Origin of the sequence: Halanaerobium sp. MA284_MarDTE_T2 (assembly GCF_003337245.1) — a bacterium.
In the GTDB taxonomy this organism is placed as follows: Bacteria; Bacillota; Halanaerobiia; order Halanaerobiales; family Halanaerobiaceae; genus QPJE01.
The window spans coordinates 1-51,364 of record NZ_QPJE01000016.1 but is presented as its reverse complement, the minus strand read 5'-3'; the positions used below and the strand labels follow the sequence as shown (position 1 = coordinate 51,364).

Below are 51,364 nucleotides of genomic sequence, written 5' to 3'. Positions count from 1 at the left end.
AATACAAAAGGCAAGTTAGAGGATATACTGTTGGGCTAACAGGATTTTAAGCCTGTGGAGATGGTGGGTTACCACTTCTAAGAAGCAGGAATCCTCGTGGGCTTGCCCCGAGGAGGGTCAATTCAATTAGTGTCACTAATTACATTATAAGAGGAGGAACAGAAAATGAAAGGGAGAAACAATTATGTTAAAATCACCCTGGTTATAACTGCAGCCATAATTTTATCAGCTAGTTTATCTGTTTATGCTGTTGATGGAAGGGAAGTAATGGAAAGAGTTGATGAAAGAGATACAGGAAAAACAAGACATGTACTTATGGGTATGGATTTAATAGATGAAAATGGAAACGTGAGGCCCAGGGTTGTTGAGGTCTGGTCCAAAAAAATTGATATAAAAAACGATTTAGATCAGACAATTATGATGTTTCATGAACCAGCTTCTGTAAAAAATACTCGTTTTTTACAGATTGAAAATGATGGACAAGATGATGATCAATGGATATATCTTCCTGATTTGGGCAGAGTAAGAAGAATATCTGGGGGTCAGGGTGAAGATTCGTTTATGGGAACAGATTTTACATATGATGATATGAAATCCAGAGAGATAGATGATTTTGTATATGAGATGCTTAAAGAGGAAGAAATCAATGGTTATGATTGTTATGTTGTAGAAGCTGTACCAAAAAATCCAGAAGAGGAGCAGTATGCTAAAACAATAAGTTGGGTGACAAAAGAACATTATGTACCTTTAAAAGTAGAAATGTATCATAAAGACACTAAAAAATTGTATAAAGAGATGGTTGTGGAAAGTAAAGTAGAAAAGGTAAGTGGAGTCTGGACTGTGTATTCTATACTAATGAAGAATCTAGACACAGGCCACAGCACAAGATTATATGTAAAACAGCAGAATGGGAAATATCTGCTTGAATATAATAAAAAGATTAGTGACAGAAGATTTACTCAGCAGTATCTTAAAACAGGGCGTTAATGCAGGGGGAAATTAAAATGTTTAAAAATAGAAGTTTAATTTTTATAACTGCAGCTGTTTTCATTTTAATTGCGACAAATTCTATCTCTGCTTTTAATGGAAGCAGTTTTTATGGAGATGAAAAAACATCAGTTGAGGTAGGTGGAGAATTTTTCCCGGAATACAGGATAATGACTGATAATGGTGATTTGGAAGAAAATATAATGGGAGAAATAAATTTTACTTACCCTGGTAAAACACATGAATTTAAATTTCTGCTCGATTTTCAGGCTGGAGCAGCAGAAGAAATTGATTTTGATGAAGCATATTACCGCTACTATGGTGATAAATATCATTTTCTAATTGGAAAACACCGCCTAATATGGGGCACAGGAGATAAAGTTCATGTTGTTGATAATTTAAATCCAGAAGATATGAGTGATTTTATAAATCGAGAATATAAGGATAGGCAGATAGGCGAAGAAATGTTAAAAATAGACCGCTACTTTAGGGGAGGTAATGCCAGTCTTGAATTTGTTTACACACCTGATTTTAATGGACACAGGCTGGCGGATGACCCTGATAGCCCACTTGGAAACTGGATAATTAATCCTTTTGCTGATAAGTTTGAGCTTTCAGATCTGGCGGTTATTACACCATATACACAGACAGATATAATAAATAAATTTGAAAATTCTTTAGAAGGCGAAGAAAATCAATTTGGTCTCCGCTTTACAGACAGCAGACAGGGCGTGGATTATGGTTTCAGCTATTATAAAGGTTATCTTAGAGAACCAAGTTATAATCCTCAGGCCTTAAAACAGGGTTTAGATAATATAGATTTAAGTTCAAGTATAAGTTCAGCTGAATTTAATAAAATTTTAACTAATGCTGATTTACACTATGATGAAGTAGATATTTTTGGTTTTGAATTGGCGGGAGCTGCTGCTGATATAAACAGCCGTTTTGAATTAGCCTACTATCGAACAGATGATACATCTGGTAATAATCCATCAGTAAAAAATAATAGAATAGCCTGGATTATAGGTGGAGATAGAGATCTCCCCATAAATAATATTAATTTAAATATTCAGTTTAAAGGCACAAAAATTCTTGATGATGAACAGATTCAAAAAAATCATATTGATTACAACCCAGAGGGGGATTATACCTCACATAGAGCAATTGTAAAACTTAAAGACAGCTACAGCAGTGAAAAAATAATTCCAGAATTAACCTGGATTTATAATCTGAACGATAATGATTACAGTCTGGAAGCTGCTGTAGATTATGAACTGCAGCAGGATCTGCATCTTGAGCTGTCTCACAAAATATTTAATGGAGATAGAGAGACTACTTTTGGTCAATTTGATGATAATGACTTTACATCAGTAGGATTAAGATACAGCTTTTAGCCTGTACTGAGAGATGATGTCAGTATAATTGCAAAAAATATTATAAATTAATATCTGACAGGTTGACATTAAAAAGATGTCTGGATATAATAGTTTTGTGTACTTAAGGGTTTAAATACATATAAGTGATAGAGCGGGGGTGAATGTAGACAATGGCTCACGTAATTTCTGACGACTGTATCATGTGCGGTGCCTGTGAACCAGAATGTCCTGTGGATGCTATCAGCGAAGGTGATACACAGTATGTGATCGATGCAGATACCTGTATTGATTGTGCTGCATGTGTTGCTGTATGTCCTGTTGATGCAATCAGCCAGGCATAAATTTTCCAATAGGACCGGAGTGGTTAATACTCCGGTTTTTTTATTTGTTTTTATCTAAATCAGCCAAGAAAAATCCATCTAAATCTTGTTTTTGATTTAGGAGGAGAGGCACACTTAACTATAATTTTAATATTATGGAGAAAATTAAGCAGGATTTAATATTTGTATATAGAATAAATATTATGAAGACAATTAAAATAAGGAGATGAGATTTATGCATATGCATGAGTTAAAAAGTGTTGATCCCGAAATGGCTGATATAATTGCAGAAGAAGAAAAACGTCAGGCCCAGAATATTGAACTTATTGCCTCCGAAAATTTTGTTAGTGAGGCTGTAATGGAAGCCGCCGGTTCTGTGTTGACCAATAAATATGCAGAAGGATATCCACATAAAAGATATTATGGCGGCTGTGAAGTAATAGATAAAGCAGAAGAGCTGGCAATAAAGAGGGCAAAAGAGCTTTTTAAAGCAGAACACGTAAATGTACAGCCCCATTCAGGTTCACAGGCAAATCAGGCAGTATATTTTTCTCAGGTTCCAATCGGAGGAACAGTCCTGGCCATGGATCTGACACATGGAGGGCACCTCACTCATGGAAGTCCTGTAAATATGTCGGGTAAATATTATAATTTTGTCCATTATGGAGTAACAAAAGATAAGGAAATTATAGATTATGATCAGGTAGAAAAATTGGCAGAAGAAGTTAAACCCGAACTCATTGTTGCAGGAGCCAGTGCATATCCGCGTGTTATTAACTTTCACAGATTTAGAGAAATAGCAGATAAAGTTGGAGCCCTATTTATGGTGGATATGGCTCATATAGCAGGTTTAGTAGCAGCAGATCTGCATCCAAATCCGGTACCGGAAGCAGATTTTGTGACAACTACAACTCACAAGACACTTAGAGGTACCAGAGGAGGAATGATTCTCTGTAAAAAAGAATATGCAAAAGATATTGATAAGGCAATTTTCCCGGGCCTGCAGGGTGGTCCTCTAATGCACATAATAGCAGCAAAAGGTGTGGCTTTTAAAGAAGCACTGACAGATGAATTTGTGGAATATCAAAAGCAGATAATAAAAAATGCTAAAGTGCTTGCAGAGACCTTAAGCAGTTACGGTATGCGCCTTGTATCAGGTGGAACAGACAATCATATGATGCTGGTAGACTTAAATAACATGAATATAACAGGTAAGGATGCAGAAGCAGCACTAGATAAAGTAGGAATTACAGTCAACAAAAATACAATTCCCTTTGAGACAAGAAGTCCGTTTGTAACAAGTGGAATCAGAATAGGAACACCAGCTGTAACAACACGGGGAATGAAAGAGAAAGATATGAAGAAAATAGGAGAATTTATATTTGAAGCATTAAAAGCCTCAGATGATGAAAAAACCCTTGCAGAACTCAAAAAAGAGGTACATAAATACTCCGAAAAATTTGTTTAAGAATAAATAAAATTGTTGCACTGTGGAAAGTTTTAAATAAGAAATTCCTATCATGAAATGCTTTTAAATCGTAATGATACCAAAAATCGTTTTTTTGCAGTGTAATTATAAAATCAAAATAAAGATAAAAAAGGCCGGGGCTGCCCCGGCCTTTTTAATAAGAAAGGATAAAAATGAGTATAAAATTAATTGCATTTGATCTTGATGGAACTCTGCTTAATAATGAACACCAGCTGGAAATGGAAACAGTTGAAACAATAAAAAAATTACAGTCAAAAGGAATAACAACACTTACTGCAACAGGTAGAATGTTCTGCTCCGCTCTGCCCTATATTAAACAGCTGAATATCAAAGAAGCTGTTATAAATTATAATGGAGCCCTTGTTGTAGATCCAGTAAAAGAAGAAGTTATATTTCATGATCCAATACCACTTAAAACTGCAAGAGAGATTATTGAATTTGCTGCAAACGAAGGCTATTATCTGCAGGTTTACCTTGATGACAGACTTTTTATAGAAAAAAAACAGGAAGAAACATCTATATACGAAAAGACAGCTGGTATAAAGGCAGAAGAAGTCGGCAGTTTAAATGAATTTATCAAAAAGCCGCCAACAAAACTGGTAATAATAGAAAATGATTCAAAACTGCACAAGGAAATATATAATAAACTGTCAGAAAAATTTGCTGACAGACTTGAAGTAACAACTTCTATTAATAATTTTGTGGAAATGACAGCTAGAGATATTTCTAAGGCATCAGCCTTAAAAAAAATTGCAGATAAACTGTCTGTAAACAGAGAAGAAATTATGGCTTTTGGTGATGGATTAAATGATCTTAAAATGCTGCAGTGGGTTGGACATGGTGTGGCTATGGAAAATGGACATCCGGAATTAAAAGAAAACATAAAAAATATCGCTCCCAGAAATATAGAACTTGGTGCAGCAAAATATTTAAAAGCTTACTTTAATTTATAGTAGAATTATTCTGCCAGATCGACATCAGTTTGTAAAGCATTACTTCACAGTGATATAATAATTCTATAGACTAATATTTACTGTTTGATTTTTATCACTTTTATTTTACTTTTACTGGGCGCTGAAAGATTGCCGGCATTTATGGGAGTTGTCGGACTGTGTTGATAATTAATGCAAGTTCAAGGATGTTTAATTAATATTAGAGGGGAAGGGGATTGTTTTATGAGTGAATATTATCTGGGCATAGATCTGGGAGGAACCAAAATATTGACCGGACTTGGAGATGGAGAAGGAAATATCCTTGCATCTTCTCGTCGAGATACTCAGGCCGAGATGGGGGAAAAACATGTTATAAATAATATATTTAAGACAGTTGAGGATGTGCTCAAAAAAGCAGGTATTGCTACCGGTCATATAAAAGCACTTGGTATAGGTAGTCCTGGACCACTTGACATAAAAAACGGTATAATTGTTGAAAATTCCAATCTTCCCTGGAAAAAGGTACATATTGTAGAAATTATAGAAAATAAATTTAATATCAAAACCGTGCTGGAAAATGATGCTAATGCAGCTGCACTTGCAGAAAAATGGTTTGGAGCTGGAAGAGATGTTGACGATATGGTTTACCTCACAATTAGCACAGGAATTGGCGGGGGATCAGTAATAAAAAAAGAACTTTTTAGCGGATATTCTAATAATGCCTGTGAGATTGGTCATACTGTTATTGACCCGAATGGACCTCTCTGTGGATGTGGTAATCACGGCTGTTTGGAGTCTTTTGCATCTGGTAAATCTATTAGCAGGATGGCCAAAGAAGCGGTAAAATCCAAGCAGAGTGATCTTATATTAGAACTTGCAGATGGAGATATGGATAAAATTGATGCTGCTGTCTGTGCTGAGGCTGCCAGAAAAGGGGATAAAACAGCAGCAGAGATATTTTCGACCACAGGTTTTTATCTGGGGATAGGATTAGGCAATGTTGTTAATATTTTTAATCCACAGCTGATAGTTTTGGGAGGTGGGGTCATGAAGGCCTCTGATCTGTTTTTAGATAAGGCTCTTGAGGTTATGCACCAGAATGCTCTGGATGCATCTTTGTCTGTGCTAGAAGTAAAAAAAGCTGAATTGGGTGATAAAATAGGTTTAATGGGAGCACTGGCGGTTGCCATGAAAGAAAGGTTAATAAAAAATGGATAATAAGGAAAAATTACTTGTTTTAGATATTTTTAATAGGTTTGATATAGAAATTATTGCAGGTAAGGCAGGTATAAAGCGGGAGATCACTGTGAGTGATATAAAACGGCCGGGAATAGAGCTGGCCGGTTTCTGGAAATATTTTACTCCAGAGAGGATAAATTTAATAGGAAAGACTGAAATATCATTTCTCAATGAGCTGGAAGCAGATATTTTAAAACAGAGAATCGAACAGTTTGTTTCATATGATCCTGTCTGTATTATTGTTTCCAGTGGAGAAAAAGTTCCTGACCTGCTGGTCGAAAAGGCAGAAAAAGAAGGAATACCTCTTTTTTCTACCAAAATTTCTACAACCAGATTCAGCAGTATGCTGCTGAATTATCTGGAAGAGAAGCTGGCTCCAGTAAAGACAATTCATGGAGTTCTGGTGGATATCTATGGAATTGGAGTACTTATCACAGGAGAAAGCGGTATCGGGAAAAGTGAAACAGCAATTGAACTTGTAAAAAGAGGGCACAGACTTGTAGCCGATGATATAATAGAACTTCGCAAAGTGGCGGAAATGCGTTTAACAGGTATGGCACCAGAAAACTCACGCTATTTTTTGGAGATGAGGGGTATTGGTATTATAAATGTAAAAAATCTTTTTGGAGCTGGAGCCGTAAAGAATTCTTCTCCTATAAACCTGGTGACACGGCTGGAGAACTGGAAAAAAGGAGAAGAGTATGAACGTCTGGGACTTGACAGCCGGAAAACAGAAATAATGGGTATTGGAGTTGAAGAAATTTTGATACCTGTCAAACCGGGGAGGAATCTGGCCCTTGTACTTGAAGTTGCAGCCATGAATTTCAGAATGAAGTCAATGGGTTATAATGCTGCTGCAGATTTTGCTGAAAATATTTTGAGAAGATAACTGGAGGTAGGTGTCGGTGATTTTGGCTGTTAAAGAAGAAATTTTAGTAAAAATAATAACTTTTGTACTGCTGATAAATATTATTTTAATGATATCACTGTTTAGTATCATTGTTGAAGCAGCAGCTGACAGTCATGTTATTTTTAATAAAATGGATAATGCTGGAGATGATTATGGACCCGGCACTTACAATTATCCTTTAAACCATATTTTTAAGAAAGAAGGACACCTGTTTGATCTTCTGTCATTAACTATTTATGAGTCTGAAAAACACTACAGTTTTGAATTTAAATTTACTAAACTTAGCGATCCCTGGAACAGCAGATTTGGGTTTAGTCTGCCGCTGATAGAAATATATTTTGATAATAAAGATGGTGGAGCAGATAAGCTCTTTCAGAAAGGCGCCAATATAAGTTTTTCCGAGGATTTTAAATGGGATAAATATCTTAAAATAAGCGGCTGGTGGGTGCGTCTGTTTGAACCTGATGATATAGGAAAAGATCTTTACAATTTAAACGAAAATGCACTTATTGATCCTTTTGCTGCAAAAACAGCTGTTGTGGACAAAAGGGAGAATACAATAATTATGAGAATTGCAAAAAAAGAGCTGGGTCTGCTTGATAACAGCAAATTTGTTCTGCTGATAGGGAGTTTTGACCCTTTTGGTTTTGGCCACTATCGGAGTGTTTCAGATACTCCTGCTTCCTGGCAGTTATATGACTTAAGCGGCAGAGATATAAAAAAAGCTCCCAGTGTGGTTGATATTCTGGTTCCAGATGGTAAAGATCAGAAAAAAATACTTTCGGAAGGCGATTTGCCGGTGGTTCCTTATCTGAAGTTAAAACCATCAATGCCTGTTTTTAAAAAACTGACAGCATATTATTTTACAGAAAAAAACTTAATTATTGTATTTGCATTTCTATTTTATTTGTATTTAATCTATGTTTTTATAAAAAAGTATAAAGTTTAATTTAAACATAATATAGATTAATATAGTACAGATTCAATAATGAATTGGGCGGGCATATAAAGTTATGGAAGAGGTGAAATGATGTCAGATAAATCTTTAAAATTTTGCCGGGATATTTTATCTAAAGTTTCCAGGAGCTTTGCTCTGACAATCCCTATGCTGGATGATATAATTCGAAATGAGGTACTTGTTACATATCTTCAGGACAGAATTCTGGATAATTTTGAAGATGAGGTAGAAGAATTAGACTTTGCAAAAAGGAAAATGCTGATGGATACTGTCAGCAAAATATTTTCCAGTAGAGATTATGACAGAAATGAAGATTTTGAAATTATAGAAAAAAACAGCAGCTTAATTAAAAACCCGTCTTTAAGAGAGTTGAGTCACAACATAAGACAGGTTCATGCAGCCTATGATAAATTTGATGATCAGATAAAAGTATTTTCCTACAGCTGGTTTGTAGAAATGAATCAGGGTATGCAGAAATATTTGCAGAAAAAAGTGAGGACTTTTTCTGAACTGGATGAATACTGCTATTATGTAGCGGGAACCGTAGGAGGTTTTTTAACAGATCTCATTATTTACAAAATGGATATGGAAGATAGAAAAAAAGAAGTACTTAAGGAAAATTTTAATGAAGCAGGACTTTTTCTGCAGAAAGTTAACCTTATTCGTGATATTAAGGATGATCTGGAAAATAGGGCCAAACATTTTTGGCCACTTGCAGATCTAAAAATTACTGAAGAGGAGCTGAGAGATAAAGAGAATAAGTCAGGAGCTCTTAAAGCTTTAAATACAATGCTTAAAGATGCAGGCAAACATACTGAAGCACTTGTTAAATATTATAGGGCACTCCCAGATGAGCTTTCTGGATATAAGAAGTTTTTTGCGGTAAATAATGCACTGGGTGCTGCCACTTTAGAGAAGTTAAAAGATAACAAAGAAATATTTTATGGCAGCAGACCTGTTAAAGTATCGAAAATAGAATTTTTAAAAATATTAAAATCACCGGAAAAATATTTTATCAAAAAAATCCAGAAATTGAGCCTATAATTGGGAGCAGGATTGATGTTTTACTTTTTTATCAGCTTGATGTAAAATTAAATTAAGACAGATTATATAGGTTTTGAGAGGAGCCAGTTAAGCAGATGAATTTTTTTATAATAACAGGAATGTCTGGTGCTGGAAAATCAGTCGCCCTTAATTATTTTGAAGATAAGGGCTATTTCTGTGTGGATAATCTGCCGCCAGCACTTATATCAAAATTTGCAGAATTATGTTCAAAGTCAGAGATGAATAAGATTGCACTTGTAAGTGATATCAGAGGACGAGAATTTTTTACCGAATTATTTGAAGAACTTTCAAAACTGGAAGAATTACAGATTGATTATGATATATTATTTTTAGAAGCTTCAGATGAAGTTTTAATTAGAAGGTATAAGAAAAGCCGAAGAAGGCATCCCCTTGATCAGCAGGGAAGGATTTTAGAAGCTATCAAACGGGAGCGAAAAATTTTAGAAGAATTGAAAGGTAGGGCTGCAGAAACAATTGATACCAGCAATCTGGATATTAAAGAGTTTTATAAAAATCTCAGCCGCCTGCTCAATTTTGAGGAAAATTCAAAAGAATATCTGCCCATTACTCTGCTTTCGTTTGGATTTAAATATGGTCTGCCCCGTGATGCTGATCTGGTTTTTGATGTAAGATTTCTTCCCAATCCTCATTATATTTCATCATTAAAAAACCACACTGGGGAAGAGAAAGTAGTACGGGATTATGTATTGAAATGGCCTGTTACTCAAAAATTTCTGCAGAAATTTTATGCTCTGCTTGATTTTTTGCTTCCTGAATACAGAAAAGAGGGAAAAAGCCACCTTACTATCGCTATTGGTTGTACAGGTGGTAAACACAGATCTGTAACCACAGTTGTGAAACTTGCTGAAAGATTAAAAAAGATGGATTATAAGATAAATATAGATCACCGTGATTTAGATAAATGAGGAAGTGAAAGATTATGAATTTTTGGAAGTGGTTTTTACCCGGACTGGGGGTTAAAAGATGGCTGTTTTTAACTCTGCTCGGAATGATAATTTTGAGTGCGGGGATGAATCCATTTTTTGGTTTTGATCTAACATTATATCTTGAGAGCATATTATCAAATATAATAACAGCTGTTTTTCCAGCTTATTATGCTGTTATATTAAAATTTGTTGGGCTTTTTATGATTTTTTTCGGAATATTTATTATTTATTATTCCCTTTATAAAATTAAAGATGAACTGAACAAACAGCTTGCTCCGAATGATGAGCTAATAGACATACTCTATAAAAAGAAAAAGCTCAAAAAAGGGCCGGAAATTGTAGCTTTTGGTGGTGGAACAGGTCTGTCAAACCTGCTTAGAGGTTTAAAAAAATACAGTGATAATATAACAGCAGTGGTGACAGTGGCTGATGATGGTGGAAGTTCGGGTAGGCTCAGAGATGAGATGGGAATTCTTCCCCCGGGAGATATCCGCAACTGTCTTGTTGCACTTGCCGATAGAGAACCTCTGATGGAAAAACTTTTTCAGTATCGCTTTCAGTCAGAAGGACAGCTGGGAGGCCACAGTTTTGGTAATCTGTATATAGCTGCTATGACTGAGGTGCTGGGTGATTTTGAAGAAGCAGTTAGAGCTTCCAGCAAAATTCTTGCAATTCGCGGTCGAGTTCTTCCAGCCTCCAATGAAGATATAAAGCTGGGAGCACATTATCAGGATCGGGAAACGAGGATTGGAGAATCTGCCATTCCTGCTTATAACAAAAAAATAGAAAAAGTGTTTCTTAAGCCGGAAACCGCTGCAACAACTCCAGAAGTTTTGGAGGCAGTAAAAAATGCAGAAATTATTCTAATTGGACCGGGAAGCCTTTATACAAGTATTTTGCCCAACTTGCTTATCAAAGGTATTCCAGAATCTCTCAAAAAGAGCAGTGCATTAAAAATATATATTGCAAATGTTATGACTCAGCCGGGGGAAACAGATGGTTATACTGCCGCCGATCATGCCCGGGCAATAATTGATCATGTTGGTGAGGGATTATTTGATTATATAATAGTAAATGGAGAAAAAGGTTCTGCTGAAGTGATGAAACGTTATGAAGCAGAGGGTGCATTTCCTGTAAAGGTTGATGAAAAACGGCTAAAAGAGATGAACCTAAAAATAATAGAAAAAAATTTGCTTATGTCAGACAGCTATCTGCGTCATGATCCTGATGCACTGGCAGAGGTGATTTACAGGTTGTACGAAAGTAGGTGAAAATATGTCTTATACAGATCGGGTAAAGGATGAGCTGGTCAGGTATGAAAATAGAAGTTATGAAGAACAGCTTGCAGAGTTGGCAGCACTTATCAGAATGAATGGTTCTATTCAGATTTCCGAAAGGCACCTTGCTGTCAAAATAAAGATTTACCATGGCAATCTCGCCAGAAGAATTTTTTCTCTGATAAAAGAAAGGTTTGGCTTTAATATAGAAATTATTGTACGTCAGAACAGGAAATTTAACCGCAAACACAGCTATGAACTGATTCTGACACCACAGCCTGGAATAAGGGAATTTCTGCTTGAACTTGGATTTTTGAATCCCAAAAATAATCTTATTTTCCGCATAAAGGAAGAATATCTCAAAAACAGAAAGCTGGCCCAGGCATATCTGAGAGGCATCTTTTTGGGGGGAGGTTCTATAAATAGCCCTAAAAGCGAATATCATTTGGAATTTAGATGTGAGAGAAGCAGTCTGTCCGATGACCTTATCGATTTGCTGAAAAAATTTGAATTAAACCCACATCAGACCGAACACAAAGAAAATTATGTAATATATTTCAAAAACTATGAGGAAATTGTCAAAATTTTGAATATTATTGGTGCTCATAAGGCACTGCTTGATATGGAAAATATTCAGATTGTTAAACAGGTAAAAAATGATGTCAATAGAAAGGTGAATTTTGAAACAGCAAATCTTGAAAAAACAGTTTCTGCTGCCACAGATCAGCTGGAAAATATAAAACTTATTGAAAACAAAAAGGGACTGAATGTTTTAAGTAGAAGCTTAAAGGAGATTGCAGAGCTGAGGAAAGAAAATCCGTATGCAAGTCTTAAAGAACTTGGAGAAAAATTAGATTTAAGTAAATCAGGGGTTAATCATAGATTTAGACGTTTAAAAAAATTAGCGGACGAAATTCGGGGGTAATGATAATGGAACTTGATTTTAATCTCCAGATGGAACAACAGCAAAAATTAGTAATGACTCCCAGCCTGCAGATGGCGATTGAACTCCTGCAGTATTCAGGCCAGGAGCTTAATGAATATGTGGAAGAAGAACTTCAGGAAAATCCAATGCTTGATCGAGAAGAAGTAAATATAGACGATCATTTTGAAGCAAGGATTAGAAATCAGTATCAGAATTTTTCCGGAAATAATTTTTCTGGTGAAGATGAAGAAAGAGATTACAGTTTTGAAAATATGGTTCAGTATAGACCAGATCTTTATGAACATTTAGAAAATCAGCTTTTTGAAGTAATTTCACCTTCAGAAATCAGTATAGGCAGATATATAATAGGAAATTTAAATGAAAGTGGTTTTTTAGAAGAAGATCTAGACAGCATAAGTAAAAAACTGAATGAAAGCAGAGAGAAGGTGGGAAAAGTTCTCTCTGCAGTACAAAATTTAGATCCTTCGGGAATTGGGGCAAGAGATCTACAGGAAAGTCTTCTTATACAGCTGAACAATTCTATGTTTGATACAGATTTGGCTGAAAAAATTATTAGAGATTATTTTGAAGAACTAACAGAACAGAGGTATGAAGATATTATCTCTTCATTAGAAGAAAGTTCTGAAGATATATGGGCTGCACTAAACCTGATCAGCACTCTGGATCCAGCTCCAGGTAAGCAGCTCACTCAGGAAAAGGAACCTGAATATATAATACCGGATATTATTGTTAAAGAGATAAAAGATGATTATGTGATAATTTTAAATGAAAAAGCAAGCCCAACTCTCCGCATAAATCCGATGTATTTTCAAATGATGAAAGAAAAAAATGACAGTGAAACCGCAGAATTTTTGGAGAAAAAATATAAGTCAGCACTCTGGCTGATAAAAAGTATTGAACAGAGGAGGATGACTGTTTATAGACTTTCAAGGGCAATTGTAGAACGGCAGAAAGAATTTTTTGATAAAGGAATTGAATTTCTAAAAACAATGACCATGGATGAGATTGCAGAAATTATCGATATGCACGAATCAACTGTCAGCAGAGCAGCCAGCGGTAAATATATGCAGACACCCAGAGGTCTGTTCAGCCTTAAATTTTTTTTCTCCAGTGGTATTAATGGAATTTCCTCTCACAGCATAAAGGCTATTATCCGCAAATATATAGAAGCAGAAGATCCAGAATCTCCTCTCAGTGATTCTAAACTATCAGATTTAATTTCACATAATGAAAATCTGGATCTTAATAGAAGGACACTGGCTAAATATAGAAATGAAATGGGAATTGCCTCTTCACGTAAAAGAAAAAAGAAATATAAGCATCCTTAATAGATTTTTAATGCTGATAATAAAATTTTTTTGATATCTAGGCAGGAATTATTAGATTACTATAGAATATATTATTGTAGGTGAATAAATGGAAGTTTGATTTCCAAGTCTGTTTTTATCATTATCGGGACATTTTTGTTCCATTTGGTCAAAATCGTTCCAACACGGAGGATTATTATGAAAAAGCTTTTCAAAATTCAGGAAAAAATAGTACCTGAAATAGTAGAAACTGCACAAATACGTTATAATATACTTAGAAGTATTTATTATCATCAGCCTGTTGGTAGAAGGGCACTTGCTCATATGCTTGATTTAAGTGAAAGAAAGGTAAGAAATGATCTCGAATTCTTTGAAAAAAATTATTTTATAAGAATTACTCCTGCTGGTACACAGATTACTAGAACTGGGGAAGAATTTTTGGTAGAATTAGATGAGTACATTAAAGAATTGCGAGATATTAAAAATTTGGAACAAAAACTTGAAAAGATGCTGGGCTTAAAAAAAGTTAAACTTGTTAATGGAGCTGTATCAGAAACTGACCGAAAAGTAGAAATAGGCAGGTTGGCAGCACAGCTGCTTCAGGAAGAAATTAAAAATGGAGATATACTGGCAGTTACTGGGGGGACAACACTGGCAGAAGTTGCAGCACGTATGGACAGCAGACAGGAAGTTAGTGATGTGCTTGTTGTTCCCGGCAGAGGTGGTCTTGGTGAAGATGTTGAAATACAGGCAAATACCATTGCCGCTGAGATTGCCAAAAAACTTGGCGGTAGTTATTATCTTTTACATGTCCCTGACAATATTGCTGAGGAAAATTTTTCTCGGATTTGTCATGAACCCAGCATACAGAAAACACTGCAGATTTTAAAAAAAGCAAATATATTGATACATGGAGTAGGCAGTGCTGAAGATATGGCTGTCCGCAGAGGATTAAGCAGAGAAGAAATCGATTTTCTCACTGCTGAAAGAGCTGTCAGTGAAGCTTTTGGCTTTTATTTCGACAGTTCGGGGAAAATTGTTTATTCAACTGCTAGTGTTGGTCTAACCCTGGAGGATTTAAAAGATATAGAGACAGTTATAGTTGTTGCTGGAGGAGAAAATAAAGCTGAAGCAATTCTTGCAGCAGTTTCACCACAGTATCAGGATATATTAATTACAGATGAAGTAACGGCCAGGAAAATTATCAGGCTAAAAGGAGGTGAGGTCTGAAAAGTATCCGTTGTTTTTAGATCAGCTTATTAAACAGTAGAAAGTGATTACTTTTTAATTAATTATTTTGAAGGAGGAAGATAATAGATGAGTGTAAAAGTTGCGATTAATGGATTTGGTCGAATTGGAAGGGCTGCTTTAAGAAGTTCATTTAACAATCCTGAGGTGGAGTTTGTAGCAATTAATGATCTGGTTGAACCCAGAATTCTTGCATATCTGCTGAAATATGACAGCAGTCAGGGCAGATTTGATGCTGAAGTAGATTTTACTGATAATAGTATTATAGTTGATGGTAAGGAAATTAAAGTTTTTGCAGAAAAAAATCCTGCCGAGCTTCCCTGGGGAGAAAATGGTGTAGAAATTGTAATTGAATCTACAGGGTTATTTACTGATGCAAATGATGCTAAAAAACATATTGAAGCAGGGGCAAAAAAAGTTATAATCTCGGCACCTGCCAAAAATGAAGATCTGACAATAGTACTTGGTGTAAATGATGACAAATATGATCCAGAAAAACATAATGTTGTATCCAATGCTTCCTGTACAACAAACTGTCTGGCACCTGTGGCAAAGGTACTGAATGATAAATTTGGAATAGAAAAGGGTTTAATGACAACAATTCACTCTTATACAACAAGTCAGAACATTCTTGATGGTCCATATGCCTGGAAGAAGATTACAAGAGGGAGAGCAGCTGCAGAAAATATTGTACCAACAACTACTGGAGCCGCAAAAGCTGTTACATTAGTACTACCTGAACTTGACGGCAAACTTGATGGTATGGCAGTTCGTGTTCCCACACCTACCGGATCTCTGGTAGATATGGTTGTGGATTTAGAAGAAGATGTTACAGTTGAAGATATAAATAAAGCTATGAAAGAAGCGGCTGAAGGACCTATGCAGGGAATTCTTGGTTATACTGAAGAACCACTTGTATCCCGCGATTATATTGGAGATTCCCGTTCTTCTATCTATGATGCAAACCACACACGTATTATTCAGGGTAATCAGGTTAAAATCTTATCCTGGTATGACAATGAGTGGGGTTATGCCAGTCGTGTAATTGACCTGGCAGTTAAAATGAAGAAATTAGGATTATAATAATTACAATCTGAATTTTAGTAATAATAAAATAGTCTGCTCTGGGTTAGCAAAATAATTCAGAGCAGGTTATTGTTGATTCTGATTTCTATTGATCAGTTTTGCAGGGGGTATAAAGATGAAAAAAACACTTAAAGACATAGATTTTAAAGGAAAAAAAGTTCTTGTTAGAGTTGATTTTAATGTTCCGTTGAAAGATGGAAAAGTTGCAGATAAAACAAGAATTGAAGCAGCGCTTCCAACAATAGAATATTTGATTAGGGAAGATGCTAAAGTACTGCTTATCTCTCATCTGGGTCGACCAGGGGGAGAGGTTAAAGAGGAACTTCGTATGGACCCGGTGGCAAAAGAACTGGCTAATTTGCTGAATAAAGAAGTTAAAAAAGCCGATGACTGTATTGGTGAAGAAGTTAAAAAAGCTGTTGATAGGCTGAAAAATGGTGAAGTTTTAGTCTTAGAAAACAGCCGCTTCCATGCCGGTGAAAAGGCAAATGATCCCGAATTTGCAAAAGAACTTGCTTCCCTTGCAGATGTATATGTAAATGATGCTTTTGGAGCTGCCCATAGAGCTCATGCTACTACAGTGGGAGTTGCAGAGTATTTACCAGCTGCTGCAGGTTTTTTAATGCAGAGGGAGTTAAATGCCTTAGGTAAAGTAATGGAAAATCCAGTCAGTCCTTTTGTGGCAATTATGGGTGGAGCCAAAGTTTCTGATAAAATTGATGTAATCAAAAACTTAATTAATAAAGTAGATAAATTAATTGTTGCTGGTGGAATAGCCAATACTTTTCTGCTGGCAAAAGGTTATGAAGTTGGAGATTCTCTGGTTGAGGCTGATAAAGTTGAATTAGCTAAAGAATTGATGGCTGAAGCTGAAGAAAAAGGAGTAGATATTGTACTTCCAGTTGATGTGGTAATTGCTGATGATTTTTCTAATGATGCAGATACAAAGATAGTTTCTGTTAAGGAAGTTCCTGCTGGATGGCAAATTTTAGACTGTGGCGGTCCTAAAAGTTTAGAAAATTATAAAGAAATTATTAAGAACGCAAAAACTGTTATCTGGAATGGCCCACTTGGAGTGTTTGAAATGGAAAAATTTGCTCATGGGACTATTGAATTAGCAAAGGCTCTTGCTGAATCAGAAGCTCATTCAGTAATTGGTGGTGGAGATTCTGCTGCTGCAATAAATCAGGCTGGGGTAGCTGATAAGATGAGTCACATTTCCACTGGAGGAGGAGCTTCTTTAATGTTTTTTGAAGGGAAAAAGCTCCCCGGTGTAGAGGCTTTGGATGAAGTGGAAACTTCTGATATTAGCGAATAGGAGGGTTATATAAATGCGTAAACCATTTATTGCTGGCAACTGGAAAATGAATAAAAATATTGATGAGGCAGAAAAGCTTGTGAGAGCTCTAAAAGAAAAGGTTAAATCTGTAGATAATGTTGAAATTGGAGTATATCCTACTTCTCTGTGTCTGGCAAAAGTAAAAGAAATTCTTATAGACAGCAATATAAAGACCGGTGCTCAGAATATATACTGGGAAGATTCTGGTGCTTTTACCGGTGAAATATCAGCCAAAATGCTGGCTGATATGGGAGTAGAATATACAATTGTTGGCCATTCCGAAAGAAGACAGTATTTTGATGAAAATGATCAAGATGTAAATAGAAAAGTTAAATCTGCTTTTGAAAACGGCATAAAACCAATTATCTGTGTTGGTGAAACACTTTCCGAAAGAAAAGCAGAAGAAACTGAAGATAAAGTTAAATTTCAGGTAAGAGCTGCTCTGGCAGGTTTAACAGATGAACAGGTAGAACAGGCAGTTATTGCCTATGAACCAATCTGGGCTATTGGTACTGGTGAGACCGCTTCTGCAGAGGAAGCCAACCGTGTAATTGGTGTTATCAGAGAAAGCATCAGAAGAGATTTTTCAGAGGCAGCTGATAAGATTCGAATTCAGTATGGTGGTAGTGTAAAACCACATAATGTTGAAGAAATTATGGCTCAGGAAGAAATAGATGGTGCGCTTGTTGGTGGTGCAAGTTTGTCGGCAGATTCTTTTGCAGAGATAATTACAAAAACATCTAAACTATATAAATAAGACAAATAAGCCTATAATTTAATAAGGCTATAAGGAGGTTGAGCTGATGGAAAGACCAAAACCCCTGGCTCTGATAATCATGGATGGGCTTGGGATAAATGAAAATGCAGTAGGTAATGCAGTATATCAAGCTGACACAGAATATTTAGATAAGCTGAAATCAGAATATCCACATGCATTTCTGCATGCTTCAGGAGAAAAGGTCGGCCTGCCTGAAGGACAGATGGGCAATTCTGAGGTAGGGCATCTAAATCTTGGTGCAGGAAGAATAGTCTATCAGGACTATACAAGAATCAATAAGGCTGTGGAGAACGGAGAACTACTGGCAAATGAAGTTCTCCAAAAAGCAGTTCAGCATGCTAAAGATAATAATAGTGCACTTCACTTAATGGGACTTTTATCTGATGGAGGTGTACACAGCCACATAAAGCACCTTTTTGGTCTGATAGAAATGGCAGATAAAGCAGATGTAGAAAAAGTATATATTCATCCAATACTTGACGGCAGGGATACACCTCCCAAAAGTGGAGTTTCTTACCTAAAAGATCTGCAGGCTGAATTAGATAAAGTTGGTACAGGGAAAATTGCAACAGTCAGCGGCAGATATTATACAATGGATAGGGACAATCGGTGGGAGAGAACTCAAAAAGCATATAATGCATTAGTCCTCGGACAGGGAATTAAAAACGAAGATGCTGTCAAAGTGGTAGAAGATTCTTATGCTGAGGGAGTAAATGATGAATTTGTTGAACCTGCTGTTATAATAGAAAACGGCAGACCTGTAGGTAGAATAATGGATCACGATTCTGTTATTTTCTTTAATTTCCGGGCAGATAGGGCCAGACAGATTACCAGGGCTTTAAAAATAGATGAATTTGATGGATTTAAAAGGCCGGCAGAACATCCTTCAGATCTCTATTATGTCTGTATGACAGAATATGATGAAGAATTCGATCTCCCGGTTGCTTTTCCTCCTTCATCAATAGAAGATGGTCTGGGAGAAGTGCTGAGCAGAGCCGGTTTAAAACAGCTGCGTATTGCTGAAACAGAGAAATATGCTCATGTAACATTTTTCTTCAATGGTGGAATTGAAGTGCCATATGAAAATGAGGATAGAATTCTTGTTCCATCACCTAAAGTTGCAACATATGATTTAAAACCAGAGATGAGTGCATATGAAGTTAAAGATAATCTGTTAGAACAGATTGAAAAAGATAAATATGATTTTATTGTACTCAACTTTGCCAATCCGGATATGGTTGGACACACAGGATTTTTTGATGCTGCAGTTAAAGCAGTAGAAACTGTAGACAGGTGTTTATCTGAGATTGTTCCAGCTATTTTAGCTAAAGGTGGTCAGGCACTGATTACTGCTGACCACGGCAACAGTGAAAAAATGTTTGATGAAGAAGGTGGAGCATTTACAGCACATACTTCCAATATTGTACCTCTTATCTATGCAGGTGGTCCTAAAAATAAAGTTATTAAATCAGGAAAACTGGCCGATATTGCACCTACTGTACTGGAGATATTTGGAATTGAAAAACCGAAAGCAATGACAGGAGAATCATTACTGTATGATGACAAATAGGGAGGTAATTAGAATATGATAGATACAACAATTTTAGATGTTTATGCCCGTGAAATACTTGATTCACGTGGTAATCCAACTGTTGAGGTTGATGTAGTATTAGAAGACGGAATAATGGGCAGAGCAGCAGTTCCATCTGGAGCTTCTACAGGGGCTCATGAGGCAGTTGAATTAAGAGATGGTGGAGAACGCTATCTCGGTAAAGGAGTAGAAGATGCGGTAGAAAATGTTAACTCAATTATTGCTCCGGAACTTGTCGGATATGACGCAAGAGATCAGATTGAAATAGATAATTTGATGCGAGAACTTGACGGTACTGAAAACAAAAGCAAACTTGGTGCAAATGCAATACTGGGTGTATCAATGGCCGTTGCCAAAGCAGCTGCAGCTGCTACAGGTACATTTCTTTTCAATTATATTGGTGGTATGAATGCACATACACTGCCAGTACCGATGATGAATATACTTAATGGTGGAGAACATGCTGACAATAATGTTGATCTGCAGGAATTTATGATTATGCCTGTTGGTGCACTGAGCTTTCGCGAGGCATTGAAGATGGGAGCAGAGGTTTACCACAACCTTAAAAAAGTATTACAGGAAAGAGGTCTGGGCACAGGTGTAGGAGATGAAGGTGGATTTGCTCCAGATTTAGAATCAAATGAAGCTGCTCTGGAAGTGATTGTCAAGGCTATTGAAAAAGCAGGTTATATTTCTGGAGAAGATTTCTTAATTGCACTTGATCCTGCAGCATCAGAGTTTTATGAAGATGGTAAATATGTGCTTAAAGGAGAAGGGGTAGAAAAGACTTCTGAAGAGATGATAGATTTTTATGCAGATTTGATTGAAAAATATCCAATTATATCAATTGAGGATGGGCTTGCTGAAGATGACTGGGAAGGTTTTAGTAAAATGACAGAAAGATTAGGAGACCGACTGCAGATAGTTGGTGATGACCTTTATGTCACTAATACTGAAAGATTGAGTAGAGGTATTAAGGAAAAAGCGAGCAATTCCATTCTTATAAAAGTAAATCAGATTGGAACTTTAACTGAAACCCTGGAAACAATAGAAATGGCAACAAGAGCAGGATTTACTTCTATTGTGTCACATCGCTCTGGTGAGACAGAAGATGTAACAATTGCAGATTTAGTTGTGGCAATGAATACTGGGCAGATTAAAACAGGTGCTCCTGCTCGTTCGGAAAGAGTTGCTAAATATAATCAGTTAATGAGAATTGAAGAACTGCTGGGAGATGCAGCAGAATATGCCGGGAGAGATGCGTTTTTTAATTTAAAGTAATGCAGTTTCGGCAGCATAAATTTAATGATCTAAACTTGGAGGAGACATTAGCAGTGTTTCCTCTTTTTTATTAAAATTGTCAGATTCATCAGAAATGATTTCTCTTATGTAGATATTATGTGTTTAAATTGGAATGTTGCAGGGGAGAATATTTGTGAAAAAATCATATTTTATCTTTTATGGAGAGTTAAATGATTTTTTTAAGAAAAATCTCGGAAAAGAGCCTTGATAAATTCTGTGTATGTATTAAGGAGCGGTATTTAGAATGATGGCAAATTTTTATAATATTGACCTCGGTACAGCAGTAAGCAGAATACAGGGCAGACTGGAAAAATTCATTTTGAATCTTTAATTCATCCATCAATATTTAGAATAATTAGAATTGTTTTTTCTTTTAATCATTATTGTTTTTTTATTAACAGTATGTTAAAATGAAATACGTGTTAGACCATATATATAAAATAATAAGGAGTTTTCTCATTTTTTAGATTATGCCGCAAAAAATCTGGGGGAAACTCCTTAAAGTAATAGATTTTACTTAATCACTGGAGGTGAAATATCAGGTGCTGGTTTTAAAAATCTTTCATTTAATAGTGGCCATTGCTGTTATAGTAGGTGTTTTGCTTCAATCTGGAAAAAGTGCAGGTCTCTCCGGTGCAATTGATGGGGGAGCTTCAACATTTTTTGGTAAATCACAAAAAGGTTTAGAATCGAAATTGAGCAAGTTCACAGCAGGTGCAGCGATTGTGTTTATGATCAATTCACTTATACTTGCAGTTCTTTAAATAATAATGTGCTAAATAAATAAGTTAATTATATAATTTCGAATAAGGAGGTTAGTGCATGAGTTTTTACACACCCCTGGCCGGATTAATTGCACTGGTATTTGCATTTTTTCTGGCAGGAAAAGTTAATAGAGCAGAAGTGGGTAATGAAAGGATGGCCGAGATATCTAATGACATCAATGAAGGGGCCATGGCATTTCTTGGTCGTGAATACAAAATGTTATCTATTTTTGTTATCATTGTAGCAGTTATCATGACATTTGTACCAAGTCTGGGATGGCAGACAGCTCTGTCGTTTGTCGTAGGCGCTATTTTTTCTGCCCTAGCCGGATTTATTGGTATGCAGATTGCTACTAAATCTAATGCCAGAACTACTAATGCAGCACAGACAGGGCTCAATGAAGCTCTTACTGTTGCTTTTTCAGGTGGTTCTGTTATGGGTATGTCTGTTGTTGGTTTAGGAACATTAGGTCTGGGAATTCTTTACATATTTTTTGCAGATAATGTGGAATTCTTAAGAGGCTTTGCGTTTGGAGCCAGTTCTATTGCACTGTTTGCACGTGTTGGTGGTGGAATTTATACTAAAGCTGCTGATGTTGGTGCTGATTTGGTTGGAAAAATAGAAGCGGGTATTCCAGAAGATGATCCCCGCAATCCGGCTGTTATCGCTGATAATGTTGGTGATAATGTTGGTGATGTTGCCGGAATGGGAGCCGATCTTTTTGAATCATATGTTGGTTCAATTGTAGCTGCGATGACATTAGGTGTAACACCATCTATTGCAGAAAAGCTGGGAGTTAGTACACCGGTTAATCTTGTTATGCTGCCGATGCTGCTTGCTGCTGTAGGGATTATTGCTTCTATTATTGGAACAAGATTTGTTAAAGCCAAGGAAGGTGTAAATCCTGCTAAAGCTTTAGAAAGAGGATCAATCAGTGCTGCAGTAATAACAATAATTGGTGCATATTTTTTGGTTAATTTACTTATTGGTAATATGGGAGTATTTTTTGCTATTATTGCTGGTTTAATTGCAGGTACAATTATAGGTCGCATTACTGAATATTATACTTCTGAACATTATAAGCCTGTACAGCATATAGCAAGACAGTCACAGACAGGTACTGCTACTAATATTATAAGTGGTCTTTCTGTAGGTATGAGAAGTACTATGCTTCCAATACTTGTCATTGCAGCTGCTATTTTTATTGCTTTTAAATTTGGCGGTTTATATGGAATTGCAATGGCTGCTGTAGGTATGTTATCAACTACTGGTATCACTCTTTCTGTAGATGCTTATGGTCCAATTGCAGATAATGCAGGTGGAATTGCAGAAATGGCTGAACTTGATGCCAGTGTTAGAGATATTACAGATAAACTTGATTCAGTAGGTAATACAACTGCTGCTATTGGAAAAGGATTTGCTATTGGTTCAGCTGCACTGACAGCACTGTCACTGTTTGCTGCTTTTTCAGAAGCAGTTGGACTGCAGAATATTAGTTTAACAAATCCACAGGTAATTATTGGACTCTTTATTGGTGCAATGCTTCCATTTCTATTTTCTGCGATTACCATGGAAGCTGTTGGTAAAGCTGCAGGAGAAATGATCGAAGAAGTAAGACGACAGTTTAGAGAAATGCCGGGTATTATGGAAGGCACTCAAAAGCCTGACCACAGAAAATGTGTTGATATCAGTACAACAGCTGCCTTAAAAGAAATGGTGGTACCAGGACTTTTAGCTGTTGTTGTACCTGTAGTCGTTGGCCTGTGGGATGTACAGGCACTTGGAGGATTACTGGCAGGTTCACTTTCATCAGGAGTGCTGCTTGCAATTATGATGGCCAATGCCGGTGGTGCCTGGGATAATGCCAAAAAATATATAGAGTCAGGTCATTTTGGTGGAAAGGGAACAGAGACACATGCGGCTTCTGTAGTTGGAGATACAGTTGGAGATCCTTTTAAAGATACTTCTGGTCCATCTCTTAATATTCTCATCAAATTAATGACTATTGTTTCACTTGTATTTGCACCATTATTCATGTAAAATTAATATAGTAGTTAAACAATTTTTACCCCCCTTTAAGTAGAGTTTGCTGCTGTTTAGGGGGGTTTTTGGAAGTTAAATACTATATTATAGTTTTCGGAAAGGTAGTGAAATTGATGCCGCAAAGAGAAGATAAAATGTGTTTTGCCTGTGGAGAAGAAAATCCTATCTCATTGGGCTTAAAGTTCAAAAAAATTGATAAAAATACTGTAGAAGCAGAATTTGTACCGGGAAAACTTTATCAGGGATATGATGGTATTATGCACGGTGGACTTGTATCCACACTACTGGATGAGGCAATGGCATATGCGGTTGGTGCCCGGGGAGTATCAGCCTTTACAGCTGAAATAAAAGTTCGCTTTAAAAAAGCTGTTAAGATAGGAGAAAAAATTAAAATAACAGGTTTTTATAGGGACTGTTACAGTAAATCTATTGGAACCATTCATTTTACTGAAGCAGAAATAAAAGATGAAGCAGGAAAAGTAAAGGCAAAGGCTGAAGCAAAATTTATGGAGGAAAAAGAGATTTAATTTTAACAGAGCAATAAGGAGGGTAATTAATTTATGAAGAGAGAAGAAGCTTTGAATTTAATGAAGGAAAATATTAAACAGAAGAATTTACAGAAACACTGTCTCGCTGTTGAAGCTGTAATGGGTCGATTAGCAGAGTATTTTGACCAAGATAAAGAAAAGTGGAAATTAGCTGGTTTATTGCATGATATTGACTATGAAGAAACTGCAGATGAGCCTGAAAAACACAGTTTAATTGGTGCAGATATGTTAGGTGAGATGGGAATTGAAGATGATATTGTTGAGGCAGTTAGGGCACATAATGGCATGCATGAGCTGCCGCGAAATACCCTGATGGCCAAAGCACTATATGCAAGTGATCCACTTACAGGTTTAATAGTTGCTTCTGCACTTATACATCCAGACAAAAAACTTTCAGCCCTTGATACAGAATTTATTATGAACCGCTATGGAGAAAATTCTTTTGCAAAAGGTGCAGATAGGGATGTTATTGCTTCCTGCAAAGAAATGGATCTGGAACTGGAAGAATTTATTGAATTATCTCTGGAAGGAATGCAGAATATTTCTGATGAACTGGGGCTATAAGTTCTGTCTATTTTTTGCTTACAAAAAGATTGGGGATGATTATTAATGAGTGCCAGAAAAGAACTGTTATCACATCTGCGAAAAAATGTTCACCGTCCAATCAGCAGAGAGGAAATATATAAAGAGTTTGATATATCCAAAGACCAAAAATTAATTTTTGATGAACTAATATCAGAACTTCTAAATGAAGGTCTGCTTTACAAAAATTCATCTGGACAGTATGGAGTTCCAGAAAAATTTGATCTAATAGGTGGAAGAGTAGAAAAAATAGCATCAGGTAATGGATTTTTAATTCCTGATGATCCAGAACAGGAAGATATATTTATAGCTTCCGAAAATATGAATGGCGCCATGCATAATGATAAAGTATTTGTTCATCTTATTCGTTCAAGGAGGGGTAAAAATAAAGAAGGAGAAATTGCAGAAATAATTGAAAGAGTGAACAAAAAAGTTGTTGGTAATCTGGAAAAATATAAAAATTATGCTTTTCTCATCCCCGATAATCAGCGAATTTGTAATGATATTTTTATTCCACCTGGAGGTTTAAAAAATGCCAGAGATGGACAAAAAGTAGTAGCAAAAATAAAAAAATGGCCCGAAAAAAACAGGAATCCAGAAGGTGAAATAATAGAAATTCTTGGTTTTAAAGATGAGCCAGGTGTGGATATTGAAGCTATTATACGTCAGCTTGATCTGCCAGGAGATTTTCCTCAGGATGTTCTTTCTGCTGCCGAATCTATACCAGATAAAGTAGATCTTTCTGTTCTCGAAGAAGATGAGGAGCGGGTTGACCTGCGCGATTTAAAACTTGTAACTATTGATGGTGATGATGCAAAAGATCTGGATGATGCTGTTTCTATTGAAAAAATATCTAACAGCACATATCGGCTGGGTGTTCATATAGCAGATGTCAGCCACTATGTACGAGAAGATGAAGTTTTAGACCGTGAAGCATATGAGAGAGGAACAAGCATTTATCTTGTAGACAGGGTTATACCAATGCTCCCACCAAGATTATCTAATGGTATCTGCAGCCTTAATCCGGCTGCTGAAAGATTAACTCTAACAGTATTTATAGATTATAAATTGAGTGGGGAAAATGGTATAGAAGCTGTTGATCATGAAATAATAAAAAGTGTTATCAGATCTAATCACAGGCTGACTTATGATGAAGTTTATGAAATACTTGTTGAGGGAAATAAATCACTAAAAGAAGAATACAGTGATTTTATTGAAGAACTTGAGATAATGAATGATCTGCGCCGCAGATTGCGCAGAAAAAGATTTTCTGAAGGGAGTATTGATTTTAATTTTCCGGAAGTGAAGGTGGAGCTGGACGAAAATGGTAGGCCTGTTGCCTTAAAGAAGAGAAGACATGGTATACCAGAACAGCTGATCGAAGAGTTTATGATTGCAGCAAACGAGGTTGTGGCTGCTGATATGTCGTGGCGGGAAATCCCATTTATTTATCGGGTACATGAACAGCCAGATATTGATCGGATGAAAGAATTCAATGAATTTATCCATAATTTTGGCTATCACCTCAAAGGTGTCAGTAATGGAGTACATCCAAGGGAGCTTCAGGAAATGTTGGAAAAAGTAGATGGTAAATCTGAAGAGCGGATAATTGATACAGTTTTACTTCGTTCTCTAAAAAAAGCTGTTTATTCAGACAAAAATTTAGGCCACTTTGGTCTTGGACTTAATCATTATACCCATTTTACTTCACCAATCAGGAGATATCCCGACCTGATAGCACATCGTATTATTAAGGAGACCATATCAGAAGGATATCTAACTGAAGAGCGTCAGCATGAGCTGGAGCGAAAAATACCAAAAATTGCAGATCACAGTTCTCTTCAGGAGAGAAGGGCCATGGAAGCAGAGCGGGATTCTGTTGATCTTAAAAAGATAGAATTTATGGAAGATAAGGTTGGAGAAGAATTTGAAGGTATTATTAGTGGTATAACAGGATTTGGAATTTTTGTAAAATTAGACAATACTGTTGAAGGGTTGGTACATGTTAGAGAACTTACAGATGATTACTACCATTTTGAAAGTGAACAGTACAGGTTGATCGGGGAAAGAACTAAAAAAATCTACCGTATTGGTGATGAAGTTAAAATAAAAGTTGTAAAAGTTAACAGAGAAGAACGAGAACTTGATTTTGAACTGGTAGAATAAATAAGATAATTACTAATTTATGCTGTATACTGCAGAAAGGAGGAAGAATAATGCCTGGAGATAATATTGAAGTAATTGCAAGAAATAAAAAAGCCAGACATGATTATTATGTAGAAGAAACCTATGAAGCCGGAATAAAACTTAAAGGTACAGAGATTAAATCTATTAGAAACCACAGAGTTAATTTAAAAGACAGTTTTGCTGTGGTTGAAGAAGGAGAAGTGTATCTCTATAACATGCATATTAGCCCATATAAGCAGGGTAATAGATTTAATCATGATCCAGAGCGCAAAAGAAAACTTCTTCTGCACAAAAATGAGATTAGAAAATTGATTGGTTATACCACTCAAAAGGGATATACTCTCATACCACTGAGTATTTATCTTAAAAGAAATATTGCCAAAGTGGAGCTTGCTGTTGCTAAAGGTAAACAAAAATATGATAAGCGGAGAGATATTGCAAAAGAGACGGCAAAAAAGGAAATGGAAAAGGCTTTTAGAAGAAAACAAAAAGGGTTTGACATTTCCTGACCTTTAAGTTATAATAATTATGCTGTAGAAATATTAAATTTATTCAGGGGGTGTTCTGGCTTCGCCTGTATGGTGAACCCTTTAGAAGCGGACCGAGGAGTTCCTTTCACTCGTTAAACACTGGGAACTTAAAATTATCTGCAAACGATAATAATTACGCTTTAGCTGCCGCGTAGGTGGCTAACGCCTGACTGACCCCTGTCTGTGGGGTTAACTCAGGTGTCATATAAAACAGACTAACTGTCTTCTGATGCCTGTAGGAAGACAGGACAATAAACAGGCTTGCAGCAGTAAATCCTGTCTGATGGAGTTGCTGCTGTGAAAATAAAAATCAGACTACGTTCGTAGAAACTACTGGGTGAGCCATACAGTACGTGGGTTCGACTCCCACCACCTCCACCAAAAATTAATATATTTACATATAGAGACCTATTAAGAGGGTCTTTTTTTGTTTTTAAGGATTTAACATTTAGGACATTTGTCCGGTTTTATTCTTACTAATTTTTAGTATTTCAAATTGAACTATTATTTATAGTTTTCAAAATCAAAATATTCAGGATGATATTTTTCTATTAGCTTTCTGCTATGTCGTTTGTTAAAATAAATAAATTGACTAATGATAAAAATTTGACATTACAAAAAGGATTAATAAAAAAAATGTTTAATATAATATGTAGAGAATAAAATGGGTTTAGATTATGGATTTAAAATCTTTGGGAAATAAAATAAATGCAGCAAAAGATCCCTTTATTGAAGGGAAAAGATATTTAGCCATTATTTTGTCTGATTAAATTCGGTTTTAGAAGGATATAATTTAGATATAGATAAAGCTGTTTTGAGCAGAAAGAATTAATACAGAGAAAACTGACAGGATCGCTAATTTAAAACTATAAGAGGTGGAAATAATGAATAATCTTAGGTTGGGTTCAATTATATTAACCAATTCTCTTTTTGACTATTTAACTTCGGCAGCTATTATAATAATTGGATATATATTCATCAAAATATTTGACAGAGTTTTTTTTACTAAAATCTGTCAGCTGGTCGATAGAATATCTTCCTCTTTTTCAGAACTATTTCAGAAAATTATAAAAAAAAGGGGGTATGCACTTTTTTATATTATTCTTTTGTATTTGAGCCTTTCACAGCTTAATATTATGAAGCAAATAAACAGAGTTATTAATAGTATACTGCTGATTCTATCGGTATATTTTACTGTTTTAATTATTATAGATGTGATATTATTTTTCCTAAAAAAATACTGGCGCAAAAAGGTTGTAAATGAAGAGCAGCAGAGGGTGTTTAGTGCTTCAATATTTTTTATCAAGGTGATTATCTGGTTTATAGCACTGCTTTTTATACTTGATAATTTAAATATTGAGATAACAGGTTTAATGACCGGGCTTGGAATTGGAGGTATTGCAGTTGCATTTGCAGCTCAAACTATTCTGGCAGATATTTTTAATTATTTTACAATCTTTTTTGATAAGCCGTTTGATGTAGGTGATTTTATTATTGTGGGAGACTATAAGGGAACAATTGAGCATATAGGAATAAAAACTACGCGGATTAGAAGTCTGAGTGGAGAACAGCTGGTAATTTCCAACACCGACCTTATGAATTCTAGGATAAATAATTATAAGCGGATGCAGAGGAGGAGAATTAATTTTAGCTTTGGAGTTACTTATGATACTCCGTTGGAAAAGTTAAAACAGATACCGGAAATGGTGGAGTCTATCATTAAAGATATAGATAAAACAGAGTTTGTTCGAGCTCACTTTAGTGAATATGGGAACTTCAGTCTTATCCACCAGGTAGTTTATTTTATAAATGACAGTGATTATAAGGTCTATATGGATATCCAGCAAACGATAAACTTCAAATTGAGAGAACTATTTGATCAGTCTGAAATAAGATTTGCCTTCCCTACTCAGACTATTCATTTAGTTGATAAATTATCTGACAGAGAAAATTATTACAGCTCTGATTATAAATCTGCCGATATTAATAAGGAGGGGAGCGAAAATTAATTACGATTATAACTTGCGAGAAATAATTAATATTGATGTACTTCAGAGTATTCAGGATAAGTTTGCAGAAGCTACAGGGCTGGCGGCTGTTATTGTAAATAGAGAGGGAGTACCTGTTACAAAATGCAGCCAATTTACATTATTTTGTAATACAGTTCGTTCCTGTGAAAAGGGTTTTCAGAACTGTAAATTATCAGATGCACAGGGAGGTATCAGAGCAAAAGAAGAAGGTCAGTCAAAACCATATGTATGCAAATCGGGTCTGATAGATATGGCAGCACCTATTATTCTTGAGAACAGATTTATAGGAACAATTCTCTGTGGTCAGATAATATTGGAAGAAGATGGCCGGGAAAAAACATTTGCAAGAGTAAAAGCAAAAACAAAAGATTATGATATCAATTTTAAAGAACTGGAAAGAGCTTTTGAAAAAATTGAGATTCTTCCAAGAAGCAGAATTGTTGCTGCAACAGAATTTCTTTCCATTACTGCAAATTATATTGCTGAAATGGGTCTGGTAAATATTTATCAACAGGAATTGATAGAGGAGTCGAGGACAAGGAGGGAATTAGAACAGCATTTGCGGACAAAAGAATTAAAAGTTCTTCAGTCACAGGTGAATCCACACTTTCTTTTTAATGTGCTTAATTCTATTGCCCGTCTTTCATTGATAGAAAATGCAAGAGAAACAGAAGAAGTTGTTTATGCACTTTCTGATCTACTCCGCTACAGTCTTCGCAATATAGAAGAGGTTGTAAAATTGGAGGAAGAACTCAGCTGTGTACGGGATTATTTCACCATTCAGCGCAAACGTTATGGAGATAAATATAATTTTATTATAGATATTGATGATAATATATTAAATATTAATATTCCTTTACTTACAATTCAGCCTCTGCTGGAAAATGCGATAATACATGGTTTAAAAGATCAGGAATCTGGTACTGTCAGGGTTAAAGGATATAGAAGAAGTAATAAAGTAATAATTTGTGTTGAAGATAATGGTGCTGGTATGGACAAAAATATTTTAAATAATCTCTTAAAATATGATAATAACAAAGATAAAATAAAAAGTCATATAACGGGAATCGGTGTTAACAATGTTCACAAAAGACTTCAGCATTATTTTGGAGAAAAATATGGTCTTGATATAAAAAGCCGTCCTGGGAAAGGAACAGAAGTTAAAATTAATCTACCTGCTGAAAATACACAGTAATGGGGGGTTGAAGTTGTATAAAATACTTGTTGCAGATGATGAATATCTGGAAAGGAAAGCACTAAGAATTATTTTAGAGACTAGAGATGATATCAATAATGTAAAAATTATTGCTGATGCAGCAAATGGACGTGAAGCAGTAAGACTTGCCCATGATACAGAACCAGATATTATCTTTATGGATATCAAAATGCCGGGAATGGATGGACTAAAAGCAGTAAAAATGATTAAAGATGATCAGCCTGATGTGAAATTTGTTATTTTGACTGCTTATGATGAATTTGAATATGTACAGCAGGCTTTAAATCTGGGTATAAAAGAATATCTTTTAAAACCTGTAAAACCCGAAAAAGTTATAGAAGTTGTAGCTAAGCAGATAAAGCAGATTAAAACAGTTAAAGCTGAGGAACAGCGGCGGCAGGAGATGAAAGATAAACTCGATATGATTGTTCCCTATATAAAAATGTCCTTTGTATTTGACCTTGTTTTTCTTAATATAGATACAGTAGAAGAAGTTAGAAGTAGAACAGAATTTTTTGATATTGGAGATCTTCCCTCAGCTGTTATGATTGCAGATATAGATAAATTTGCACGGCTTACAGTAAATGAAGATGAAGTAAAAAGGCAGATGCTGAAAAAAGAAGTATTCAGTGTGCTCAAAGGTTTTGAAAATAAATATTCATCATTAATGGTTGTTCCTATGACAAGTGATAAAATAGTAATACTTTATTTTGGAGAAGAAATAATATATGGGCGTCAAATAAAAAGCTGGCTGAGGCAGATAGGTAAGGAAATGTGTGAGGAAGTAATAAAAGACACAGATTTTACAATTACTATTGGAATTGGAAATTATTATGATGACCCCAGAATGATGGACCGCTCATATCATGAGGCATTGGGGGCAATTAAAAATTCACTTCTGGCCAGAGACAGCTCTATCATTCACTGGGAAGATATAAAAAATGCAGATTATGAAGAAGACCGTTATCCATATGATATAGAATGTATGCTGGTAGAAAAATTAAAATCCAGAAAGAACACACAGCTTCCTGAACTTATAAGTACTCTATTTAACAGCTGGCAGATAGACGAAAATTTTGATTCCATGATTGTTAAATCCAGAATGCTGGAACTGCTGGGAGTGCTGTCCCGCTCTGCTGTAGAGGCAGGAGCTCAGTTTAAAGAAATCTCTCCACTCAATTATGATTATACACAAAAGCTTTTAAAAGTAAATTCTCCTGAACAGCTGAAAAGCTGGTTGAATTCACTGGTAGAACAGTTAAATAAAAAGATAGATAATATGGGAGAAGAATTTAAAGAAAAGATAATTTATGATGGTGTAAAATATGTGCAGAGCAATTATTCTGAGGACATAAGCCTCTGCGAAGCTGCTAAGGCGGCAAATTTAAGCACTCACTATTTTAGTAGGCTCTTTAAAAAAGAAATGGGTTGTACATTTAAAGAATATATAACAAGACTGCGAATGGAAGAGGCAAAAAGAAAATTAAACAAAACAGATACAAATATAGGCAGTATTGCAAAAGAGGTAGGCTATAGTGAGCCAAGTTATTTTAGCAAAGTTTTCAAAAAATACGAAGGAGTATCTCCTTCAGAATATAGAAATTAGACAAGATGACAATTTTTTGTCATTAAATGATAAAAAATTGTCATCTTTTTTTGCAAAATTAATTTTAATATTCATAAAATACAAAATATAAAAAATAATATCAAAAAATTTCATTAAGTGTGCAAGAAATTTTCAAGGTAAAATAAAAGTTTTTTTTAATATATTTAGAGAGAGTGAAGTAAAGAGAGTGAAGGGATTAGTGAAAAGATTAGTATGCTTTTTAATATTATTTTTGTGAAAGGAGGTGCAATACATGGCTAGAGAGGCACTCGGACTTGTAGAAACTATTGGCTTTGTTGGTGCAATTGAAGCAGCTGATGCTATGGTTAAAGCAGCCAATGTTAAGTTGATTGGTTATGAGAAGATTGGTTCAGGTTATATCACAGTCATGGTAAGAGGTGATGTTGGAGCTACCAAGGCAGCAACCGATGCTGGTGCAGCTGCAGCAGGAAAAGTAGGTGAAGTTGTTTCTGTACACGTAATTCCACGCCCCCATGAAGATGTAAGTAAACTTCTACCAGAATAATAATGGAGAGGAGGGTGAAAAAATATGGAAGAAACCAAAATTAATGATTTAGTTAATGAAGTTGTGAATAGAATTAAAAATGCTGAATCATCAGCTGAGAAAGAAGAAGACAGCAAAAAAAACAAAAATAATAAAGGTGGTGAGCTTAATTTGAATTTGGCTAATGAAGTAACTGAATTTATTGGTACAGCAATGGGAGATACGATTGGTCTGGTCATTGCAAATGTGGATCCAGACTTAAGAAAATTAATGGGTATTGATCCTAAATATCGTTCAATAGGGGTCTTTGGTGGTAGAACTGGAGCAGGACCTCAGATTTATGCAGCAGATGAAGCAGTAAAGGCATCAAATACTGAAATAGTAAAAATTGAACTTCCTCGTGATACCAAAGGTGGTGCCGGACATGGGTCCTTAATTATCTTTGGAGCTGAAGAAGTTTCGGATGCCAGGCGTGCAGTTCAGGTTGCTTTGGAAGACCTTGAACGTACTTTTGGTGATGTTTATGGTAATGATGCCGGTCATCTTGAATTTCAATATACTGCAAGAGCAAGTAAAGCTTTGAATGCAGCTTTTGGTGCTCCAGAAGGTAAAGCATTTGGAATAACAGTTGGTGCTCCAGCAGGTATTGGAGTTATCATGGCTGATGTTGCAGTAAAAGCTGCTACTATTGATGTTGTGGCATATGCAAGTCCTAGTGAAGGTACAAGCTTGACCAATGAGGTTATTCTGCAGTTTAGTGGAGATTCAGGAGCAGTTCGTCAGGCAATTGTTGCTGCACGTGAAGTTGGCTTGAAGCTTCTGGGTAGTCTTGGAGCTAAACCCGAATCATCAGCAACACCCTATATTTAAAATATAATAATAGATGTTGTTGTATAGTAAAATGATTGTTGTATAGTAAAATGAATTTAAGGAGGGAAAAATGTGAAAAGGTCCAAGCGTTTTGAAGAATTAGAAAAACGACCGATCAGTCAGGATGCTTTTATTAAAGAATGGCCGGAAGCTGGTCTTATTGCAATGGAAGGACCAGAAGATCCAAAACCAAGTGTAAAGATCGAAAATGAGAAAATAGTTGAACTTGATGGAAAAAAACGAGCAGATTTTGACATGCTTGATAGTTTTATTGCCGACCATACACTTGATATAAATACAGTCGAAAAAGTTATGGCAATGGATTCTAAAGAACTGGCCAAAAAGATAGTAGATATAAATGTTTCCCGTGATGAAGTACGAGAACTAGGACTTGGAATGACTCCCGCTAAGGTGGTAGAAGTTGTCGGCCACATGAATGTTGTTGAAATGATGATGGCAGTTCAGAAGATGAGGGCCAGAAAGACTCCATCCAACCAGTGCCACATTACAAATCTAAAAGAGCATCCTGCTTTAATTGCAGCAGATGCAGCTGAAGCAGCAATGCGCGGTTTTGATGAACTGGAAACAACGGTAGGTATGGTTAGATATGCTCCTTCAAATGCTATTTCTCTTATGGTAGGGGCACAGACAGGCCGTCGTGGTGCTTTAACACAGTGCGCTGTAGAGGAAGCAATGGAGCTGGAAATGGGTATGCGCGGATTTACAGCATATGCAGAAACCGTTTCTGTTTATGGTACTGAACAGGTTTTTGTTGATGGTGATGATACACCATGGTCAAAGAGTTTTCTTGCTTCAGCTTATGCATCTCGGGGACTTAAGATGAGATATACTTCTGGTACAGGTTCTGAAGCAGAGATGGGATTTGCCGATGGTAAATCCATGCTTTATCTGGAAGCCCGATGCCTCTATATGACCAAAGGTGCTGGAGTACAGGGTATACAGAATGGTTCAATTAGCTGTATTGGTATACCTGGTGCAGTTCCTTCTGGAATAAGAGCAATTCTGGCAGAGAATTTAATTGCCATGATGCTTGATCTTGAGTGCGCTTCAGGTAATGATCAGACATTTACTCATTCCCGTACAAGAAGAACAGCCAGAATGTTAATGCAGTTCCTGCCTGGTACAGACTTTATCTTTTCAGGTTATAGTGGTGTGCCAAATTATGATAATATGTTTGCTGGTTCCACTCATGATGTAGATGATTATGATGATTATCTAACTCTTCAGCGTGATCTGAAGGTCAATGGTGGTTTAGTACCTGTAGAAGAAGAAGAAGTTATAAAAATCAGGAACAAAGCAGCCAGAGCGCTGCAGGCAGTATTTAAGGAATTAGGTATGCCTGAAATTACTGATGAAGAAATAGAAGCAGTAACATATGCTCATGGCAGTAAAGACGTTCCAGACCGTGATGTACGAGAAGATTTTAGAGGTATAGAAGAAATGCTTAATAAAGGGACCACTGGTGTAGAAATTGTTAAAGCACTGGCCAAACATGGTTTTGAAGATGTGGCTGACAGTGTATTTAATCTTTTAAAACAGAGAATTGCTGGTGACTATCTTCATACATCAGCTATTTTTGATGATAAATTTCACTGTATAAGTGCTGTTAATGATAAAAATGATTATGCAGGTCCTGGAACTGGTTACAGAGTGTCCGATGAACTCTGGGCTAAACTCAAGGACACCAGACTTGCCAGAGATCCAGAAGAAATTGGAGAGTAATCTCAATATTCGGGAGGTGTAATAATGCAGTTAAATGAAGATGCAATTCGCAAAATTGTGGTTGATGTTTTATCCGGTATGTCAGAAGAAGGAGAAAACTCATCTTCTAATACAGCCGTTGCTGAAAGAAAAGGTGATATGATCTTAAAAGAAGTTGGTCCTGCTAAAGAAGGTCGCAGTAATGATGAAGTTGTTATTGGAGTTGCACCAGCATTCGGAGATAAACTGACAAAAACTATGATCGATGAAAAACACAGCAATATTTTGCGTGAGATCATGGCTGGTATTGAAGAAGAGGGATTAAAAGCACGGGTTGTAAAAAATTATTCTACCGCTGATGTAGGTTTTGTTGGTCATCAGGCAGCTCAGTTAAGTGGTTCTGGTATTGGAATTGGATTACAGTCAAAAGGTACGGTTTTAATTCATCAGAAAGATCTAAATCCACTTGCTAATTTGGAACTTTTTCCACAGGCACCACTGCTTGATTTAAAAACTTATCGTCAGATAGGAAAAAATGCTGCCAGATATGCAAAAGGAGAAAATCCTGATCCTGTTCCAACCCGTAATGATCAGATGGCAAGACCTAAATATCAGGCAATAGCTGCTGTTTTGTATAATAAAGAAGTTAAATACCTTGATCCACAGAAAAAGGTTGTTAAACTTGAAGTGAAATTTGAATAATTATTTAATTATCAGGAGGTGGATTTAATGGATAGAGATTTAGTAGAATCTATTGTGCGTAATGTTCTTGGTAATCTGGAAAAAGCTGAAGGTGAAAGTAAAACCACAGCAGTAAATAAAAGCAGTAATGGTCTTTCAGATAAAGATTACCCACTTGCAGAAAAAAGAGCTGACCTTGTAAAAACTCCTTCAGGGAAAACCCTGGACGATATTCAGCTTAAAAAAATTCTTTCTGGCGAAATAGATGGTGCAGAGTTAAGAATCACTGCAGAAACACTATATCATCAGGCAGAAATTGCGAAATCTGTTGGCAGAGAGCAGTTTGCTAAAAACCTAGAAAGAGCTGCTGAATTAACTAAAGTAGAAGATGATAGAATCCTTGAAATATACAATGCCATGCGTCCATATCGTTCCACAAAGAAAGAATTACTGGACATAGCAGATGAACTTGAAAACAAATATGATGCAATTATTAATGCTAACTTAATTCGTGAAGCTGCAGATGTTTACGAAAAGAGAAAAAGACTTAAAGGTGACAGATAAAGCTAACAGGTGGGTGGGATTATGGAATATATTGTAGGGGTCGATATCGGCAACTCCACTACGGAAGTTGCAGTCGGCAGAGTAGAAAATAAAAATATAGAGTTTATATCAGATGGTATATATAAGACCACTGGATTAAAAGGTACAATAGATAATATTGAAGGTATTCTGGAATCTTTAAATAGGGCATTAGAAAAAATCGATTTAAGTTACCAGGATATTGATTTAATCAGGATAAACGAAGCTACACCAGTTATTGGTGATGTAGCAATGGAAACAATAACTGAAACTGTTATTACAGAATCTACCATGATAGGTCATGACCCCTGGACACCTGGTGGAGTCGGCTTGGGTGTTGGGATAACAACCAGGGTAGAAAATGTTGAAGACTGCCGTCCTGGTGATGATATTATACTTATCATACCAGGAGAAGTTGATTTTGCCAGAGCAGCAGATATTATCAATCAGGCAGCAGAACAGGGGATCAATATTAATGGTGCAGTGGCACAAAAAGATGATGCAGTACTTATAGTAAACCGCCTCAATAAAATAATTCCGGTTATTGATGAAGTTAAATATATCGATAAAATACCACTTGGCAAAAAAGCTGCTGTAGAAGTGGCCAGCCCTGGTGGTACAATCGATAAACTTTCCAACCCCTACGGCATAGCTACAATCTTTGAGCTTGACTCTGAAGAAACAAAGCATATTTTTCCTGTGGCTAGATCTTTAATTGGGAATAGATCTGCAGTTGTAATAAGAACACCGGAAGGTGATGTAGAAGAGCGTAAAATACCTGCTGGAAATCTTGTTATATTTGGTGACAGGGGAAAATCTGAAATAGGAATAGATGCAGGTGCAGAAGAGATCATGGATTCGATAGAAAAAATTCAGCCAATAAAAGATGTTAAAGGTGAAGCGGGAACAAATGTCGGTGGTATGCTCGATCGAGTAAAAGAAACTATGAGTAAAGTTACAGATCAGCCTCTTGCAGAAATTAAAATAAAGGATATACTTGCAGTAAATACCTTTGTCCCAAAAGAAGTGAGAGGAGGACTAGCAGAAGAGCATGCAATGGAAAATGCTGTAGGACTGGCAGCAATGGTTAAAACAAGCCAGCTTCCCATGCAGAAAATTGCTGATAAATTAAAAGAAAAAACAGATATTGAAGTAACTATTGCAGGTATTGAAGCCAATATGGCGATTCTAGGAGCCCTTACAACTCCAGGTACAGACAAACCTTTTGTAATCCTGGATATGGGCGGCGGCTCCACAGATGCTGCAATGGTTACACGGAAAGATATGGTATATACAACACATCTTGCAGGTGCGGGTGATATGGTTTCACTTTTGATTAATATCGAACTGGGTCTATCAGATGTTAAGCTGGCAGAGATGATCAAAATATTTCCACTTGCTAAAGTGGAGAGTATGTTCCATATAAGGCATGAAGATGGGACAGTTAATTTTTTTGATGAACCATTACCGCCAAAATTATTTGGGAGAGTAGTAATTCTTTCTGATGATGAAATGGTGCCGATTCATACAGATCATTCGCTGGATAAAATTCGTCAGGTAAGAAGAGAAGCAAAACATGATGTTTTTGTACGCAACTCAGAGAGGGCATTAAAAAGAATTATACCAACAGGAAATATAAGAGATATCGATTTTGTAGTAATGGTTGGCGGATCGGCAATTGATTTTGAAATTCCAACAATGATTTCCAACCGTCTTTCGGAATATGGAGTAGTGGCAGGGCGTGGAAATATTAGAGGACTAATGGGCCCCCGCAATGCTGTAGCAACAGGTCTTGTGCTGTCTTATCTAGACGAGGAGGGAAGTGTTTTAGATGAGTAGTAAAGAGCAGTCTAAAAAACCTTCTGTATATATAGGATTTGATGCGGAAATCGCAGGTAGTGATATTTTTAAAAATGTCTGCTATGGACTTGAGGAAGAAGGCATTCCCTTCTATTATTTTGCAAGTGAAGAGAAAAATCCAGAAATACTGGCCCATGAAGCAGCACAGAGATCAAGACTTAATATCGGTGTTGGTATAGGAGCTGATAATAATATTGTGCTTCAGCATAAAAAACTGGATCTGGAAAATCCTTTTTTCAAGAAAAAAATTGATTATAATTTTCAGGCAAAGATTATTGGCTCTAATGCTGCCAGACTTGTAAAAGGTATTCCGGTAAAAGAAATTCCCTTAAAAGATGAATTTACAACAGGCTCTGCTCCGGATATTAAATTTAGTGAAAAAGATAAATTAGAATTTAAGCATTCAGAAACAGATTTAAATGCAGATCAAGTCAATAAATACAGTTTGAGTGATCTTGTTTTATCTTCTAAAAGCAGCAGTTCTTCTGAAAATAAAGATCAAGAAATAAATACAAAAATTAGTGAAGAAAAGAATAGTTCTAAAAATAATGAAAAAAATAGTGATTCTAAAATTGACGAGGAAAAAGATAACTCTGAAGATTTTAGTGAGATCAATTTGGACAGTGAAGATAGTATATCTGAAAAACAGCTTAATCTGCTGACAGATTTAATTGTGGATGTGGTTAAAAAATTAAATAACTAATTAATGGAACAGAGAAGTTAGGGAGGAGGGAATATGGCAAAAACTGCACTTGGTATGGTAGAGACTCTGGGTTTAAATGCAGCGTTTGAAGCTGCAGATGTGGCTAAAAAAGCTGCTAATATTGATTTGATTGGTTATGAAATAAGCCGTGGAGGTTTGATTGTTGTCAAATTCACTGGTGATGTTGGTGCTGTTAAAGCTGCTGTAGACGCAGCTAAACAGGCAGCATCAAAACTGAGCAAAGTTGTTGGTGCTCATGTTATTCCCAGACCACATAAGGATATTGATAATATGATTCGTACAGATGAAACTGTGGGTTATAAAAAAGAAAAGGGCGAGATTTCTGAAGATAATTCGTTTAAACAGGAACAAACCCCTAAAGAAACTGAAGGTGATTCTAAAATATCTGAAGACAGCAGCGCTGAAAATAAGGAAGATGATGAATCAGATAATGAAGATTTAGATGATGCAGAAAAAGAGAGTGAGAAACAGACAGATGATGAAGATTTAAATACAGAAAAAGATGCTAAAAAAGTAGATGAAGTTGAAGAAGTGGAATCAGATAATAAAGATGAAGAAGATATCTGCAATATTTGTGGAGATCCAGCCTGTCCGCGCAGAAAAGGTGATCTGAGAAAGAACTGTATTCACTATGATGAAATAATAAATGATGATAATTAAGGAAAAGGGGGAATGAAACGTGAACGGTGAAGCTTTAGGATTAATAGAAACTAAAGGATTTATTGGAGCAATAGAAGCAGCAGATGCAATGGTTAAAGCAGCTAATGTATCTCTGGTTGGTTATGAAAAAATCGGTTCAGGATTAATAACAGTACTGGTTAGAGGAGATGTTGGAGCAACTAAGGCAGCGACTGATGCAGGAGCTGCAGCAGCCGGAAGAGTTGGAGAACTTATTTCTGTACATGTTATTCCAAGACCTCATAAAGATGTTGAAACAATTTTACCTAAAATGGTGGCTGAAAAACTAGATATGCCGGAAATGGAGTAAATTGTGATGATCAATCCCCCTCTTCTTTGAGGTGGGAGGGGGAATTTATTTATTACTTATCAAATAAAATATGTAATTTATGATAATTATAAAAATCAAAAAATGATCTGCTGTCTGATGAAGGAGAATAATATTAATGAATAAATTTGTTGCTAACGCCAATATAGTCTTAAATGAAGTAGCAGAATTAATTGATAATCCACCACAAAAAATTGATTATCAAGGTGAAATTAAGGCAGGTGTAGATCTTGGAACTGCCAATCTGGTTCTTGCAGCAGTTGATAAAGATAATAAACCTCTGTTGGCACTCTGTGAACCTGGAACAGTTGTAAGAGATGGTCTTGTTGTAGATTATATTGGTGCTCTGAAAATAGTAAAAAAAATGAAAATAAAAATGGAAGCTATTTTTAACAGAGAAATCAAATATGCAGCAACTGCTGTACCGCCAGGTACTGGTGGTAGAGATATTGATACCTTTAAAAATGTTGTACAGGGAGCAGGATTCACTGTAAAAAATGTTGTGGATGAACCTTCTGCAGCAGCAACGCTGCTGGGTATTGAGCGAGGTGTTGTAGTGGATATTGGTGGTGGAACAACAGGGATTTCCATATTGGAAGATGGTAAAGTAGTTTATACTGCTGATGAAGCCACAGGTGGAACACATTTAAACCTTGTAATTGCAGGTGGATTGGGAATTAGTATAGAAAAAGCCGAAAAAATAAAAAGAGATCCTGATAGGATAGACGAAATATTTCCAATGGTTATTCCTGTAATAGAGAAAATTGCTTCTATTATTAATAATCATATTGGAAAATATAAAGCTGAAACAGTCTATTTAGTTGGCGGTACAAGTGCCATAGATGGTATAGAAGAGGTGCTTGCAAAAAAAACAGGTTTAAAGATTGTAAAACCCTCTCAGACTTTACTGGTAACTCCCCTCGGTATTGCCATTAACTGTGAATAGTTGAGGATGGAGGTAAAAAGATGGTTGAAGTGAACAGAGAACTGATAGAAAAAATTATCAGAGAAGTACTGAATACTCTGATGACAGATTCTTTCAAACTAAACAAGGAAAAGAAAAATATAACAGCTGTTTTTACCGGAGGCAAAATTGCTTATCAAAAAAGTTTAGATCAGCTAAAAAAAATTGACAGCACTTATGATATTAATTGGAGTTTTCTCTTTTCTACTGCAGCAGAAAAGATGCTGGATAAAAGCGAAATACTGTCAGCTCTTAATGTTGATTGGGATAATTATGAAGCTGATTTTGAATGTATCAATGATGCTGATCTTGTATTAATTCCTGTAATGACCAGAAATACAGTGGCTAAATTATCAGCACATTTTGTAGATTCACAGCTGATCGATTATATTTTTAGAGCTGTTATGTGCGGTATACCTGTAGCAGCTGTAAAAAATGCAGCTGATATTTCTGCAAAAGGCTGGAGAGAATTGGGGATGAATAAAACTCCGACAGCTTTACTGGAATATAATCAAAAACAGCTGAAAAGAGTAAAAAGTTTTGGTATTAAAATTGTTGATGCTGCTGATCTTTATAAAGAAGCTGACAGTATCTTAAAAAATGAATTAAATAGCGATGTAGAGTTTAATTTTGATGGAGAATCAGTAATATTTTCTAAATCAGATACAGCAAAAATTCAAAATAAAGCTGAATTTAATGACAGCAATTTATCTAAAGAAAACTCAGCAGAAGCTGGGACGGGAACTTCTGTAGTATTAAATAAAAAAGTGATTACCTATAAGGATATTAATCCTATTCGGGATACTATTAAGAAAATATATGTCAGGGAAGATGCAGTAATTACTCCATATGCCAGAGAAGTGGCAGAAAACAAAGGGATGATATTATGTTTACAGCCAGAGTAGTGGGTAATGTGGTGGCTACACAGAAAGATAAAGATCTAGTTGGAACAAAACTGCTTTTAGTACACCCTTTATATGGTGAATTTAGAAAAGAAAAATGTCTGGTTGCAGTTGACAGTGTAGGTGCTGGAATTGGTGAAAGAGTTCTTGTCACAAAAGGTAGTGCTGCACGTCAGACTGATCAGTTTAAAGGGAGTCCAATAGATCATGCTATTGTAGGTATTATTGATGAAATTGAACTTGATGAGTCAAGCTTTTCAGGAGGGGGTTATTAATATGTCTATTGCGACAAAAAGGGGGGATAGAGGAAATACAAGCCTCCTGAGTGGTGAAAGAATCACAAAATCAGACCCACAGGTTGAAGCATATGGTGTTATTGATGAGCTTAACTCCTGGTTGGGGCTGGCCCGGGTAAAGTGTGAGGATGCTGATATTAAACAAATAATTTTTAAAGTACAGAAGGATTTATTTATAGTTGCTGCAGAACTTGCATCTTTAGGGCGAGAACCCAAAGATAAATTAAAACAAGAGCACCTTGCTTTTCTGGAGGCTGAGCTAGACTCTTATCAGTCTGATTTTAATCTGTCAGGATTTATAGTACCTGGTGAAAGTGAAGTGGGCAGCCTGCTTGATATCTGCAGAACAATCTGCAGGAGAGCTGAAAGAAGAACTATAGCTGCTGAGGAAGAGAAAGATATAGAATTTTCGGAAATACTCCATAGTTATATTAATCGGCTGTCTGACCTCATTTATATTTTGAGCAGAACTGCAGATAGAAGGTATTTAATAGATTTAATTACTGAGAAGGTTTGTCAGGTTCTGAATAATGAGGAGAGTTAGTTATGAAAATATCTCTTAATATAGCAGAAAAAATTGCAGAACAGTGCCAGAAAAAGGCAGAAAAAATGAATTTAGCGGCTGTTATCTCTGTGGTTGGAGATGATGGAAAACTGATAACTTTTAAAAAAATGGATAATGCCCTGCCCATAAGTATTGAACTGGCACCTGCAAAGGCTTATACTGCTTATGCTCTGCGGATGACTACTCAGGAACTTGGAGAAATTTCGAGTCCTGGCAATATGCTTTATGGTATTGATACTTCCTGTGAAAATATAGTCCTTTTTGGAGGCGGCATACCGCTCAAAAGTCAGGGGGAAGTTGTTGGAGCAGTTGGTGTAAGTGGTGGTACTGTGGATGAAGATATTGAAATTGCTGAATCGGGAGCAGAATTTTTTGTCAATAGATATACGAGCAGTTAGTTTAAACAGGGAAGGAGGAGAAAGATTGGATATTAAAAATCAGGATATTAATAAAATAGTAGAACAGATACTAAAAGAAATAGAGGAAGAAAAAACTGAAATAAAAGATAATAAAACTGAAAATAGTTCTAAAGGAGATTTAGGCATTTTCCCTACCATGGATGAGGCAATTGATGCAGCATGTAAAGCTCAAAATATACTTCAGAATGATTATTCTATAGAAGAAAGAGAAGAGCTAATAAAGGCCATGAGAAATGAAATAAGTATGCATGTTGATAAAATATCACGGATGGCATATGAAGAAAGTGGTATGGGAAGAATAGAAGATAAAATTATAAAAAATAATTTAGCTATAAATAAAACTCCTGGAACCGAAGATCTTAGAACTGAGGCTAAGAGTGGGAAAAAAGGTCTTACAATTCTGGAGGAAGCACCTTTTGGAGTGATCTGTGCAATAACGCCTGTAACCAATCCATCAGAAACTATTATCTGCAATTCAATCGGAATGATAGCAGCCTGCAATACAGTAGTTTTTAATGGTCATCCCAGAGCAAAGAAAACTTCAACATATGTAATTAAAGTTTTAAATCAGTCAATAATAGAAGCAGGTGGTCCTGCAAATCTACTTACAGCAGTTGCTGAACCTACAATTCAAACAGTTGAAAGCTGTATGGCTGATGACAGAATATCTATGATTGTTGCTACAGGTGGTCCAGGTGTGGTAAAAGCAGCACTTTCTTCAGGCAAAAAAGCTATTGGTGCTGGAGCAGGTAATCCCCCGGTGTTGGTTGATGATACAGTAGATTTAAAAAGAGCTGCATCAGATATTATTAAAGGTGCAAGTTTTGATAATAATTTACCATGTACATCGGAAAAAGTAATTGTTGCTCTGGACAGTGTTGCAGACGAATTAATAAAACACATGATCGATGATAATGCTCAGCTTATAGATGATACAGTTTCACTGGAAAAAATTATTCTTAATGATGATGGTTCCATTAACAAAGATCTTGTTGGTAAAAATGCTGCATATATCCTTCGCAAAGCAGGAATTAAACCAAAATGTGAGGACTTGAGGCTTGTAATTGTAGATGTAGAACTTGACCATCCATTTGTACAGGAAGAACAGCTGATGCCTGTTATCCCTCTTGTTAGAGCCAAAAACTTTGAAGAAGCAATGGAAATTGGAGTTCAGGTTGAACACGGGAACAGACATACAGCAGTAATTCATTCTAAAAATGTAGATAATTTAACAGCATTTGCCAAGAAAATTGAAACTACTATTTATGTCAAAAATGCACCTTCTTATGCAGGTATCGGTGCTGGAGGAGAGGGACATACAACTTTTACAATAGCTGGTCCTACTGGTGAAGGATTAACTTCTGCCAGAACATTCACCAGAAAGAGAAGATGTGTATTAGTAGATGGATTCTCCATTATATAAAAAAGTGGTTTCTAAATGGAGAGGGGTATTTTTATGAGCCTTATAAAAAAAATATTTGAAGCAGGGGTAGTAGGAGCTGGAGGAGCCGGTTTTCCTACTCATGTTAAATATGACTGTGAAGCAGAATATCTGATTATCAATGGAGCAGAATGTGAGCCACTTTTGATGACAGATAAATATCTCATGAGAACCTATTCAGCAGAGATGATTTCAGCAGCAAATAAAATAGCAGAGCAAATAGGTGTTGAAAAAACAGTTTTTGCTCTTAAGAAAAAATATGAAAATGAAAGAGCCTGTCTGGAGAAAATAATAGAGGATGAGGAATATAAAATAGATTTATTTCTGATGGACAGTTTTTATCCTGCAGGTGATGAGCAGATTATGGTTTATGACATAACAGGACGTACGGTTCCTGAAGGTGGTATACCTCTTCAGGTTGGAGTAGTAGTTACAAATGTTGGAACTCTTGTAAATAGTTATTTTGCTCTACAGGGAAAACCAGTGACAGATAAATATGTTTCTATGTTGGGAGAAGTAAATGATCCCAAAATAATTAATGTACCCATTGGTACTCCTATTAATGACTGTATAAAAGCAGCAGGTGGTGCATCAGTGGATGATTATGCAGTAATAATTGGTGGACCAATGATGGGGACTCACTATGTGACAGATGAAGAGATAAATAGTGCTGTTATTAAAAAAACAGATGGAGCTCTTATTGTACTTCCCAGGAACCATTATGTGATAGAGAGAAATCAGCAGAGCATGGAACATATGAAAAACCAGTCTAAGGCAGCCTGTATACAGTGCCGCATGTGTACTGATTTTTGTCCCAGGTATTTAATAGGACATGATATGGAGCCGCACAGAATAATGAGAGCACTGGCCTATTCAGAAGATGAAGAAATTTTCAAGATGGCACAGCTATGCTGTGAGTGTGGAGTATGTGAGCTTTATGCCTGCCCGATGGGATTATCACCGAGGCTTATCAATGTATATTTTAAAGAAAAGGTAAAAGACAAGTATAAGAGTAAACAGGAAGAATACAGTGCTCATCCAATGAAAAAATACAGACGAATACCAACAGATCGCCAAATTTCCAGGCTTAACCTGAGTAAATATTATCATCAGTCTCTTGCGGAAACAGAAAAAATTGAAATAAAAGAGGTTAAAATTCCTATGAGCCAGCATATTGGTGTACCTGCATATCCTGTGGTAGAAATAGGTCAGCAGATCAAAAAAGGAGATCTTGTTGGAAAAGCTAAAGAAGACAGCCTTAGTGCCAATATACATGCCAGTTTAGAGGGGAAAATTATTAAGGTGGACGAGAAAGAAATAGTAATAAGTAAAAGTTCTGAGGTGGAATTATGATTACTACAATAGGCTTACTTGAGTTTAACTCAATCAGCCAGGGTATAAAAGTAGCAGATATAATGAAAAAAGCAGCAGATGTAGATCTGATTTTGGCACAGCCAACCTGTCCGGGTAAATATACTATTTTAATTTCTGGAGATGTAAGTGCAGTTAAATCTTCTGTAAAATCAGGAATAGAAAAAGGTGATCCATTTGTAGTAGACCATCTTGTTATCTCAAGAATACACAATCAGCTTTTAAATGCAATTAATGCAACTACAGAGATAGAAAAAGTTAATGCAGTTGGTGTGCTGGAATATTTCAGTATAGCAAGTGCTATAATTGGTGCAGATGCAGCTGCCAAAGCAGCTCAGGTTGATCTTATACAGGTTAGATTGGGTACGGGTTTGGGAGGAAAGGCATATGTGACATTTACGGGAGATGTCAGTGCAGTAAAACAGGCTCTTAATGCAGGAGCAGCTGCCGGCAAGGACAATGGTATGCTCTATAATAAAGTATTTATTTCTTCTCCTGATAAGGATGTATTTAAAACACTGCTTTAAACTGCAGATATAAAATAATCTAAATATATGCTGCTGTTGCTATAAAGAGGAGATGGTTGGATGAATTCTTTTAATTTTGAGTTCCAGATAAAGACAAAAATAAAGTTCGGATCTGGGAAGAGAAAGGTTTTGCCTCAAACAGCTGCCGATCTGGAATGCAGAACTTTGATGATTGTTGTAGATGAAGGTATAAAAAAAGCTGGTATTTTGGATATGATAACAGCAGAGCTGGATGGTAAAGTTAATTATGTTGTTTTTGACAAGGTTAAACCAGATCCTACTATAGATATTATAGATCAGGGTGTTAAATTTGCAATAGAAAACACTGCAGATGCACTGCTTGCGGTAGGTGGGGGAAGTCCTATTGACTCTGCAAAGGCAGTTAGAGCTGTCTGTCAGCAGAAAGAACTGAATGAAAAGTGCAGTAGGATACCTTTAATTACAGTTCCCACCACCTCTGGTTCTGGCAGTGAGGTAACAAAAGCAGTAGTGATTAAAGATGAAAAAACAAAAAATAAGTTTTCCGCTGTAGATGAAAGTCTAATACCGGATATAACAGTGGTTGATCCAGAGCTTACCAGAACACTTCCACCATATTTGACTGCAATTAGTGGAATGGATGCTTTAAGCCACTGTATAGAGTCCTATGTATCACAGGATGCAGTACTGCCTTTTGAAATGATAGCAACTAAAGGAGTAGAAATGGTAAAAAATTATCTGCGTCCAGCAGTAGGTAATGGAAATAATATGAAAGCAAGAGAAGGGATGTCTCTTGCCAGTCTTTTTGGAGGAATTGCTCTAAGCAACTGTGGTCTGGGTCTGGTACATGCTATTGCCCATCCGCTTGGAGGAAGATTCAAAATTCCTCATGGGCTTGCAAATACTATACTGCTTCCACATGTTATGAAATTTAATATAATTACCAACCCGACTAAATTTGCTAATGTTGCTCGTTTGCTGGGCGTTAATATTTCGAATATGACTGAAATGGAAGCAGCTAGAAGAGCTGCAGATGAAGTCAAGAGGCTCACTGCAGATATTGGACTGCCAACAGGTTTAAAAGAGTTTGGTGTTGACAGTTTTGAAGAAGTTGCAGATTTAGCTCTTGAAGAAGTTCTTATGCTCAGAAGTAATCCAAGGCCTGTAAAAAGAGAAGATATTATAAAGATTCTTAAAGATGTTTACTGATGAAGAATTTTTACGGATAAAATTATGAATTCAAGGAGATAATAGATAAATATATTTCAGCAGAGGATGGTAATATTATGAAAGTATTTGTGCTTAACTGTGGCAGTTCTTCATTAAAATATCAATTAATAAATATGGAAGGTGAAACAGTTCTGGCAAAAGGACTTGTGGAAAAAATTGGAGAAAAAAGTTCAGTTTTAAAACATAAAGCTTTAAATAAAGAAGAAATAAAGATTTCGGAAAAAATAGCTGCTCACAATAAAGCTATTAAAATGGTTTTAGATGTACTTCAGGATGAAAAAATTGGAGTTATTAAAAATATGGATGAAATTAGTGCTGTCGGCCACCGCGTTGTGCACGGAGGAGAAAAATTTTCAGGTTCTGTGCTGATAAATGATGCAGTATCTGAAGCACTGAGGGAAAATATCAAACTGGCTCCACTGCATAATCCGGCTAATTTAATTGGTATTGAAGTAAGTCAGAAGCTGATGCCAGATACTCCCAATGTTGGTGTTTTTGATACAGCATTTCATTACTCTATGCCTGAACAAGCATTTCTTTATGCAGTACCTTATTCCTGGTACAAAGAAAATGGGGTAAGAAGGTATGGTTTTCATGGAACATCACATAAATTTGTATCTGAGAGAGCATCAGAATTGGATGGAAGAAATTATGAAGATCTAAAAATAATAACATGTCATCTGGGTAATGGTGCCAGTATAGCAGCGATTGATAAAGGCAGAGTGGTTGATACCAGTATGGGTCTTACTCCACTGGAAGGACTTGTAATGGGAACCAGATCTGGAGATATTGATCCCGGTATAATACCTTATATTATGAAAGAAAGAAATTTGTCCATCGAAGATGTTGATGAAGTTCTTAATAAAGAAAGTGGAGTACTAGGAATTTCTGGAGTCAGCAATGATTTTAGAGATTTATCTGAAGCAGCAGAAGCAGGCAGCCGCAAATCCGAGCTGGCCCTTGAAATTTTCTGCCGTCGAGTAAAAAAATATATAGGATCTTATACAGCAGTGATGGGTGGAGTTGATATAATAGTATTTACAGCCGGTATAGGAGAAAATGCTGTGGAGGTAAGAGAAATAATATTATCTGACATGGAGTATTTTGGTATCTGTCTTGATAAAGAAAAAAATAAATGTCGGGGTGAGGAAATAAAAATAAGTAAAGAAGAATCAGCAGTTAAAGTATATGTTATTCCAACAAATGAAGAGCTGGTTATAGCTAGAGAAACAAAAAAATAATAGAAAATCACATTAAATCAGTACTGGAGGATATACTTGCAGGTAATTAAAAAAGAATTAAAAAGCAACTGGGGTGAGAGAAAATGGCAGCAGAAAAAGAAAAACAGCGGATGATACAGGAATATGTACCTGGTAAACAGGTTACTCTGGTACATCTAATTGCCCATCCATCCAAAGATATCTACAAAAAAATTGGTTTAAACCAGGAACACGAAGCATTAGGAATTTTAACTATTACTCCCAGTGAAGCCGCAATTATTGCTGCAGATGCAGCAAGTAAAGCAGCAAATATTGAAATTGGTTTTATTGACAGATTTAGTGGTTCTCTTGTTATAAGTGGTAAGGTGTCCAGTGTTGAATCAGCTTTAAAAAATATTCTTAACTTATTAGAACATGTTTTGGATTTTGATATAACAGATATTACGAGGTCCTGATATGGTAAAAATAATTCTTATAGGGGCCAGTAGAGCAGGAAAAACAACACTTATAAAAGTTCTGGAGAATGGAGAATTTAAAAATATAGATTACAGAACACAAAGTCTTGAGTTTAATGATAAAGCTATTGATACTCCTGGAGAATATATAGAGAACAAGCATTATTACACAGCCTTAATTTCAGCTGCACAGGAAGCTGAAATAATAGGTCTTGTTGCAGATGCCACGGCAGAACAAAATTTTTTGCCACCAGGCTTTGCTTCTGTTTTTGCGAGACCTGTGGTAGGTATTATTACAAAAATAGATGCAGAAGATGCAGATATTGAATATGCAAGATCAATTTTGGAAATGGCTGGAGCAGAGAAAATATTTCTTACAAGTGCTCTAGAAGGTACAGGTTTAAAAAAATTATCTGAATTTATAAAGTTCAATAGTGAAGTTGGGAGGACAGACGAATGAATTATCTGGAAAAAGCTAAAAAAGCAGCATATTATATTAAAGAAAGAACCGGTTATAATAAATTAAATACGGCAGTAGTTGCCGGAAGTGGTCTTTCTTTTTTAAAGGATATACTGAATAAGGAAATTGAACTGTCCTTTACAGAAATTCCTTATTTCCCACCTCTTACTGCCCCAGGACATAAAGGCAGCCTTATTTTTGGGAAGATTAATGGGGAAAATACTATTATTACAGGGGGAAGATACCATTATTATGAGGGGTACAGTATGGAAGAAGTTGTTTTTCCGATACGAGTGTTTAAATATCTTAAAGTAAAAAAGATTTATTTGACAAATGCAGCAGGAGCACTTAATGAAGACTATCACAGAGGAGATCTTATGGTGGTTAAAAATCATATTAACCTGCAGGGAACAAGCCCTTTAAGAGGACCAGCTTTAGAAGATGAAATACGCTTCCCGCTGTTGGAAAAAGCCTATTATAATAAGGAGGAAGAGCGGCAGAAAATTATCAGTTTGGGAGAAAAGTATGGTCTTAATATTCATGAAGGTATATACACAGCTATCTGTGGCCCGGAAATTGAAAGTTCAGCAGAAGCAGAGTATATGCGCAGGATAGGTGGAGACTGTGTTGGAATGTCAACTGTTCCGGAAATAATTGCTGCGGTGCAGAGCAGGCTGGATGTTCTTGCTGTTTCTGTGATAACAGATACTGCCGGTGAATATAATCCTGAAGTTATATCTTCCGAAAATATGGAACTTTTAATGGGAAAATTAGCACCGGGTATTAAAGGATTGTTTAAAGAAATTTTGTCGGAATAATTAAATATTTAGATTTTATAAAATTTGTTAAAAAAGCAATATTAATTAAATTTATTAAACTAATATGTTGATTGTAACACAAAAAGCATATAATATTTTCCAATTTACATGTTTCAAATACTAAAATAAGTCTTCTAAACACAACAATAAAAGCATTTAAAAC

50 protein-coding genes and 1 other RNA gene are annotated in these 51,364 nt (G+C 36.0%); all 51 read left to right on the top strand.

What is annotated here, in order from left to right:
- The first annotated feature begins 165 nt into the window (after positions 1-165).
- The 51 genes from DFR78_RS08155 (at position 166) to DFR78_RS07905 (ending at position 51,201) form a co-directional block, all read left to right on the top strand.
- Entirely contained in the window at positions 166-987 is an 822-nt protein-coding gene (locus DFR78_RS08155) for an outer membrane lipoprotein-sorting protein (protein WP_114458344.1), read from the top strand.
- 17 nt (positions 988-1,004) lie between these two features.
- Positions 1,005-2,381, top strand: a complete 1,377-nt coding sequence (locus DFR78_RS08150) for a hypothetical protein (protein ID WP_233487026.1) — start codon at positions 1,005-1,007, stop codon at positions 2,379-2,381.
- Between the two features lie 152 nt (positions 2,382-2,533).
- Positions 2,534-2,704 carry a 4Fe-4S binding protein gene (locus tag DFR78_RS08145; protein ID WP_114458342.1) on the top strand — a complete coding sequence of 57 codons (171 nt, stop codon included), beginning with the start codon at positions 2,534-2,536 and terminating at the stop codon, positions 2,702-2,704.
- 220 nt (positions 2,705-2,924) lie between these two features.
- Positions 2,925-4,151, top strand: coding sequence for a serine hydroxymethyltransferase (gene glyA, locus DFR78_RS08140; RefSeq protein ID WP_114458348.1), 1,227 nt, complete (start codon positions 2,925-2,927; stop codon positions 4,149-4,151).
- A 173-nt stretch (positions 4,152-4,324) separates the two neighbouring features.
- On the top strand, positions 4,325-5,125 hold the full coding sequence (locus DFR78_RS08135; protein ID WP_114458341.1) for a Cof-type HAD-IIB family hydrolase: 801 nt from the start codon (positions 4,325-4,327) through the stop codon (positions 5,123-5,125).
- Positions 5,126-5,347: 222 nt separating this feature from the next.
- A complete protein-coding gene (locus DFR78_RS08130) occupies positions 5,348-6,322 on the top strand; it encodes an ROK family protein (protein ID WP_114458340.1) in 975 nt (324 codons plus the stop codon).
- Positions 6,315-7,232, top strand: coding sequence for an HPr(Ser) kinase/phosphatase (gene hprK, locus DFR78_RS08125; protein WP_114458339.1), 918 nt, complete (start codon positions 6,315-6,317; stop codon positions 7,230-7,232). Before DFR78_RS08130 ends, hprK begins: the two co-directional genes overlap by 8 nt.
- Positions 7,233-7,248: 16 nt before the next feature.
- Positions 7,249-8,202: a glucodextranase DOMON-like domain-containing protein gene (locus tag DFR78_RS08120; protein WP_114458338.1), complete on the top strand. Its 954-nt coding sequence runs from the start codon at positions 7,249-7,251 to the stop codon at positions 8,200-8,202.
- A gap of 81 nt (positions 8,203-8,283) precedes the next feature.
- Positions 8,284-9,255: a squalene/phytoene synthase family protein gene (locus DFR78_RS08115; protein ID WP_114458337.1), complete on the top strand. Its 972-nt coding sequence runs from the start codon at positions 8,284-8,286 to the stop codon at positions 9,253-9,255.
- 95 nt (positions 9,256-9,350) lie between these two features.
- Positions 9,351-10,202 (top strand): RNase adapter RapZ, encoded by an 852-nt coding sequence (gene rapZ / locus DFR78_RS08110; RefSeq protein WP_114458336.1) that lies wholly within the window; start codon positions 9,351-9,353, stop codon positions 10,200-10,202.
- Between the two features lie 14 nt (positions 10,203-10,216).
- Positions 10,217-11,494: a gluconeogenesis factor YvcK family protein gene (gene yvcK, locus DFR78_RS08105; RefSeq protein WP_114458335.1), complete on the top strand. Its 1,278-nt coding sequence runs from the start codon at positions 10,217-10,219 to the stop codon at positions 11,492-11,494.
- 4 nt (positions 11,495-11,498) lie between these two features.
- Complete coding sequence (gene whiA / locus DFR78_RS08100) at positions 11,499-12,425, top strand: DNA-binding protein WhiA (RefSeq protein WP_114458334.1); 927 nt, start codon at positions 11,499-11,501, stop codon at positions 12,423-12,425.
- 5 nt (positions 12,426-12,430) lie between these two features.
- Entirely contained in the window at positions 12,431-13,774 is a 1,344-nt protein-coding gene (gene rpoN / locus DFR78_RS08095) for an RNA polymerase factor sigma-54 (protein WP_158531738.1), read from the top strand.
- 177 nt (positions 13,775-13,951) lie between these two features.
- The gene (locus DFR78_RS08090) at positions 13,952-14,983 is read left to right on the top strand and encodes a sugar-binding transcriptional regulator (RefSeq protein WP_114458332.1); all 1,032 of its coding nucleotides are present in this window, start codon (positions 13,952-13,954) and stop codon (positions 14,981-14,983) included.
- Positions 14,984-15,070: 87 nt separating this feature from the next.
- On the top strand, positions 15,071-16,084 hold the full coding sequence (gene gap / locus DFR78_RS08085) for a type I glyceraldehyde-3-phosphate dehydrogenase (RefSeq protein WP_114458331.1): 1,014 nt from the start codon (positions 15,071-15,073) through the stop codon (positions 16,082-16,084).
- A gap of 118 nt (positions 16,085-16,202) precedes the next feature.
- Entirely contained in the window at positions 16,203-17,405 is a 1,203-nt protein-coding gene (pgk, locus tag DFR78_RS08080) for a phosphoglycerate kinase (RefSeq protein ID WP_114458330.1), read from the top strand.
- A gap of 13 nt (positions 17,406-17,418) precedes the next feature.
- Complete coding sequence (tpiA, locus tag DFR78_RS08075) at positions 17,419-18,183, top strand: triose-phosphate isomerase (RefSeq protein ID WP_114458329.1); 765 nt, start codon at positions 17,419-17,421, stop codon at positions 18,181-18,183.
- 46 nt (positions 18,184-18,229) lie between these two features.
- Entirely contained in the window at positions 18,230-19,774 is a 1,545-nt protein-coding gene (gene gpmI, locus DFR78_RS08070; protein ID WP_114458328.1) for a 2,3-bisphosphoglycerate-independent phosphoglycerate mutase, read from the top strand.
- 15 nt (positions 19,775-19,789) lie between these two features.
- The gene (eno, locus tag DFR78_RS08065; RefSeq protein ID WP_114458327.1) at positions 19,790-21,076 is read left to right on the top strand and encodes a phosphopyruvate hydratase; all 1,287 of its coding nucleotides are present in this window, start codon (positions 19,790-19,792) and stop codon (positions 21,074-21,076) included.
- Between the two features lie 563 nt (positions 21,077-21,639).
- Positions 21,640-21,861, top strand: a complete 222-nt coding sequence (gene secG / locus DFR78_RS08060) for a preprotein translocase subunit SecG (protein ID WP_114458326.1) — start codon at positions 21,640-21,642, stop codon at positions 21,859-21,861.
- Positions 21,862-21,919: 58 nt separating this feature from the next.
- On the top strand, positions 21,920-23,902 hold the full coding sequence (locus DFR78_RS08055) for a sodium-translocating pyrophosphatase (RefSeq protein WP_114458325.1): 1,983 nt from the start codon (positions 21,920-21,922) through the stop codon (positions 23,900-23,902).
- Positions 23,903-23,970: 68 nt separating this feature from the next.
- Positions 23,971-24,432 carry a PaaI family thioesterase gene (locus DFR78_RS08050; RefSeq protein WP_233487025.1) on the top strand — a complete coding sequence of 154 codons (462 nt, stop codon included), beginning with the start codon at positions 23,971-23,973 and terminating at the stop codon, positions 24,430-24,432.
- Between the two features lie 33 nt (positions 24,433-24,465).
- A complete protein-coding gene (locus tag DFR78_RS08045; RefSeq protein ID WP_114458324.1) occupies positions 24,466-25,017 on the top strand; it encodes an HD domain-containing protein in 552 nt (183 codons plus the stop codon).
- A 45-nt stretch (positions 25,018-25,062) separates the two neighbouring features.
- Positions 25,063-27,201: a ribonuclease R gene (rnr, locus tag DFR78_RS08040; RefSeq protein ID WP_114458323.1), complete on the top strand. Its 2,139-nt coding sequence runs from the start codon at positions 25,063-25,065 to the stop codon at positions 27,199-27,201.
- Positions 27,202-27,251: 50 nt separating this feature from the next.
- A complete protein-coding gene (gene smpB / locus DFR78_RS08035; protein WP_114458322.1) occupies positions 27,252-27,731 on the top strand; it encodes an SsrA-binding protein SmpB in 480 nt (159 codons plus the stop codon).
- A gap of 46 nt (positions 27,732-27,777) precedes the next feature.
- Positions 27,778-28,133, top strand: a transfer-messenger RNA (tmRNA) gene (gene ssrA / locus DFR78_RS08030).
- A gap of 503 nt (positions 28,134-28,636) precedes the next feature.
- Positions 28,637-29,761, top strand: coding sequence for a mechanosensitive ion channel family protein (locus DFR78_RS08025; RefSeq protein WP_114458321.1), 1,125 nt, complete (start codon positions 28,637-28,639; stop codon positions 29,759-29,761).
- A 13-nt stretch (positions 29,762-29,774) separates the two neighbouring features.
- Complete coding sequence (locus DFR78_RS08020) at positions 29,775-30,977, top strand: PocR ligand-binding domain-containing protein (protein ID WP_233487024.1); 1,203 nt, start codon at positions 29,775-29,777, stop codon at positions 30,975-30,977.
- A gap of 13 nt (positions 30,978-30,990) precedes the next feature.
- Entirely contained in the window at positions 30,991-32,604 is a 1,614-nt protein-coding gene (locus DFR78_RS08015; RefSeq protein WP_114458320.1) for a helix-turn-helix domain-containing protein, read from the top strand.
- Between the two features lie 253 nt (positions 32,605-32,857).
- The gene (locus tag DFR78_RS08010; protein ID WP_114458319.1) at positions 32,858-33,130 is read left to right on the top strand and encodes a BMC domain-containing protein; all 273 of its coding nucleotides are present in this window, start codon (positions 32,858-32,860) and stop codon (positions 33,128-33,130) included.
- Between the two features lie 24 nt (positions 33,131-33,154).
- Positions 33,155-33,979 carry a propanediol utilization microcompartment protein PduB gene (gene pduB / locus DFR78_RS08005; RefSeq protein WP_114458318.1) on the top strand — a complete coding sequence of 275 codons (825 nt, stop codon included), beginning with the start codon at positions 33,155-33,157 and terminating at the stop codon, positions 33,977-33,979.
- 72 nt (positions 33,980-34,051) lie between these two features.
- Positions 34,052-35,722, top strand: a complete 1,671-nt coding sequence (locus DFR78_RS08000; RefSeq protein ID WP_114458317.1) for a propanediol/glycerol family dehydratase large subunit — start codon at positions 34,052-34,054, stop codon at positions 35,720-35,722.
- A 24-nt stretch (positions 35,723-35,746) separates the two neighbouring features.
- Positions 35,747-36,403, top strand: coding sequence for a propanediol/glycerol family dehydratase medium subunit (locus tag DFR78_RS07995; protein ID WP_114458316.1), 657 nt, complete (start codon positions 35,747-35,749; stop codon positions 36,401-36,403).
- A 27-nt stretch (positions 36,404-36,430) separates the two neighbouring features.
- Positions 36,431-36,946, top strand: a complete 516-nt coding sequence (locus tag DFR78_RS07990; RefSeq protein WP_114458315.1) for a diol dehydratase small subunit — start codon at positions 36,431-36,433, stop codon at positions 36,944-36,946.
- A 21-nt stretch (positions 36,947-36,967) separates the two neighbouring features.
- Positions 36,968-38,803, top strand: a complete 1,836-nt coding sequence (locus tag DFR78_RS07985; RefSeq protein ID WP_114458314.1) for a diol dehydratase reactivase subunit alpha — start codon at positions 36,968-36,970, stop codon at positions 38,801-38,803.
- Positions 38,796-39,527 (top strand): glycerol dehydratase reactivase beta/small subunit family protein, encoded by a 732-nt coding sequence (locus DFR78_RS07980; RefSeq protein ID WP_114458313.1) that lies wholly within the window; start codon positions 38,796-38,798, stop codon positions 39,525-39,527. Before DFR78_RS07985 ends, DFR78_RS07980 begins: the two co-directional genes overlap by 8 nt.
- 33 nt (positions 39,528-39,560) lie before the next feature.
- Positions 39,561-40,208: a BMC domain-containing protein gene (locus tag DFR78_RS12430; protein WP_114458312.1), complete on the top strand. Its 648-nt coding sequence runs from the start codon at positions 39,561-39,563 to the stop codon at positions 40,206-40,208.
- 19 nt (positions 40,209-40,227) lie between these two features.
- Complete coding sequence (locus tag DFR78_RS07970) at positions 40,228-40,536, top strand: BMC domain-containing protein (RefSeq protein ID WP_114458311.1); 309 nt, start codon at positions 40,228-40,230, stop codon at positions 40,534-40,536.
- Between the two features lie 136 nt (positions 40,537-40,672).
- Positions 40,673-41,500, top strand: a complete 828-nt coding sequence (eutJ, locus tag DFR78_RS07965) for an ethanolamine utilization protein EutJ (RefSeq protein ID WP_114458310.1) — start codon at positions 40,673-40,675, stop codon at positions 41,498-41,500.
- 20 nt (positions 41,501-41,520) lie between these two features.
- Positions 41,521-42,423, top strand: coding sequence for a flavoprotein (locus DFR78_RS07960; RefSeq protein WP_114458309.1), 903 nt, complete (start codon positions 41,521-41,523; stop codon positions 42,421-42,423).
- On the top strand, positions 42,405-42,695 hold the full coding sequence (locus tag DFR78_RS07955; RefSeq protein ID WP_114458308.1) for a EutN/CcmL family microcompartment protein: 291 nt from the start codon (positions 42,405-42,407) through the stop codon (positions 42,693-42,695). The genes DFR78_RS07960 and DFR78_RS07955 overlap by 19 nt, the downstream gene beginning before the upstream one ends.
- Before the next feature lies 1 nt (position 42,696).
- The gene (locus DFR78_RS07950) at positions 42,697-43,260 is read left to right on the top strand and encodes a cob(I)yrinic acid a,c-diamide adenosyltransferase (RefSeq protein ID WP_114458307.1); all 564 of its coding nucleotides are present in this window, start codon (positions 42,697-42,699) and stop codon (positions 43,258-43,260) included.
- Positions 43,261-43,262: 2 nt separating this feature from the next.
- The gene (locus tag DFR78_RS07945; protein ID WP_114458306.1) at positions 43,263-43,679 is read left to right on the top strand and encodes a heme-binding protein; all 417 of its coding nucleotides are present in this window, start codon (positions 43,263-43,265) and stop codon (positions 43,677-43,679) included.
- A 25-nt stretch (positions 43,680-43,704) separates the two neighbouring features.
- Positions 43,705-45,123 carry an aldehyde dehydrogenase family protein gene (locus DFR78_RS07940; RefSeq protein ID WP_199505584.1) on the top strand — a complete coding sequence of 473 codons (1,419 nt, stop codon included), beginning with the start codon at positions 43,705-43,707 and terminating at the stop codon, positions 45,121-45,123.
- Positions 45,124-45,156: 33 nt separating this feature from the next.
- Positions 45,157-46,494 (top strand): 4Fe-4S dicluster domain-containing protein, encoded by a 1,338-nt coding sequence (locus tag DFR78_RS07935; RefSeq protein ID WP_114458345.1) that lies wholly within the window; start codon positions 45,157-45,159, stop codon positions 46,492-46,494.
- Complete coding sequence (locus DFR78_RS07930) at positions 46,491-47,039, top strand: BMC domain-containing protein (RefSeq protein WP_114458304.1); 549 nt, start codon at positions 46,491-46,493, stop codon at positions 47,037-47,039. Before DFR78_RS07935 ends, DFR78_RS07930 begins: the two co-directional genes overlap by 4 nt.
- Before the next feature lie 60 nt (positions 47,040-47,099).
- A complete protein-coding gene (locus tag DFR78_RS07925) occupies positions 47,100-48,227 on the top strand; it encodes an iron-containing alcohol dehydrogenase (RefSeq protein WP_114458303.1) in 1,128 nt (375 codons plus the stop codon).
- A gap of 77 nt (positions 48,228-48,304) precedes the next feature.
- Positions 48,305-49,489 carry an acetate/propionate family kinase gene (locus tag DFR78_RS07920; RefSeq protein WP_114458302.1) on the top strand — a complete coding sequence of 395 codons (1,185 nt, stop codon included), beginning with the start codon at positions 48,305-48,307 and terminating at the stop codon, positions 49,487-49,489.
- Between the two features lie 83 nt (positions 49,490-49,572).
- Positions 49,573-49,923 carry an ethanolamine utilization microcompartment protein EutS gene (gene eutS / locus DFR78_RS07915; protein WP_114458301.1) on the top strand — a complete coding sequence of 117 codons (351 nt, stop codon included), beginning with the start codon at positions 49,573-49,575 and terminating at the stop codon, positions 49,921-49,923.
- Position 49,924: 1 nt separating this feature from the next.
- On the top strand, positions 49,925-50,383 hold the full coding sequence (locus DFR78_RS07910) for a EutP/PduV family microcompartment system protein (protein WP_114458300.1): 459 nt from the start codon (positions 49,925-49,927) through the stop codon (positions 50,381-50,383).
- Complete coding sequence (locus tag DFR78_RS07905; RefSeq protein ID WP_114458299.1) at positions 50,380-51,201, top strand: purine-nucleoside phosphorylase; 822 nt, start codon at positions 50,380-50,382, stop codon at positions 51,199-51,201. Before DFR78_RS07910 ends, DFR78_RS07905 begins: the two co-directional genes overlap by 4 nt.
- Positions 51,202-51,364 lie beyond the last annotated feature (163 nt).

Bases quoted from the DNA above. Each gene is read 5' to 3' on its own strand.
- DFR78_RS08155 (WP_114458344.1), top strand. From the start codon at position 166: ATGAAAGGGAGAAACAATTATGTTAAAATCACCCTGGTTATAACTGCA.
- DFR78_RS08150 (WP_233487026.1), top strand. From the start codon at position 1,005: ATGTTTAAAAATAGAAGTTTAATTTTTATAACTGCAGCTGTTTTCATT.
- DFR78_RS08145 (WP_114458342.1), top strand. From the start codon at position 2,534: ATGGCTCACGTAATTTCTGACGACTGTATCATGTGCGGTGCCTGTGAA.
- glyA (WP_114458348.1), top strand. From the start codon at position 2,925: ATGCATGAGTTAAAAAGTGTTGATCCCGAAATGGCTGATATAATTGCA.
- DFR78_RS08135 (WP_114458341.1), top strand. From the start codon at position 4,325: ATGAGTATAAAATTAATTGCATTTGATCTTGATGGAACTCTGCTTAAT.
- DFR78_RS08130 (WP_114458340.1), top strand. From the start codon at position 5,348: ATGAGTGAATATTATCTGGGCATAGATCTGGGAGGAACCAAAATATTG.
- hprK (WP_114458339.1), top strand. From the start codon at position 6,315: ATGGATAATAAGGAAAAATTACTTGTTTTAGATATTTTTAATAGGTTT.
- DFR78_RS08115 (WP_114458337.1), top strand. From the start codon at position 8,284: ATGTCAGATAAATCTTTAAAATTTTGCCGGGATATTTTATCTAAAGTT.
- rapZ (WP_114458336.1), top strand. From the start codon at position 9,351: ATGAATTTTTTTATAATAACAGGAATGTCTGGTGCTGGAAAATCAGTC.
- yvcK (WP_114458335.1), top strand. From the start codon at position 10,217: ATGAATTTTTGGAAGTGGTTTTTACCCGGACTGGGGGTTAAAAGATGG.
- whiA (WP_114458334.1), top strand. From the start codon at position 11,499: ATGTCTTATACAGATCGGGTAAAGGATGAGCTGGTCAGGTATGAAAAT.
- rpoN (WP_158531738.1), top strand. From the start codon at position 12,431: ATGGAACTTGATTTTAATCTCCAGATGGAACAACAGCAAAAATTAGTA.
- DFR78_RS08090 (WP_114458332.1), top strand. From the start codon at position 13,952: ATGAAAAAGCTTTTCAAAATTCAGGAAAAAATAGTACCTGAAATAGTA.
- gap (WP_114458331.1), top strand. From the start codon at position 15,071: ATGAGTGTAAAAGTTGCGATTAATGGATTTGGTCGAATTGGAAGGGCT.
- pgk (WP_114458330.1), top strand. From the start codon at position 16,203: ATGAAAAAAACACTTAAAGACATAGATTTTAAAGGAAAAAAAGTTCTT.
- tpiA (WP_114458329.1), top strand. From the start codon at position 17,419: ATGCGTAAACCATTTATTGCTGGCAACTGGAAAATGAATAAAAATATT.
- gpmI (WP_114458328.1), top strand. From the start codon at position 18,230: ATGGAAAGACCAAAACCCCTGGCTCTGATAATCATGGATGGGCTTGGG.
- eno (WP_114458327.1), top strand. From the start codon at position 19,790: ATGATAGATACAACAATTTTAGATGTTTATGCCCGTGAAATACTTGAT.
- DFR78_RS08055 (WP_114458325.1), top strand. From the start codon at position 21,920: ATGAGTTTTTACACACCCCTGGCCGGATTAATTGCACTGGTATTTGCA.
- DFR78_RS08045 (WP_114458324.1), top strand. From the start codon at position 24,466: ATGAAGAGAGAAGAAGCTTTGAATTTAATGAAGGAAAATATTAAACAG.
- rnr (WP_114458323.1), top strand. From the start codon at position 25,063: ATGAGTGCCAGAAAAGAACTGTTATCACATCTGCGAAAAAATGTTCAC.
- smpB (WP_114458322.1), top strand. From the start codon at position 27,252: ATGCCTGGAGATAATATTGAAGTAATTGCAAGAAATAAAAAAGCCAGA.
- DFR78_RS08025 (WP_114458321.1), top strand. From the start codon at position 28,637: ATGAATAATCTTAGGTTGGGTTCAATTATATTAACCAATTCTCTTTTT.
- DFR78_RS08010 (WP_114458319.1), top strand. From the start codon at position 32,858: ATGGCTAGAGAGGCACTCGGACTTGTAGAAACTATTGGCTTTGTTGGT.
- pduB (WP_114458318.1), top strand. From the start codon at position 33,155: ATGGAAGAAACCAAAATTAATGATTTAGTTAATGAAGTTGTGAATAGA.
- DFR78_RS07995 (WP_114458316.1), top strand. From the start codon at position 35,747: ATGCAGTTAAATGAAGATGCAATTCGCAAAATTGTGGTTGATGTTTTA.
- DFR78_RS07990 (WP_114458315.1), top strand. From the start codon at position 36,431: ATGGATAGAGATTTAGTAGAATCTATTGTGCGTAATGTTCTTGGTAAT.
- DFR78_RS07985 (WP_114458314.1), top strand. From the start codon at position 36,968: ATGGAATATATTGTAGGGGTCGATATCGGCAACTCCACTACGGAAGTT.
- DFR78_RS07980 (WP_114458313.1), top strand. From the start codon at position 38,796: ATGAGTAGTAAAGAGCAGTCTAAAAAACCTTCTGTATATATAGGATTT.
- DFR78_RS12430 (WP_114458312.1), top strand. From the start codon at position 39,561: ATGGCAAAAACTGCACTTGGTATGGTAGAGACTCTGGGTTTAAATGCA.
- eutJ (WP_114458310.1), top strand. From the start codon at position 40,673: ATGAATAAATTTGTTGCTAACGCCAATATAGTCTTAAATGAAGTAGCA.
- DFR78_RS07960 (WP_114458309.1), top strand. From the start codon at position 41,521: ATGGTTGAAGTGAACAGAGAACTGATAGAAAAAATTATCAGAGAAGTA.
- DFR78_RS07955 (WP_114458308.1), top strand. From the start codon at position 42,405: ATGTTTACAGCCAGAGTAGTGGGTAATGTGGTGGCTACACAGAAAGAT.
- DFR78_RS07950 (WP_114458307.1), top strand. From the start codon at position 42,697: ATGTCTATTGCGACAAAAAGGGGGGATAGAGGAAATACAAGCCTCCTG.
- DFR78_RS07945 (WP_114458306.1), top strand. From the start codon at position 43,263: ATGAAAATATCTCTTAATATAGCAGAAAAAATTGCAGAACAGTGCCAG.
- DFR78_RS07935 (WP_114458345.1), top strand. From the start codon at position 45,157: ATGAGCCTTATAAAAAAAATATTTGAAGCAGGGGTAGTAGGAGCTGGA.
- DFR78_RS07930 (WP_114458304.1), top strand. From the start codon at position 46,491: ATGATTACTACAATAGGCTTACTTGAGTTTAACTCAATCAGCCAGGGT.
- DFR78_RS07925 (WP_114458303.1), top strand. From the start codon at position 47,100: ATGAATTCTTTTAATTTTGAGTTCCAGATAAAGACAAAAATAAAGTTC.
- DFR78_RS07920 (WP_114458302.1), top strand. From the start codon at position 48,305: ATGAAAGTATTTGTGCTTAACTGTGGCAGTTCTTCATTAAAATATCAA.
- eutS (WP_114458301.1), top strand. From the start codon at position 49,573: ATGGCAGCAGAAAAAGAAAAACAGCGGATGATACAGGAATATGTACCT.
- DFR78_RS07910 (WP_114458300.1), top strand. From the start codon at position 49,925: ATGGTAAAAATAATTCTTATAGGGGCCAGTAGAGCAGGAAAAACAACA.
- DFR78_RS07905 (WP_114458299.1), top strand. From the start codon at position 50,380: ATGAATTATCTGGAAAAAGCTAAAAAAGCAGCATATTATATTAAAGAA.